Annotated in this window: 43 protein-coding genes (1 of these 43 running past the window's edge); 30 read left to right on the top strand and 13 right to left on the bottom strand. The window is 59.5% G+C overall.

The annotated features are described in order from the left end of the window. From recD to FBY02_RS23625, 4 genes are all read left to right on the top strand, one after another. Nucleotides 1-1357: the 3' portion of an exodeoxyribonuclease V subunit alpha gene (gene recD / locus FBY02_RS23640; protein WP_144930518.1), read on the top strand. It extends 734 nt beyond the left edge of the window; 1357 of the gene's 2091 nt are visible here — the last part of the coding sequence; the start codon falls outside the window, past its left edge; it ends in the stop codon at nt 1355-1357. 135 nt (nt 1358-1492) lie between these two features. Next, on the top strand, nt 1493-2068 hold the full coding sequence (locus FBY02_RS23635; RefSeq protein WP_144930517.1) for a YfiR family protein: 576 nt from the start codon (nt 1493-1495) through the stop codon (nt 2066-2068). Then, nucleotides 2065-3315 (top strand): diguanylate cyclase domain-containing protein, encoded by a 1251-nt coding sequence (locus tag FBY02_RS23630; protein WP_144930516.1) that lies wholly within the window; start codon nt 2065-2067, stop codon nt 3313-3315. The genes FBY02_RS23635 and FBY02_RS23630 overlap by 4 nt, the downstream gene beginning before the upstream one ends. 73 nt (nt 3316-3388) lie before the next feature. Then, nucleotides 3389-3841, top strand: a complete 453-nt coding sequence (locus FBY02_RS23625; protein ID WP_144930521.1) for an OmpA family protein — start codon at nt 3389-3391, stop codon at nt 3839-3841. Here the strand turns inward: FBY02_RS23625 and FBY02_RS23620 are convergent. After that, a complete protein-coding gene (locus FBY02_RS23620; protein ID WP_144930515.1) occupies nt 3838-4785 on the bottom strand; it encodes a LysR family transcriptional regulator in 948 nt (315 codons plus the stop codon). The genes FBY02_RS23625 and FBY02_RS23620 overlap by 4 nt on opposite strands. 139 nt (nt 4786-4924) lie before the next feature. On the opposite strand from FBY02_RS23620, the gene FBY02_RS23615 reads away from it, so the two are divergent. The 8 genes from FBY02_RS23615 to gntB all read left to right on the top strand — a co-directional run bounded on the left by FBY02_RS23615 (nt 4925) and on the right by gntB (nt 14310). Beyond that, complete coding sequence (locus FBY02_RS23615) at nt 4925-6451, top strand: CoA-acylating methylmalonate-semialdehyde dehydrogenase (protein ID WP_144930514.1); 1527 nt, start codon at nt 4925-4927, stop codon at nt 6449-6451. A 10-nt stretch (nt 6452-6461) separates the two neighbouring features. Beyond that, entirely contained in the window at nt 6462-7349 is an 888-nt protein-coding gene (gene mmsB, locus FBY02_RS23610) for a 3-hydroxyisobutyrate dehydrogenase (protein WP_144930513.1), read from the top strand. Between the two features lie 233 nt (nt 7350-7582). After that, complete coding sequence (locus FBY02_RS23605) at nt 7583-8545, top strand: proline dehydrogenase family protein (protein ID WP_144930512.1); 963 nt, start codon at nt 7583-7585, stop codon at nt 8543-8545. A gap of 12 nt (nt 8546-8557) precedes the next feature. Next, a complete protein-coding gene (locus tag FBY02_RS23600) occupies nt 8558-9619 on the top strand; it encodes a low specificity L-threonine aldolase (protein WP_144930511.1) in 1062 nt (353 codons plus the stop codon). Beyond that, complete coding sequence (locus FBY02_RS23595; protein WP_144930510.1) at nt 9616-10920, top strand: hypothetical protein; 1305 nt, start codon at nt 9616-9618, stop codon at nt 10918-10920. Before FBY02_RS23600 ends, FBY02_RS23595 begins: the two co-directional genes overlap by 4 nt. Next, on the top strand, nt 10917-12131 hold the full coding sequence (locus FBY02_RS23590) for an MFS transporter (RefSeq protein WP_144930509.1): 1215 nt from the start codon (nt 10917-10919) through the stop codon (nt 12129-12131). The genes FBY02_RS23595 and FBY02_RS23590 overlap by 4 nt, the downstream gene beginning before the upstream one ends. Beyond that, the gene (locus FBY02_RS23585) at nt 12128-13243 is read left to right on the top strand and encodes an aminotransferase class V-fold PLP-dependent enzyme (RefSeq protein WP_144930508.1); all 1116 of its coding nucleotides are present in this window, start codon (nt 12128-12130) and stop codon (nt 13241-13243) included. Before FBY02_RS23590 ends, FBY02_RS23585 begins: the two co-directional genes overlap by 4 nt. Nucleotides 13244-13371: 128 nt before the next feature. Next, nucleotides 13372-14310 carry a guanitoxin biosynthesis L-arginine gamma (S) hydroxylase gene (gene gntB / locus FBY02_RS23580; protein WP_256662552.1) on the top strand — a complete coding sequence of 313 codons (939 nt, stop codon included), beginning with the start codon at nt 13372-13374 and terminating at the stop codon, nt 14308-14310. A 74-nt stretch (nt 14311-14384) separates the two neighbouring features. On the opposite strand, the gene FBY02_RS23575 is transcribed toward gntB, so the two are convergent. After that, entirely contained in the window at nt 14385-14729 is a 345-nt protein-coding gene (locus FBY02_RS23575) for a cupin domain-containing protein (protein ID WP_047698397.1), read from the bottom strand. A 101-nt stretch (nt 14730-14830) separates the two neighbouring features. Further along, the gene (locus tag FBY02_RS23570; protein WP_144930506.1) at nt 14831-15715 is read right to left on the bottom strand and encodes a LysR family transcriptional regulator; all 885 of its coding nucleotides are present in this window, start codon (nt 15713-15715) and stop codon (nt 14831-14833) included. Between the two features lie 236 nt (nt 15716-15951). Here FBY02_RS23570 and FBY02_RS23565 point away from each other — a divergent pair, with 236 nt between their 5' ends. Next, complete coding sequence (locus FBY02_RS23565) at nt 15952-16716, top strand: sulfite exporter TauE/SafE family protein (protein ID WP_144930505.1); 765 nt, start codon at nt 15952-15954, stop codon at nt 16714-16716. Here FBY02_RS23565 and FBY02_RS23560 read toward each other — a convergent pair. Then, complete coding sequence (locus FBY02_RS23560; protein ID WP_144930504.1) at nt 16706-17017, bottom strand: putative quinol monooxygenase; 312 nt, start codon at nt 17015-17017, stop codon at nt 16706-16708. The genes FBY02_RS23565 and FBY02_RS23560 overlap by 11 nt on opposite strands. Before the next feature lie 199 nt (nt 17018-17216). On the opposite strand from FBY02_RS23560, the gene FBY02_RS23555 reads away from it, so the two are divergent. The 3 genes from FBY02_RS23555 to FBY02_RS23545 all read left to right on the top strand — a co-directional run bounded on the left by FBY02_RS23555 (nt 17217) and on the right by FBY02_RS23545 (nt 19898). Continuing rightward, a complete protein-coding gene (locus tag FBY02_RS23555; protein ID WP_144930503.1) occupies nt 17217-17807 on the top strand; it encodes an NAD(P)H-dependent oxidoreductase in 591 nt (196 codons plus the stop codon). Nucleotides 17808-17990: 183 nt separating this feature from the next. Next, a complete protein-coding gene (locus FBY02_RS23550) occupies nt 17991-18908 on the top strand; it encodes a LysR family transcriptional regulator (protein ID WP_144930502.1) in 918 nt (305 codons plus the stop codon). Between the two features lie 96 nt (nt 18909-19004). Continuing rightward, entirely contained in the window at nt 19005-19898 is an 894-nt protein-coding gene (locus FBY02_RS23545) for an NAD-dependent epimerase/dehydratase family protein (protein ID WP_144930501.1), read from the top strand. Between the two features lie 181 nt (nt 19899-20079). On the opposite strand, the gene FBY02_RS23540 is transcribed toward FBY02_RS23545, so the two are convergent. Continuing rightward, nucleotides 20080-21525: a SulP family inorganic anion transporter gene (locus FBY02_RS23540; protein WP_144930500.1), complete on the bottom strand. Its 1446-nt coding sequence runs from the start codon at nt 21523-21525 to the stop codon at nt 20080-20082. A gap of 271 nt (nt 21526-21796) precedes the next feature. Between FBY02_RS23540 and FBY02_RS23535 the strand changes: the two genes are divergently transcribed. From FBY02_RS23535 to FBY02_RS23525, 3 genes are read left to right on the top strand one after another with little or no spacing between them, the layout of a single operon-like run. Then, nucleotides 21797-23146, top strand: coding sequence for a gluconate:H+ symporter (locus FBY02_RS23535; protein WP_144930499.1), 1350 nt, complete (start codon nt 21797-21799; stop codon nt 23144-23146). 27 nt (nt 23147-23173) lie between these two features. Beyond that, nucleotides 23174-24034, top strand: coding sequence for a MurR/RpiR family transcriptional regulator (locus FBY02_RS23530; RefSeq protein WP_144930498.1), 861 nt, complete (start codon nt 23174-23176; stop codon nt 24032-24034). Nucleotide 24035: 1 nt separating this feature from the next. Beyond that, complete coding sequence (locus FBY02_RS23525; protein WP_144930497.1) at nt 24036-25484, top strand: amidohydrolase family protein; 1449 nt, start codon at nt 24036-24038, stop codon at nt 25482-25484. Between the two features lie 104 nt (nt 25485-25588). Here the strand turns inward: FBY02_RS23525 and FBY02_RS23520 are convergent, their stop codons facing one another. The 5 genes from FBY02_RS23520 to FBY02_RS23500 all read right to left on the bottom strand — a co-directional run bounded on the left by FBY02_RS23520 (nt 25589) and on the right by FBY02_RS23500 (nt 42239). Beyond that, entirely contained in the window at nt 25589-28411 is a 2823-nt protein-coding gene (locus FBY02_RS23520; RefSeq protein ID WP_144930496.1) for an RHS repeat domain-containing protein, read from the bottom strand. Further along, the gene (locus FBY02_RS23515) at nt 28408-32892 is read right to left on the bottom strand and encodes a SpvB/TcaC N-terminal domain-containing protein (RefSeq protein WP_144930495.1); all 4485 of its coding nucleotides are present in this window, start codon (nt 32890-32892) and stop codon (nt 28408-28410) included. Before FBY02_RS23515 ends, FBY02_RS23520 begins: the two co-directional genes overlap by 4 nt. Then, entirely contained in the window at nt 32889-37442 is a 4554-nt protein-coding gene (locus tag FBY02_RS23510; protein WP_144930494.1) for a neuraminidase-like domain-containing protein, read from the bottom strand. Before FBY02_RS23510 ends, FBY02_RS23515 begins: the two co-directional genes overlap by 4 nt. A 32-nt stretch (nt 37443-37474) precedes the next feature. Further along, nucleotides 37475-40015 (bottom strand): Tc toxin subunit A, encoded by a 2541-nt coding sequence (locus tag FBY02_RS23505; RefSeq protein ID WP_144930493.1) that lies wholly within the window; start codon nt 40013-40015, stop codon nt 37475-37477. A gap of 304 nt (nt 40016-40319) precedes the next feature. Beyond that, nucleotides 40320-42239, bottom strand: a complete 1920-nt coding sequence (locus FBY02_RS23500; protein WP_144930492.1) for a methyl-accepting chemotaxis protein — start codon at nt 42237-42239, stop codon at nt 40320-40322. Between the two features lie 264 nt (nt 42240-42503). Between FBY02_RS23500 and FBY02_RS23495 the strand changes: the two genes are divergently transcribed. Next, nucleotides 42504-43175 (top strand): histidine phosphatase family protein, encoded by a 672-nt coding sequence (locus FBY02_RS23495; RefSeq protein WP_144930491.1) that lies wholly within the window; start codon nt 42504-42506, stop codon nt 43173-43175. 24 nt (nt 43176-43199) lie between these two features. Beyond that, nucleotides 43200-44048, top strand: a complete 849-nt coding sequence (locus tag FBY02_RS23490) for a phosphatase PAP2 family protein (RefSeq protein ID WP_144930490.1) — start codon at nt 43200-43202, stop codon at nt 44046-44048. Nucleotides 44049-44082: 34 nt separating this feature from the next. On the opposite strand, the gene FBY02_RS23485 is transcribed toward FBY02_RS23490, so the two are convergent. Further along, nucleotides 44083-44571 carry an RNA 2'-phosphotransferase gene (locus FBY02_RS23485; protein WP_256662551.1) on the bottom strand — a complete coding sequence of 163 codons (489 nt, stop codon included), beginning with the start codon at nt 44569-44571 and terminating at the stop codon, nt 44083-44085. 31 nt (nt 44572-44602) lie between these two features. Between FBY02_RS23485 and FBY02_RS23480 the strand changes: the two genes are divergently transcribed. The 3 genes from FBY02_RS23480 to FBY02_RS23470 all read left to right on the top strand — a co-directional run bounded on the left by FBY02_RS23480 (nt 44603) and on the right by FBY02_RS23470 (nt 47995). Continuing rightward, nucleotides 44603-46084: a leucine-rich repeat domain-containing protein gene (locus FBY02_RS23480; RefSeq protein WP_144930488.1), complete on the top strand. Its 1482-nt coding sequence runs from the start codon at nt 44603-44605 to the stop codon at nt 46082-46084. A 117-nt stretch (nt 46085-46201) separates the two neighbouring features. After that, a complete protein-coding gene (locus tag FBY02_RS23475) occupies nt 46202-47035 on the top strand; it encodes an oxidoreductase (RefSeq protein ID WP_144930487.1) in 834 nt (277 codons plus the stop codon). A 21-nt stretch (nt 47036-47056) separates the two neighbouring features. Next, on the top strand, nt 47057-47995 hold the full coding sequence (locus FBY02_RS23470; RefSeq protein ID WP_144930486.1) for an AraC family transcriptional regulator: 939 nt from the start codon (nt 47057-47059) through the stop codon (nt 47993-47995). Here the strand turns inward: FBY02_RS23470 and FBY02_RS23465 are convergent. Further along, nucleotides 47992-48882 (bottom strand): EamA family transporter, encoded by an 891-nt coding sequence (locus FBY02_RS23465; protein ID WP_144930485.1) that lies wholly within the window; start codon nt 48880-48882, stop codon nt 47992-47994. The genes FBY02_RS23470 and FBY02_RS23465 overlap by 4 nt on opposite strands. A gap of 31 nt (nt 48883-48913) precedes the next feature. Continuing rightward, nucleotides 48914-50137 carry an MFS transporter gene (locus FBY02_RS23460; RefSeq protein ID WP_144930484.1) on the bottom strand — a complete coding sequence of 408 codons (1224 nt, stop codon included), beginning with the start codon at nt 50135-50137 and terminating at the stop codon, nt 48914-48916. A 155-nt stretch (nt 50138-50292) separates the two neighbouring features. Between FBY02_RS23460 and FBY02_RS23455 the strand changes: the two genes are divergently transcribed. The 6 genes from FBY02_RS23455 (at nt 50293) to mobI (ending at nt 57354) form a co-directional block, all read left to right on the top strand. Then, a complete protein-coding gene (locus FBY02_RS23455; protein WP_144930483.1) occupies nt 50293-50748 on the top strand; it encodes a helix-turn-helix domain-containing protein in 456 nt (151 codons plus the stop codon). Between the two features lie 1395 nt (nt 50749-52143). Continuing rightward, nucleotides 52144-53157 (top strand): nucleotidyltransferase, encoded by a 1014-nt coding sequence (locus FBY02_RS23445; RefSeq protein WP_144930482.1) that lies wholly within the window; start codon nt 52144-52146, stop codon nt 53155-53157. Further along, nucleotides 53154-54887, top strand: a complete 1734-nt coding sequence (locus FBY02_RS23440; RefSeq protein WP_144930481.1) for a ThiF family adenylyltransferase — start codon at nt 53154-53156, stop codon at nt 54885-54887. The genes FBY02_RS23445 and FBY02_RS23440 overlap by 4 nt, the downstream gene beginning before the upstream one ends. Then, on the top strand, nt 54884-55390 hold the full coding sequence (locus FBY02_RS23435) for a Mov34/MPN/PAD-1 family protein (protein ID WP_144930480.1): 507 nt from the start codon (nt 54884-54886) through the stop codon (nt 55388-55390). The genes FBY02_RS23440 and FBY02_RS23435 overlap by 4 nt, the downstream gene beginning before the upstream one ends. Beyond that, a complete protein-coding gene (locus tag FBY02_RS23430; protein ID WP_144930479.1) occupies nt 55359-56540 on the top strand; it encodes an SAVED domain-containing protein in 1182 nt (393 codons plus the stop codon). The genes FBY02_RS23435 and FBY02_RS23430 overlap by 32 nt, the downstream gene beginning before the upstream one ends. 352 nt (nt 56541-56892) lie before the next feature. Further along, nucleotides 56893-57354, top strand: coding sequence for a conjugative transfer protein MobI(A/C) (gene mobI / locus FBY02_RS23425; protein ID WP_144930478.1), 462 nt, complete (start codon nt 56893-56895; stop codon nt 57352-57354). Nucleotides 57355-57671 lie beyond the last annotated feature (317 nt).

The raw sequence follows: 57671 nt of genomic DNA, 5'->3' as shown, positions 1-57671 counted from the left end.
CGGAAAGCCGCTGCGGATCCGCCTGGCAGCGCCGACCGGCAAGGCGGCGGCGCGGCTGACCGAGTCCATCAGCCAGCAGGTCCGGACCCTGGATGTCCCCGATGCCGTGCGCGAACGGATTCCTTGCGACGTGACTACTGTCCATCGGTTGCTGGGCAGCCGGCCGGGGACCCGACATTTTCGGCACCATGGGGGGAATCGGTTACCACTGGACGTACTGGTGATCGACGAGGCATCCATGATCGACCTGGAAATGATGGCCAATCTACTGGATGCGCTGCCGCCTCATGCACGGTTGGTGCTGCTCGGGGATAAGGATCAGTTGGCCTCGGTGGAAGCCGGTGCGGTCCTGGCGGATTTGTGTCGGGATGCCGAGGAGGGCTGGTACAACGCCCGAACCCGCGCCTGGCTTGAGTCGGTCAGTGGCGAAGACCTGTCAGCCGCTGATTTGCAGCAAGACATCGATGGCTCCCATCCATTGGCACAGCAAGTGGTCATGCTCCGGCACTCCCGTCGCTTTGGCGAGGGCAGTGGTATTGGCCAACTGGCTCGATGGGTCAACCAACAGCAGCCCGAAAAGGCGCGCCAGTTGCTGGTGGGCAAGCGCCATGCCGACCTGTTTTCCCTGGCATTGAAGGGCGAGCATGATGGGGCGCTGGAGCGCTTGCTGCTTGAAGGCCAGGCAGAAGGCCCCCAGGGCTATCGGCATTACCTGAGCCTGCTGCGACAACGACGGCCGGCGGCGTCCCGTCCATTGGAGGATGCCTGCTGGGTCGATTGGGCCCGGGACGTCCTCTCTGCGTTCGATGCTTTCCAATTGCTCTGTGCTGTGCGTAAAGGCCCCTGGGGCGTCGAAGGGTTGAACCAGAGAGTGACCGCGGCGCTGCTCAAGGCCCGTCTTATCGACAGCGACCACCAGTGGTATGAAGGCCGTCCGGTCTTGATGACCCGCAACGACTATGGTCTGGGTTTGATGAACGGCGATATCGGGATTGCCCTCAAATTGCCCGAGCGCGATGGGTCGGATGTGGGCAGGCAGGTCCTGCGGGTGGCCTTCCCTCGCAACGACGGACAGGGCGGTGTGCGCTTCGTCCTGCCCAGCCGCTTGAATGATGTGGAAACCGTGTATGCCATGACCGTGCATAAATCCCAGGGCTCGGAGTTCACTCATACGGCGCTGATTCTCCCGGATGCGCTGAACCCCGTATTGACCAAGGAGCTGGTGTACACAGCCATTACCCGGGCCAAGCAGTGGTTCAGCCTGATCGAGCCACGACCGGGAATATTCGAGGAAGCGGTTCGGCGCAAGGTCAAGCGCCTGAGCGGGTTGATGCTGGATCTGGAGCTGCGCAGCTGAGTGCACAGAGGTTCATGGCAAGGGATTTTAATGACGTCGTTTTTCTGTCGGAAACCACCGTAAGACGTTGTCTCGCTGGCTTTTTGGCACTGTGCTATCGTTCCGACGTTTATTGGATCGATCAAGAGAGTTTCCATGGGTGGAGCTGTTCAGCAAGCACTGCGCGCCAAGGACTGGAGGCGTTATCTGCTTGCCGGTTTTTTGTGTTTGCTGTCGCCTGTCCTGGTGGCTGAAAACCAGGAGTCCATAAGTCACGCGCAGATGCGGGCCGAGGCGGTGACCCAAGTCGTATTGGGCATTCTCAGCTACGCCCGTTGGCCCATAGAGCCTACCGAGCTGCAGCTTTGCATTGTCGGTCCGACCCAATACACCGACGATCTGGTCAAAGGCACTACCCAAGCCACTGGCCGAACAGTGAATGTGCGACGTTTGCTGGCGGATTACCCTGGCATCGCCGATGAATGCAACGCGGTCTATGTCGGCAGATTGACTGCCGATGAGCACACCCAACTGTTTGCCTCCTTGATCGGCAAACCGGTATTGAGCATCAGCGAAGGCGGTGACCAGTGCACCGTGGGCAGCCTGTTCTGTCTGCGGGTGGGCGATGAACAGGTGGCGTTCGAGGTCAACCTCGATTCGGTCGCGCGCAGTGGCGTACGCATCCACCCGAGTGTCCTGCAGCTTTCACGTCGCAGGTCGGCAGCGCCATGAGCCTGCCAGCCTCGCGTGTCCGTCCCACCCTGGGCTCGGTCATCGGCCGCGGCCATCTGATCGTTGCGCTGGTGGCAGTGACCATGGCGAGTGTCTCCCTGACTTTGTTGGGAGTGCTTGCATTACGGGTTTATGCCGATCACAACCTGCACTTGATCGCACGGTCGATCAACTACACGGTGGAGGCGGCCGTGGTATTCGATGACTCGGTGGCTGCCACCGAGGCGCTGGCATTGATTGCCACCACCGAAGAGGTCGCCGACGCCCGCGTATTCAATGAGCATGGCCGCCTGCTGGCGCATTGGCAGCGACCGGAAACCGGTCTGTTGTCGGAACTGGAGATGCATATCGCCAAGGCCTTCCTGGAAAAACCCATCAGCGTGCCGATCCTTCATCAAGGGCAAGCCGTTGGCAGTGTCCATCTTGCGGGGCATGGTGGCAGTCTGTTGCGCTTTTTGCTCAGCGGCCTGGCGGGAATCATCGTGTGCACGGCGGTGAGCGCCTGGGTGGCGCTTTATCTGGCCAGGCGCCAGTTGCAGGCGATCACCGGTCCCTTGCGCAGTCTGGCGGACGTGGCCCACGCGGCACGCAGCGAGCGCGCCCTGGACCGACGGGTACCGCCGGCTGCCATCGCCGAACTGGATAACCTCGGCAACGACTTCAACGCGCTGCTCGCCGAACTCGAATCCTGGCAGACCCATCTGCAGAGCGAGAACGAAACCCTGGCCCACCAAGCCAGCCACGACAGCCTGACCGGGCTGCCGAACCGGGCGTTTTTCGAGGGGCGGCTGATTCGTGCCTTGCGCAACGCCAGCAAGCTCGACGAGCAAGTGGCGGTGTTGTACCTGGACAGTGATCGGTTCAAGGGCATCAATGACAATTTCGGCCACGCTGCCGGCGATGCCGTACTGACAGCGGTGGCGACCCGGGTCCGTGCCCAGCTTCGTGAGGATGACCTGGTGGCGCGCCTTGGGGGGGACGAGTTCGCGGTGCTGCTTGCGCCGTTGCACAAGATCGAGGACGCCGAACGGATCGCTGAGAAAATCATCGCCAGTATGGAAATACCGATTCAATTGCCCGGTAATGCTTCGGTGCTGACGTCGCTCAGTGTCGGCATTGCGGTCTATCCCGATCATGGCGCCACTCCGGGCGCTTTGCTGCATGCCGCCGACGCAGCGATGTACCAGGCCAAGCGCCTTGCCCGAGGCGGCCAACATTCGACGGGGACGGAGCACCCCGTTGCTTAACTTCAACACCAGGAGCTGACGCGTGCGTTCATACCCTCAATCTGTCCCGCAACTATTCATTTCATTTCTGTTCATGGCCGTCCTGGCTCTGAGCGGTTGCCAGACGGCCCCGCCAAAAGGCCTGACGCCTGCGCAGATTGCCGTGCTCAAGGAGCAAGGATTCAAACTGACCGACGAGGGGTGGGCGTTCGGCCTGTCGGGCAAGGTGCTGTTTGGCAGCGACGTGGAAAGCCTGAATGAAGCCAGCACCGAGATCGTCGAGCGAATCGGCAAGGCGCTGCTGGGCGCCGGAATCGAACGGGTGCGTGTCGATGGTCATACCGACGCATCGGGTTCCCAGGCCTATAACGATCAACTGTCGATACGTCGGGCCAGTAGCGTGAGCAAGGTGCTGATTGGCGTTGGCATGCGCGAAGAAAACGTCCAATCCCGCGGCCTGGGCAGCAGCAAACCGGTCGCCTCCAACGACACGGTCGAAGGCCGGACGGAGAACCGTCGCGTGGCCATCGTGGTCATTGCCGACTAATCGGCAAACACCATTTCCCGGGTCGCGCCCATCAGCAGGGCCCGATTCTGTTCAGTCACCTCCCGGATGTAATCCCACAACAACGTAATCCGCTTGAGCTTGCGCAGGTCCTCGCGGCAGTACATCCAGAACTGCCGGGTGATGGTGATGTCCTCCGGCAGGACTGGCAGCAACCGTGGATCCTGGGCGGCGAGGAAGCACGGCAGAATCGCCAGGGAGCGCCCTTGCTGCGCCGCCACGAACTGCGCGATCACGCTGGTGCTGCGCAGATGGGCGTTGGCGTCGGGCAGCACGTTTGCCAGGTAGAGCAGCTCCGAACTGAAGGCCAGGTCATCCACATAGCTGATGAACGAATGCTTGCTCAGATCCGACGGACGCTGGATGGGCGGGTGGTTGTCCAGATAGGGCTGGGTGGCGTAGAGCTGCAGCCGGTAGTCACAGAGTTTGCAACATACGTAAGGACCATGTTCGGGGCGCTCCAGGGCGATGACAATGTCGGCCTCGCGCTTGGAGAGGCTGATGAAGTGCGGCAGCGGCAGGATGTCCACCGAAATGGCTGGGTAGGCGTCGACGAAGTGGCTCAATTGCGGCGTGATGAAGTAGCTGCCGAAGCCTTCCGTGCAGCCCATGCGCACATGGCCGGACAGCGCGACGCCCGATCCGGACACCTGTTCGCAGGCCATGTGCAGGGTACTTTCGATCGATTCGGCGTAGCTCAGCAGGCGCTGGCCTTCGGCGGTCAGGACGAAGCCGTTGGTCCGGGATTTCTCGAACAGCAACGTACCCAACGAGGCTTCCAGCGAGCCGATGCGGCGCGACACCGTGGTGTAGTCGACGCCGAGGCGCTTGGCCGCGGTGCTGGCCTTGCGGGTGCGGGCCACTTCCAGGAAAAACTTGAGGTCGTCCCAGTTCAGCGAACCGAGGGAGGTGATGTTTTTTTGCATGATGGACCGGTTTTTATGTGCGTTCTTATTAGAAGTTTGCACATCTATACTCCAAAAATCGTCTCATCACCAAGGGTGTCTTTGCGCCTTGGTTTCTGCTGAATCAACGCTCTCTATAAGAACAATCCCGGAGGCCAGCATGAACGTTTCCCTTACGCCCAGTGACACCACCCTGCAGACCGTCAAGCTGTTGATCGACGGCCAGTGGGTTGAATCCCGTTCCAGCGAATGGCAAGACATCGTCAACCCGGCCACCCAGCAAGTGCTGGCGAAGGTCCCGTTTGCCACCGCCTCGGAAGTCGATGCCGCCATTGCAGCTGCCCAACGTGCCTTCCAGACCTGGAAGCTGACGCCGATCGGCGCGCGGATGCGCATCATGCTCAAGCTCCAGGCGCTGATCCGCGAACATTCCAAACGCATTGCCGCTGTGCTCAGCGCCGAGCAGGGCAAGACCCTCGCAGACGCCGAAGGTGATATTTTCCGTGGCCTGGAAGTGGTCGAGCACGCCTGCTCCATCGGCACCCTGCAGATGGGCGAGTTTGCCGAGAACGTCGCCGGTGGCGTTGACACCTACACGCTGCGCCAGCCGATCGGTGTCTGTGCGGGTATCACCCCGTTCAACTTCCCGGCGATGATTCCGTTGTGGATGTTCCCCATGGCCATCGCTTGCGGCAACACCTTTGTCCTCAAACCGTCGGAACAGGATCCGCTGTCGACCATGTTGCTGGTCGAGCTGGCCGTGGAAGCCGGTGTGCCGGCGGGCGTGCTCAACGTGGTGCATGGTGGCAAGGACGTGGTGGATGCCCTTTGCACTCATAAAGACATCAAGGCGGTGTCGTTTGTCGGCTCGACGGCGGTCGGCACCCATGTGTATGACCTGGCGGGGCGTCATGGCAAGCGCGTGCAGTCGATGATGGGCGCCAAGAACCACGCGGTGGTGCTGCCGGATGCCAACCGCGAACAAACCCTCAACGCCCTGGTGGGGGCCGGCTTCGGCGCGGCGGGCCAGCGTTGCATGGCGACTTCCGTGGTGGTGATGGTGGGCGCGGCCAGGCAATGGCTGCCGGAACTGAAAGCGTTGGCGCAGAAGCTCAAGGTCAACGCCGGAAGCGAGCCGGGCACCGACATCGGCCCGGTCATCTCCAAGCGGGCCAAGGCACGGATCCTCGAATTGATCGAGAGCGGCGTGCAGCAAGGGGCGAAGCTGGAGCTCGATGGCCGGGGCGTCAGCGTGCCGGGCTTCGAAGAGGGTAACTTCGTCGGGCCGACGCTGTTTTCCGGCGTGACCAACAAGATGCGTATCTACACCGAAGAGATTTTCGGCCCGGTGCTGGTGGTGCTGGAAGTCGACACCCTCGACGAGGCGATTGCCCTGGTCAACGCCAACCCGTTCGGCAATGGCACCGGCCTGTTCACCCAGAGCGGTGCGGCGGCGCGCAAGTTCCAGAGTGAAATCGACGTCGGCCAGGTAGGGATCAACATCCCGATTCCGGTGCCGGTGCCGTTCTTCAGCTTCACCGGCTCCCGCGGTTCGAAGCTCGGTGACCTTGGCCCGTACGGCAAACAGGTGGTGCAGTTCTACACTCAGACCAAGACCGTTACCGCACGCTGGTTCGATGATGACAGCGTCAATGACGGTGTGAACACCACCATCAATCTGCGCTAAGGAGTCGGACATGAACATCGCATTCATCGGCCTGGGCAACATGGGCGCGCCCATGGCGCGCAACCTGCTCAAGGCCGGCCATTCGCTGAACCTGTTCGACCTGAACCAGACCGTGCTGGCTGAACTCGCGGCGTTGGGCGGCACGGTCAGCGCCTCGCCCCGCGATGCAGCCCAAGGGGCGGAACTAGTGATCACCATGCTGCCGGCCGCCGCCCATGTGCGCAGCGTCTGGCTGGGTGAGGGTGGCGTGCTGGCCGGCATCGCCGCCGGCACGCCAGCGGTCGATTGCAGCACCATCGACCCACAGACCGCCCGCGACATTGCGGCCGCTGCCGCCAAACAAGGCGTGGCGATGGCCGATGCGCCGGTTTCGGGCGGCACCGGCGGCGCGGCGGCCGGCACGTTGACCTTCATGGTCGGCGCCACCGCCGAGTTGTTCGCCAGCTTGCAGCCGGTGTTGGCGCAGATGGGCCGTAACATCGTCCATTGCGGCGAGGTCGGCACCGGCCAGATCGCCAAGATTTGTAACAACCTGCTACTTGGGATTTCGATGGTGGGCGTCAGCGAGGCCATGGCCCTGGGCGACGCCCTGGGGATCGACACCCAGGTTCTGGCCGGCATCATCAACAGTTCCACGGGGCGTTGCTGGAGTTCGGATACCTACAATCCATGGCCGGGCGTGATCGAAACGGCCCCCGCCTCCCGTGGCTACACCGGTGGCTTTGGTGCTGACCTGATGCTCAAGGACCTGGGCCTGGCCACCGAAGCCGCGAGGCAGGTTCATCAGCCGGTGATGCTGGGCGCAGTGGCGCAGCAGTTGTATCAGGCGATGAGCCAGAGGGGCGAGGGCGGCAAGGATTTTTCGGCTATCGTTAACAGCTATCGCAAGCCTCAATAAGCGCGTGAGGCGGTGCACCGTGGCGAGGATGAGTAACCCTCGCCACGAGTTGCTTATTGAAACTGTAATAAACCCTGTTTAGTGTAGGCCCCCTGCTTATTCCTGTATTTTATATCCATGAAACTCCAGTGAATTAACTCGGGTTTATTGTGTTTATGGAGTGTTGACAGAAATAAATCATTGCACAATACTCGGCGCTCAGGACGAGCGATACATATCAAGGAGCGATACCCATGCCTTCGCAGGAAACATGCGTACTTACCTCTGCCGGCCTTAAAAAGTTGGCGTTGAATCAAGAGTGTCGAGACGCTTTCAATAAAGACTCACTGTTCTTCAGGTTATTCGAGCGCGCCGCTCAGCGTTATATAGTCTCGTCGAATCTGGAAGGCCTGCCTGCCAAGCTGCAACTGCTCTACGACAAGGGTTATCAGCTCGGTGTCGAATATGTCGGCGAAGAAAACCATGACCCGCGCGTCGTACAGTCTTTTGTCGATGAATACCTGGCATCCATCCAGACTTTCGCTAAAGCCAAATTAACTCCCCAGTTAGGTTTCGATTTAAGTGCGGTAGGGATGCTGATATCTCCGGAAACTGCATATCGTAATGCCACCACCCTTTTGTCCGCTGCGGCGAAACATAATATTCCCGTGATGATCAGTATGGAGCACTCTTCGGCGGTCGATAAGATCCTGGAAGTGTATTCCAAGTTGGCGCCCGATCACTCCAATGTCGGTCTCACTGTGCAGGCACACTTGCATAGAACGGTGAATGATCTACCCGCCATCATTGGTTATGGCCGTAAGATCAGGCTGGTCAAGGGCGTTTATAACGAGGCGCCCGAAGTCGCTCTTCCCCGGGGCGCTGAACTTGATGGGCGCTATTTGACACTGCTGGCCGACATCCTCGACGCCGGGATTCCGGTCAGTTGCGCAACGCAAGATCCGAACCTGATCAAGCAGCTCTTCGAACAGGGTTTCCATTCCCGCATCGAGGAGCTGGAAATGCTCCACGGCGTGCAACCCGAGGCGTTGCGCAAAGCCAAGGATGCCGGGCTGGCCTGTCGTATCGCGGCGGTCTATGGCGATAGCTGGTACCTGCATTTCCTGCATCGGTTGGCGGAGTCGCCTGTCAATGTCCTCGAGGCCCTGGCCGACTTCTACGACCCTTCTCGCATTGTCTTTGGCGCAGGTTATTAAGGGAGCACTTTCATGTTTATCGATCTCAGAAGCGATACGGTAACCAAGCCAACGGAAGGCATGCGCAAGGCGATCTATCAGGCTGAAGTGGGGGACGACTGTTTCGGTGAAGATCCGACGGTGCGTGCACTGGAAGAGTACTGCGCCCAATACTTCCAGAAGGAAGCGGCGCTGTTCACCTCAGGCGGCACGTTGAGCAACCAGTTGGCTATCAAGGCCATGACGAACCCGGGTGACGAGATATTCCTGGACGCCTCCTACCACATCAACTTCTATGAGTCCGCCTCGACTTCGGCATTTTCCGGGGTCAACTTTTCGCTTTCAACCCACGACAGCGGGTTGTTCACGGTCAGTGACCTGGAAAAACTCCACGCCTCCAAATGCCGCTGGAGCCAGAACTACGCCCTGCCACGGGTGGTGGTGATCGAAAACACGCTTGGCTGCAAGGGCGGCGCGATCTTTCCTCTGCAGCAGATGAACGATGTCTTTACCTATGCCCAGGATATCGGCGCCTATCGTTACCTTGATGGCGCACGCATCCTTCATGCGTCCATTGCTTCCGGCATTGATGTGACCTCGTATACCGACAATGCCGATCTGTTGTCCATGTGCCTGTCCAAGGGGTTGGGCGCGCCAATCGGCTCGATCATGGTGGGTTCCCAGGAGCTGATACAGCGTGCCAGGAAATACCGTAAATGGTTCGGAGGCGACTTGCATCAGGCCGGCATGATGGCGGCTGCCGGGCTTTATGCGATGCACAATCATGTCGAACGCCTGGCCGAAGATCATGAGCACGCGGCGCTGCTGCATCAATTGCTCAACGACATCGACGAAGCGCCCGCTCGCTATAAGGGCACCAACATGGTGACGCTGGATATTGCCTCGCTGGAGATCACCCCGATGCAGTTCGCAGGCTACCTGCGCAAGCAAGGCGTAGGCGGGCTGCCTTATAACGCCCGGGAAATGCGATTCATGCCGCATATCAACATTACCCGCGACGATATCCACAAAGCCGCCGGTATCATCAAGGACGCCGTCCGTGCGCTCAGTCAGGCTGGGGAGACGATCAAGTGAACTACAAGAAAAATGTGGTCCTGATCGTCGATGCCTATTCGATCGGCAGCCTGATCGCGCCCGCTTTCATCTCCCGTGGATTTGACTGCGTGCATCTGCGTTCGACCGCCAACGTCAACGAGTTCTACAAGCCCTGGTTTCGCCCCGCCGATTTTATCGAAGACATTCTCTACAGCTCGGATGCCGAATTACGCCAGGCCTTGGCCGGCTATTCGGTCCAGTTCGTGCTGGCCGGTTGCGAGTTCGGTGTGGAGCTGGCCGCTCACCTGGCCGAATTGTTTGATGTAACGCGACGCAATGATCCGCGTCATGCCATTCGCTGGCGCGACAAGTTTGAAATGCATGAGGCGCTGCAGCAGGCTGGTGTACGGTCGATCAGGCATTTCAAGTCGGCGTCATTGACGGCCATCCAGGAGTGGGTCAAAGAACACAGGATCCTGCCCGTGGTGTTGAAGCCGATCAAAAGCGCCGGCTCCGATAATATCCATATCTGCACCTGTGAGGGCGAGGTCGAGCGGGCATTCGAGGCGATCAAGTCGAGCCGTAATCTTTTTCTCGAAAGCAACGAAGAAGTCCTGGTTCAGCAGTACCTGGATAACTCGGATTTCAAGTCGGAGCTGTCGGCGAGCAAATCCAGTGATGTAGATATCGAATACTGCGTCAACACCGTGAGTGTCGACGGCCAGCACTATGTCAGCGAAATCATCCGCGTCTATCGCACGCGGATTGGCGATTCGCCAGTGCACGACTACAACCAGTTGATGTGTCCGGTGGACAATGCCGATGTCTACGCACGCCTGTCGCGTTACATTTTTTCCGTGCTCGACGCGCTCGGTATCCGCCAAGGGGTCGGTCACAGCGAACTGATGATTGTCGACGATGAGCCCGTACTGCTTGAAACTGCGGCACGTATGCCGGGCGGTATCGATCTGTCGGCTTATACCCGCGCCCTGGGGCATAACCAGTTGAGTCTGTGGATCGACTCGCTGGTCAACCCCCAGGCCTTTCTCGACTACCGTCAGCGGCCGAGAACCCGGCTCTACTTCCATTCGAGCTGCGTGTTTCTGATCGCTCGGCAGGCCGGTCAGATCCAGAGGGCGCCTGAGCTGGCGCGGTGGAAGGCGATCCCCGGGGTGCACAGCATCAAGATCCAGGATGAGGGCATGCTCAAGGAAACCATATCCCTGGAAAACTGCCCGGGCCACGTTTTCATCCTCGGTGAGGATCGTGCGGCCATCCAGAAAAGCATCGAGTTGCTGCGTGAGGATGAGCCCGATGTCTACAGGGCCATGCTGGCATGAACGACATTTCGGGAGAGTTGGTGGTGCAGGACGGGGCCAGGGTTTATACGAGGCCTGTGATTCTGCTGCTGTCAGCGACGTTTATCCTGACCGTTGCCCGGGCGCTGGCGTTGCCTTATCTGGTGGTCTATTGCTCCCAGGTATTTGGCCTGGGCGTGACGGACATCGGTCTGGTGGTAGGCGGTGCATTGATCGTCAGTTCATTGCTGGGGGTCTATGGCGGTTTCCTGGTGGACAGGTTTTCCAACTATCGCATCCTGCTCGGTGCGGCCACCTTGTTTGCCCTGGCATTTGCCGCGGCCTACCAGGTTGCCAGCCTGGTGCCGTTCATCATCGCCATCGTGATGGTGAACCTCTCTTATTCCGTGATCGATATCGCCGTGAAGTCCGGCATCGGTTTCCTGGTGATTGCCGATAAACGGGGAAGCGTATTTTCCATGAAATACACCCTGACCAATGTCGGTTACGCCATCGGTCCGTTTCTGGGCGTGTTGTTCGCCAAGTTCAGCCCTGGTCTGCCCTTTGCGGTTTCGGCAATGATTGGCGTGGGGTTCGTGGGGCTGTACAGCGTGTTGGGCGAACGCCTTCCCCAGGGAGCTGGCGCGGAGCGTCCGAACAATGACTTCGCTCGTGTTCTGGTTCATCTGGGGCGTGATTACCGGCTGGTCTGCTTTACGATCGGCGGCATTCTCAGTGCGATCGTATTCGGACAGTTCACCGCCTATCTCTCGCAGTATCTGATCGTGACCAGCGACCCGGAAAACACCTACCGGATCATCAACTACCTGGTCACCACCAACGCCTGCGTGGTGATCGGCCTGCAATACCTGGTCGGCTCCAGGATCCATCAGAACAATCTGTTGCGTATGTTGCTGCTGGGCATGTTGTTCTTCATCACCGGGCTCCTGGGTTTCGCTTATGCCCACGGCTGGATGGTCTGGGTGGTGGCCATGATCATTTTCACCGTGGGGGAAATCATCATTATCCCGGCGGAATATCTGTTCATTGACTACATCGCGCCGGAAGACATGCGGGGCGTGTACTACGGCGCGCAGAACCTGTCCAACCTGGGGGCGGCGCTGGGGCCCGTACTGTGTGGGGCGGTGTTGTCGTTGTATGCGCCCCAGACCATGTTCTACGTCCTGTCGCTGTGTGTGGTCGCGGCCAGCTTGTTCTACTTCCTGGGCTCCAGGCGCGGGGGGCATTCATGATTCATTTCAACACGGCCGGTTCGGGACTCATGTCCCGAGAGACGCTGGACCGGATGCAGCGTTACTTGCAGGAAGAGTTCGAGCTGGGCGCCTATGAAACCGAGCTGAATCATTCTCCGGTACTGGACGTCGAGGTCTATGAAAACATCGCCCGATTGCTCGGCGCCGAGGCGCGCAACATCGCGTTGTTCGATGGGGCGACAAAGGCCTGGGTAACCGCGTTGGAGTCGCTGACCTGGACCGAGGGCGCGCGGGTTCTGGTCACGCCTTACGAATATGCGGGCAACCTGATTGCATTGTCCACGTTGCAACGCCTGCACGGGGTGGTGGTCGAGGTGATGCCGTTGTTGGCCGATGGCAACCTGGACCTGCAATGGTTGGCCCGGAACATGAGCGCCGAGGTCAAGCTCGTCTCGCTCGTCCATGTGCCTTCCTGCTGCGGCATCGTCAATGACATCGTCGCGGTGGGTAACATTCTGCGCGATTACCCAGGCCTGTATTTTGTCGACGCCTGTCAGTCGGCGGGCATGCTTGCACTGGATGTGCGGGCCATTGGCTGCGACGTATTGACGGCGGCCGGCAGGAAGTTTCTCTGTGGGCCTAGAGGTACGGGATTCGCCTATCTTTCCGAGCGTTTCATGGCCTGCGCGCAACCGCGTTTCACCGATCTGGGCCGGGCCGGTGTCGATCTATCCGGGGTGGTCCATCGGCGTCTCGACGATGCCCGTGGTTTTGAGTTTGCCGAACGCAACAACGCGGCAGTGGTGGGCTTGAACCGGGCGATCAAGGAACGCTTGTCGAGTGCCTACGGCGAAGAGTCCGAGCTCTACCGAACTCTTTTCCAGCGTCTGGCCCGCATGCCCGACGTCCACTTGATTGCGCCGGGTACGCATCATCAAGGCATCATCGCTTTTACTCATGCTCGCTGTGCGGCGACGGAAGTCGTCGGCTACCTGCGCGCCCGAGGAGTCAACTGTTGGCCGGGGTATGCCTCCCATACCCCGTACTTCATGTTGAAGCAGGGGCATGAGCGCTTCGTGCGAATCTCCATCAATGCCCGGAACACTGTTCGCGAGGCGGATGAATTCATCTCTTTGCTGGAGCAGATATAACCCGGCGCAGGGCACGAAACTTCAAGGCAGAAACCGTGGGCGTCTGTAGTAATCACGTTGGATCTAGAAAGGGAATTCTGATGAACGATATGACTAGGTTTAATCCTTCAGCTGAACTAAGGCAGCGCTTGCGTCCCCTGTACCACAAGGATAACTGGCATTGGCTGGTTGCCCTTGGCGCGGATTTGATGGTCATTGCCTCGGCCATCTACCTGAGCCATCGCTATAACTTTCTGTATCCGCTGGCGCTACTGTTCATTGGCTCTCGACAGCGCGCCCTCGCATCGCTTTTGCACGAAGCGGCGCACATGACCCTGGCCCGGAGCAAAATGTTCAACAAGTGGGTCGGCGAGTATTTACTGGCTTATCCGATCTTCCAGAATTACGAAGCGTACCGTCGCTCCCATGTACAGATGCATCACCACCATCTGGGCGATCAGAACAAGGATCCCGATCATCGCTTCTACATCGAGTCCGGCCTGTATGAAGCCCAGGATCGCCTGGACTTCCTGTCCCGGCATCTGTTCAGGAGCGTGACGCTGGTCAACACCTACAAGTATTTCCTCTACCTGGTGAAGAATCGTGCCGGTGACATCCTTGCCAACCCGCTACAGGGCGTGAAGCTTCTGGCGGTGCATGGGCTCATCCTGTTGCTGTTGAGCTACTTCGTCGGTCCATGGGGCTATGTCCTGTTCTGGCTGATTCCGTACTTCACGGCCTTCCAGGTGATCGGCTGGTTCTCCGAGATTTCCGAGCACTTCGGCATGTTCGGTGTGTACAAGGAGGAGGTGAAGCTGACGCGCAATCGCTTCCCGACCTTGCCCGAAAGATTGTTCATCGGCATGCATGGCGATAACTATCATCTAACGCATCACTTGTTTGCCGGTGTTCCGTTCTGGAACCTGAAGCAGGCACACCGGATCCTGATGGACGATGAGAGCTACGCCGCCGCGAACCGCGGCTGTGGAGGGATTTTCACGGCGAGGGGAGAGGCCCGGTCCAGCATCCATCAGATACTGGAGGCGTACCGAAGCGGCAAGATCAGCGCCATAAACGTTACGGTGTAGCGACAGGTTGTGGCCCTGCGCTGTGTTCGCATCGGGCGAGCACAGCGCATCGGCCGCAGGCGTATCGAACCGCGTCAGGCAAAGACGAAGTATTTGCGCACGGTTTCAACCACTTCCCAGGTGCCTTTCATTCCAGGCTCGATGACAAAGATGTCACCGGCCCGCAGATGGATGGGTTCCATGCCTTCCGGGGTGATGATGCAGTAGCCTTCCTGGAAGTGGCAGTATTCCCACTTCACGTATTCCACGTACCATTTGCCCGGCGTGCAGATCCAGGTGCCCATGATCTTGTTGCCATCTTCGCTGGTGTAGGCGTTGAGGTTGACGGTGTGCGGGTCGCCTTCGAGCTTCTCCCATTTGCAGGCATCGAGTACGGGCAGCGGATGGGTATCGCGCAGGACGGTGATAGGTGCGGTCATGTGGACTCCGGGCATTTGGACGTAAGCTGAAGAGGCACCCTATAGGCGTCTGCGTTCCTTCAGTTGTCTGTGCTCGACATCGAGCTACCCAGAAACGCAAATCAACGCTCGGACAGATGCATGGCCAGGGCCCTGGCGTAGACGGGTAACGTCTCGAAATTGCGCGCCGCCAGCAGCAGGGCCCGTTGTGCCCAGGTTTCGTGCAGCGGCATGCACCGATACGATGGCTCGGCAGGGCGACGTTCGATGGCGGCCCGTGGGACGATGGCGATACCTGCGCCATGGGCCACCATGCGAATCACTCCGTCGAAACCGTCGGCACGAATGCGGATCCGCATGCGCAGCCCGGTGTGCAGGGCCTGCTCTTCGAGGTACACCGCCAAGGCGTTGGCGGCGTTCAGGCCGACATAATCATGGCTGAGGGTCTCGCTGAAACTCACCACGCGACCGTCGGCCAACGGGTGTTCGGACGGTAGGATCAATACCAACGGATCGTTTCGAAAGCGCCGGGTCTGCAGGTCATCGGTGTCGACTGCGTCGGATACGACACCCAGGTCTGCCGCACCTTGGCGCAAGGCATGGGTGATGCGCGAGCTGGGCAGTTCCTGCAGGTCGATGTCGAGATTGGGGTGCTCCTTGAGAAACGTGGCCAGCAACTCGGGCAGGTATTCGCTCACGGCGCTGGTGTTGCACAGCAGCCGTACCCGGCCTCTGACACCCTTGGCGTACTCGGCCAGATCCTGTTGCAAGTGCTCCGCATGTTGCAGCAACACCCGGGCATGTTGCGCCAGGGCCTTGCCGGCCGGCGTGGGCGTTACGCCACGGCGGCCGCGTTCGAGCAGTTCGGTCCCCAGGGACGCTTCCATGGCTCGGACCCGCGCACTCGCCGCTGCCAGGGACAGATGGCTGCGGGCTGCACCGGCGGTGATGCTGCCGGTGTCGAGGATGTTCAGGTAGAGGCGCAGGTCGGTGAGGTCGAAGTGCATGGTATGGGGCCTGTGCCGGGTTCTGTAGTGGCTGATGAATTGCTTTCGCGAGCAGGCTCGCTCACACAGGGTTTCGGGTGTACACAGATCTTGTGTTTCACACCGTTCATTGTGGGAGCGAGCCTGCTCGGGATGGCGTCAGTAGCCCCCACAAAGTCTAAGCCTCTTGTTGAGCAAGAGGCAGCCTCAGTATATGGCAGATTTCAAAACAACCCGCCTGGGCCCAGGATAGGGCCATGAACACATTCATCACTTTCTATCAGAACCTGGGCCCAATGCTATCCCTACTGGTCATCGCCACTTTCCTGCTGGCCGGCACGATCAAGGGGGTGATCGGCCTCGGCCTGCCGACCATTTCCATGGGGTTGCTCGGCCTGGCTATGGCTCCGGTGCAGGCTGCCGCATTGCTCATCATTCCAGCCACTTTGACCAACCTCTGGCAACTGGCCTTCGGCGGTCACTTGCTCACCTTGATCCGGCGCTTGTGGCCGCTGCTGCTGGCGATTTTCTTCGGTACCGGCCTTGGCACCCTGTGGATCGGCATGGCCGGCGGGGCGTGGGTGGTGCGGGCCTTGGGCGGCGCACTATTGGTGTATGCCCTGAGCGGGCTGGCGCTGCCGACGCTGCGGGTCGATGGTCGCGCTGAGTCGTGGCTCGCCCCGCTCTGCGGCCTGCTGACCGGTGTCATTACGTCTGCCACGGGGGTGTTTGTCATTCCGGCGGTGCCTTATCTGCAAGCGTTGGGCTTGAGCAAGGACCAGTTGGTGCAGGCTTTGGGTCTGTCCTTCACGGTCTCGACGTTGGCCCTGGCGGCCGGCCTGTTGTGGCGCGGCGCCTTGGGCGGAGGGGAACTGGGCGCGTCGCTGCTGGCCCTGGTACCGGCACTATTGGGGATGTGGCTGGGACAGTGGTTGCGCCAACGGATCAGCGCCGGGCTGTTTCGGCGGGTGTTCTTCATTGGCCTTGGCGGGCTCGGCGCTCACTTGCTGATCAGTGGCTAGACGGCGCACTCAGCATTTCGACGCGGCGGATCTCGAAGTCGCGCTCCAGGTAGTCCATGCGTTGTTCGAAGAATTGCTTCATGTGTGGAAGATTCGAATGCTCGTCCAGATGGGCCTTGGATTGCCAGATTTCATAGAAGATAAACAGCGTCGGGTCCTGCTGGTCCCGCAGCATGTGATATTCGATGCAGCCCGGTTCGGCGCGACTCGGCTCGACGTAGGCACGAAACAGTGTTTCGAAGGCTTCGGCTTTTTCCGGGCGGGTCTTGGCGTGGAGGATGAAACCGTGCAGTTCGCTCATCGCGAGTCTCCTGAAATGACAGTGGATGAATTCTAAGGCAACAATTAGCCGTTGATTCGTGCGTGCAGGTCAAATCAGTTTTGCCGCTGCAGCGCTTACTCCGCGCGAAGCTCGTCGCTAGTCTGCCCCCCATCATTTCAACCTTTCCATTCGGCGGCCCCTTCGACGGTGCTCGCCGTGGAACCCGATGAGGCTCCCCATGAAAAAAGTCCTGCTGCTCAACGGTGGTAAACAGTTCGCTCATTCCGACGGCCGCTATAACGCGATCCTTCACGACACGGCCCTCAGCGTGCTGGACCGTGGTGGCCTGGACGTGAAAAGCACGTTCATTGACGGTGGCTACGACATCAAGGAAGAGGTCGCCAGGTTTCTCTGGGCCGATGTCGTCATCTATCAGATGCCGGGCTGGTGGATGGGCGCGCCGTGGACCGTGAAAAAGTATATCGACGAAGTGTTCACCGAAGGACATGGCAGTCTCTACGCCAGCGACGGCCGTACCCGCTCCGATGCCTCGCAGAAGTACGGCAGCGGTGGCCTGGTCCAGGGCAAGCAATACATGTTGTCGCTGACCTGGAACGCCCCGCAACAGGCCTTCGACGATCCGTCCGACTTCTTTGAAGGCAAGGGCGTGGACGCGGTGTACTTCCCGTTCCACAAGGCCAACCAGTTCCTCGGCATGACCGCCTTGCCGACCTTCCTGTGCGTGGACGTGATGAAACGTCCGAACGTCGAAGCCGATGTGGCGCGGTATGAACAGCATTTGATCGAGGTGTTCGGCCTGGAGGCATGATATTTCAGCGCACATGCGGCTACTATTTTGTGGCGAGGGGATTAATCCCCGCTCGCCTGCGAAGCAGGCACCGAAGTTGATAACGCGGCCATCCAGGCACATCGCGTGTTGACTCAAGGTCCGCTTCGCGGCCCAGCGGGGATAAATCCCCTAGCCACAAGAGAACAATCGACAGGAACATTTGTGAAAGCCAGATCCGACGAGTTGCAGATCTTCGTCTGCGTGATCGAATGCGGGTCGATCTCCGCCGCCGCCGAGCAGGTCGGGCAGACGCCCTCGGCGGTCAGCCGCACGTTGTCCCGGCTGGAAGCCAAGCTCGACACCACGCTGATCAACCGCACCACCCGGCGCATGGATTTGACCGAGGAGGGCCGGTATTTCTTCGAACAGGCCAAAGGTATTCTCGACCAACTGGAGGCGTTGGAGGAGCGCTTGTCCTCTCGTCAGCAAAAGCCTTCGGGGCGGTTGCGGATCAACGCTGCGTCACCGTTCATGCTGCATGCCATCGTGCCGCACATCGACGAGTTCCGCAGGCTCTACCCGGACATCCAACTCGAACTCAACAGTAACGACCTGATCATTGATCTGCTGGAGCAGAGCACGGACATCGCCATCCGCATCGGCGCGCTCACCGATTCGACCCTACATGCCCGTCCCCTGGGTTGCAGTCCGTTGCACATCTTGGCCAGCCCCGCTTATCTGGAACGATATGGTACGCCTTCCACCGTCGCTGAACTGACGGAGCATGCATTGCTGGGGTTTGCCCAGAATGATGGCCTCAACCAATGGCCCTTGCGCCATCTTCACGGCGACCGCTGGCCCATCCAGGCGGCCATCAGCGCATCCAGTGGCGAAACGGTGCGCCACCTGGCGCTGCAAGGGCAGGGGATCGCCTGCCTGTCGGACTTCATGACCCGCGACGACATCCGTGCCGGTCGATTGAAAGTGCTGCTGGCCGAGGCGAACAGCGGATACCGCCAGCCGATCAACGCGGTCTACTACCGCAACTCTCAACTGGCGTTGCGCATCCAGTGCTTTCTGGACTTCATCCAGGACAAGCTCGCCGAATACGCCTCGCGGGATTTGCAGACTGATTCGTGACTTCAAGGCAAGAGTGATTTGGGCAATATGGACTGTTTCGCCAAGGATCGGTCCTCGATACTCGTTCCATCACTGATTCTGCCAAGGAGTTTTTCCATGAACGTATTCGTCACCGGCGCTGCCGGTTTCATCGGCGGTTCCATCGCCACCGGGCTGATTCGGGCCGGGCACCAAGTCAATGGCCTGGTGCGCAACGCCGAGCAAGCGAGCGAACTGGCCGCCCTGGGTATCAATCCGGTGATCGGCACCCTGGAGGACAGCGCGCTGCTGACCGCACAGGCCCGCGCCGCCGATGCGGTGATCAATGCCGCCAGCAGCGATCATCGTGGCGCGGTCGAAGCGCTGCTCGAGGGCCTCAGGGGCTCGAACAAGGTCCTGCTGCATACCAGCGGTTCGAGCATTGTCGGCGATGCTTCGGGTGGTCTTGCCAGTGCTGACATCTACCAGGAGAACAACTTGCCGGAGCCTACCGTCGACAAGGCTGCCCGCGTCGCGATCGATAACCTCGTCCTTGCTGCGGCAAAGGATGGCGTGAACTCGGCGGTGATCTGCAACACCTTGATCTATGGCCACAGCCTGGGTGTCAAACGCGACAGCGTGCAACTGCCGCGTCTGCTCAAGCAGGCGCGTAAAAGCGGGGTGGTGCGGCATGTCGGGCCGGGGCGCAATATCTGGTCCAACGTGCACATCGAGGATGTAGTGGAGTTGTACCTGCTCGCCCTGACCCGCAACCGGCCGGGTACGTTCTACTTCGTCGAAAGCGGCGAGGCCTCGTTCCTCGACATGACCACCGCCATGGCCCGGGCATTGGACCTTGGCGAACCGCAGGACTGGCCGCTGGCCGATGCCGAGGCCGAGTGGGGTTATGAAATGGCCAACTACGGCCTGGGCTCCAACAGCCGTGTGCGAGGCAGACATGCCCGCGAACTGCTGGGCTGGGCACCGAAGCGGACGTCGGTGGTGGAGTGGATTCTCAACGAGATGGTGTAAGACGTAGCACTTCGCCCTGTGGGAGCGGGCTTGCCCGCGAAGGCGCCGGGCCAGTCAATCTTGAGTCGGCTGATAGACCGCTTTCGCGAGCAAGCCCGCTCCCACAGTTATTCAGCAGCGACCGTAATATCCCGGCTCAACACAATCCCCCTGTGGGAGCGAGCCTGCTCCCACAGTTGCATCAGTCGTGATGCACGCCGGCGCGCTTGAGCATCTGCTTGCAGCGCTCCGAGAGGTGGAACACCCGCAGATGCTTGCCGGCCTTGCTGTAGCGCTCACGCAAGGTCTTCAACGCGGCGATGGCCGAGTAGTCGACGAAGCGCAGGTGACGGCAATCCAAGGTGACCTGGGTCGGATCATTCGCCGGGTCGAACTGGTTGAGAAACGGCGTGGTCGAGGCGAAGAACAGCGTGCCATGCAGGCGATAGAGTTTGCTGCCATCGGCCTCCAGATGGGTGTCGGCGTAGAGCTCCCGGGCCTGTTGCCAGGCGAAGTTGAGTGCCGCGACGATGATGCCGCACAGCACCGCTACGGCCAGGTCGGTGAACACGGTGATGACGGTCACGGCGATGATGACCAGCACGTCATTCGCCGGTACTTTGTTGATCACCCGCAGCGAGGCCCAGGCGAAGGTCTGCTGCGACACCACGAACATCACGCCCACCAGCGCAGCGAGCGGGATGCGCTCGATCAGTGGCGACAGGAACAAGACGAACAGCAACACCATCACCCCGGCCACCGCACCGGACAGGCGGCCGCGACCGCCAGAGCTGAGGTTGATCACCGTCTGACCGATCATCGCGCAACCACCCATACCGCCGAACAGGCCGGAGGCGATATTGGCCGCGCCGAGCGCCACGCACTCGCGGTCCGGGTAACCGCGGCTTTCGGTGATTTCATCGGTCAGATTCAGGGTCAGCAGGGTTTCCAGCAACCCGACCATCGCCATGATCACCGCATAGGGCAGCACGATCTGCAGGGTTTCCAGGTCCCAGGGAATGGCCGGCCAGGCAAAGTCGGGTAAACCACCGGCAATGTGCGCCATGTCGCCCAGCGTGCGGGTCGGCAGGCCGAGCAGGTAGACCCCCAGGCCGACGCCGAGAATCGCCACCAGAGCCGGTGGCACGCTACGAGTCAGGCGTGGCAGCAGGTAGACAATGGCCATGGTCAGCGCCACCAGGCCCGCCATCCAGTACAACGGTGCGCCACTGAGCCAGGCTTCACCGTTCTTGAAATGCTCCAGTTGGGCCAGCGCAATGACAATCGCCAGGCCGTTGACGAAGCCGAGCATCACCGGGTGCGGCACCATGCGTACCAGCTTGCCCAGCCGCAACAGCCCGAAAGCCACCATGATCAGCCCACCCAGCAGCACCGTGGCCAGCAGGTACTGTACGCCGTGCTGCACCACCAACGCGACGATCACCACCGCCATCGACCCCGCCGCGCCCGATACCATGCCAGGCCGGCCGCCGAACAGTGCGGTCAGGGTGCAGATGATGAAAGCGCCATACAGCCCCATCAGTGGGTTGAGGTGGGCTACCAGAGCGAAGGCGATGCATTCTGGGAGTAAGGCAAAAGATGTGGTGAGGCCGGCGAGGACGTCGGCGCGAAGGCGTGCTGGTTTCATGGTTTACCTGAATGGGCGCCGGTTGAGTGTCGGCTGCCGGAGTGGCGCAAAAGCAGGTGCGGATGGTACGGAAATTCCCCTGTGGGAGCGAGCCTGGTGTCAGGAGACGAAAATTCGGTGGCGGATTTTCATCAGCGCTATGTCGCGATGTCCGTCAGCGACATTTCTTGCCTGTGTACGAAAATTACTTTCAGCGTGTTTGTAGATTCATCGTGGAAATGATTTATGAGTTTCACAACTCATAGACGTGACCCTGTTCAAGGAGTACCGCATGGCACCTGCTTTCGGTTATTGGCTGTTGGTCTACGCGGCCATCGCCATCATTGCGCTGATCGTCCTGATCGCCCGCTACCGGCTCAATCCGTTCATCGTGATCACCTTGGTCTCCATCGGTCTCGCGCTGTTGGCAGGGATGCCACCGTCGGGGGGGGTGGGGGCGTATGAGGCCGGTGTGGGCAAGACCCTGGGGCACATTGCGCTGGTGGTGGCCCTGGGTACGATGCTCGGCAAGATGATGGCCGAGTCCGGCGGTGCGGAGCGGATGGCGCAGACCCTGATCGAGCGCTTCGGCGAGCGAAACGCACACTGGGCGATGGTGTGCATCGCCTTCCTGGTCGGCCTGCCGTTGTTCTTCGAAGTCGGCTTTGTGCTGCTGGTGCCCATCGCGTTTAACATCGCCCGGCGCGTGGGCGTGTCGATCCTGATGGTGGGGCTGCCGATGGTCGCCGGGCTCTCCGTGGTCCATGCCCTGGTGCCGCCGCATCCGGCGGCGATGCTGGCGGTACAGGCGTTCCAGGCCTCGGTGGGGCAGACCTTGCTGTACGCGATCCTGATTGGCATCCCCACCGCCATCATCGCGGGCCCGTTGTATGCAAAATTCATCGTCCCGCGCATCCAGCTACCGGCAGAGAATCCGTTGGAGCGACAGTTTCTGGACCGCGAACCCCGTGCCAGGCTGCCAGGTTTCGGCATCACCCTGGGGACCATCCTGCTGCCGGTGATCCTGATGCTGATCGGTGGCTGGGCCAACCTGATCTCTACGCCGGGCAGCGGTTTCAACCAGTTCCTGCTATTCATCGGCAACTCGGTGATTGCGTTGTTGCTGGCCACCGTCCTCAGCTTCTGGACCCTCGGCCTGGCCCAGGGCTTCAACCGTGAGTCGATCCTCAAGTTCACCAACGAATGCCTGGCACCCACTGCCAGCATTACTTTGCTGGTGGGGGCCGGGGGTGGTTTGAACCGGATCCTGGTGGACGCCGGGGTCACGCAACAGATCGTCGGGCTGGCCCAGGAATTCCAACTGTCGCCCCTGGTCATGGGCTGGCTGTTCGCTGCGTTGATGCGTGTCGCCACCGGCTCGGCCACGGTGGCGATGACGACCGCCTCGGGCATTGTCGCGCCCGTGGCGATCGGCCTGGGCTATCCACATCCCGAGTTGCTGGTGCTGGCAACCGGGGCAGGGTCGGTTATCTTTTCTCACGTCAACGACGGCGGTTTCTGGCTGATCAAGGAATATTTCAACATGACCGTTGCTCAAACCTTCAAGACCTGGACCGTGCTGGAAACGCTGATCTCTCTGGTCGCCTTCGGTCTGACCCTTGGGCTCGCACGTTTGCTCTGAGCGCAACGCAATCACACAGGAGCCGTCATGGATATCCTTTACCAGATCCGCGCTCGTCAGGATTCCTTCAGCGCCGGCGAAGGAAGAATCGCCAGGCTGATGCTCGACGACGTGGGATTTGCCGCCTCCGCCAGCCTGGACGACCTGGCCCGGCGTGCGGACGTCAGCAGCGCTACGCTGTCGCGTTTCGCCCGTACCGTCGGTTGTCGCGACTTGCGGGATCTGCGCCTGCAACTGGCCCGGGCCAGCGGTGTCGGCAGCCGTTTCCTCGACCCCGCAGGCGCGCCCGAGCAATCGGCGTTTTATGGGCAGATTGTTGGCGATATCGAGTCCACCTTGCGTCAGCATCTGTCGGCATTCGAAGAGATACGGTTCGCCGATGCCGTGCGGACACTCGGCAAGGCGCGGATGATTCATGCCTTCGGGCTTGGTGGCTGGTCGGCGTTGTGCAGTGAAGAATTGCAGGTGCGGCTGGTACGTTTCGGCTATCCGATTGCCGTGTGCCGCGACCCGGTGATGATGCGCATCACCGCCACCTCGTTGAGCGAGGCGAATGTGGTCATCGCTTGCTCGCTCACCGGCATCACCCCGGAACTGCTCGGTGCCGTTGAACTGGCGCGAAGCTACGGCGCGGCGATCCTGGCCATCACCCGGGCCGACTCCCCGCTGGCCCGGCTGGCCGACGTCGTGCTGCCCCTGCAAGGCGCCGAGACCTCGTTCATCTATAAGCCCACGGCGGCGCGCTACGGCATGCTGCTGGCTATCGATGTGCTTGCCACTGAGCTTGCGTTGGCCAACCCTGAAAACAATCAAGAGCGCCTGCGGCGGGTCAAGCTCGCCCTGGACGACTACCGCGGCGGCGATGATGACCTGCCGCTGGGAGACTGACATGCTGTACGACACCGTTATCCGTAATGCGCTGGTCATCGATGGTCGCGACGCGCCCGGCTACACCGCCGATGTGGCGATTCGTGCCGGGCGCATCGAGCGCATCGGCGACCTGGGCGCAGCCCGGGCGATTGCCAATGTCGACGCCACTGGCCGTGTGCTGGCGCCGGGATTCATCGACGTGCACACCCACGACGACACCATGGTCATCCGCCAACCACAGATGCTGCCCAAGCTCAGCCAGGGTGTCACCACGGTGATTGTCGGCAACTGCGGCATCAGTGCTTCACCGGTGTGCCTGCGGGGCGATCCGCCGGACCCGATGAACCTGCTCGGCACCGCCCAGGCGTTCGTTTACCCGCGCTTCAGCGATTATCGTGACGCAGTGGAAGCGGCGGCTCCGGCAGTCAACGTCGCCGCGCTGGTGGGCCACACGGCATTGCGCAGTAACCACATGGACGATTTGTTGCGCACGGCCAGTGTGGGAGAAATCGCCGCCATGCGTCAGCAACTGCGCGAAAGCCTGGAGGACGGTGCATTGGGTTTGTCCACCGGCCTGGCCTACGCCAACGCGTTTTCAGCGTCTACCGATGAAGTCATGCAACTGACCGAAGAGTTGAATGCCTATGGCGCGGTCTATGCCACTCACCTGCGCAGCGAATTCGAGCCGGTGCTCGAGGCCATGGACGAGGCCTTCCAGATCGGCCGCCATGCACGGAGCCCGGTGATTATTTCCCACCTCAAATGTGCCGGTGTCGGCAATTGGGGGCGTAGTCCGCAGGTGCTCGCAGCCCTGGAAAAAGCCGCCGGAGACCATCTAGTCGGCTGTGATTGCTACCCCTACGCGGCAAGCTCGTCGACGCTGGATCTCAAACAAGTGACCGATGCCCATCCCATCACCATCACGTGGTCGACGCCTCATCCAGCGATGGGTGGTCGTGATCTTATCGACATTGCCAGCGAATGGGGTGTGCCCTTGCTGGAGGCGGCGCGACACTTGCAGCCGGCGGGCGCGGTGTACTACGGCATGGACGAAGCCGATGTCAGACGAATCCTCGCGCATCCGCTGTCGATGATCGGTTCCGACGGTTTGCCCGAAGACCCGTTTCCCCATCCACGCTTGTGGGGCGCTTTCCCACGGGTGCTGGGACATTTCAGTCGTGACGTCGGGCTTTTTCCCCTACACACCGCCGTGCACAAGATGACCGGTCTGTCCGCATCACGCTTCGGTCTGAAGGCGCGCGGTGAAATACGTGAAGGGCATTGGGCGGACCTGGTGTTGTTCAATCCGCAAACTATTCGCGATGTTGCAGACTTCATAGAACCGCAACGGGCTGCCGAAGGTATTGATGGGGTGTGGGTCAACGGTGTCCTGAGCTACGGTGACGGCCAGGGCAATGGATGCAGGGAAGGGCGGTTCCTGGCGCGGGGAAGTCACGCGGGTTTATGACTCAGGTGTGGCGCATCGAAACCGAGTCCGGACTTTGAGTTTCCCGGCATTGAAGTGATCAATCCGTGGGCGGACTGATCACTTCGGCCGGTCCAGCGGTCGAGTTATGGCGAAAGTCGGCCCAACGATTTGTTGTGTTCGTTGAGCCGGAACAGTAACTCCCTCCCGTGCTGTATCGTCGCTCGGGTGGCGTGTATCTGCCGTTGTATTTCCCCGCGACTTAATGTGCGAGCCCCTGCCGTTCCCGTGCTGTTGGTCATCCAGTCGAGGGATTGATTGAGCGATCCCCTGACCCCCTTGGCATAGAATTCCTCTACCCCAAGCGTATCGAACGCGGCGTCGATGGCGGTGGAGTCGTGTTGCAGGTGATCGTCGAGTTCAAGCAGTGCAGCGTCCAGGCGCCTGATTTTTTGCGACGGTATTCCGTTGGACGCTTTTGTGGCCTGGGTAGACGCTTCGAAGTTGGGGATCCATGCGCCTGGAATCCTGAGCACCTTGGTCAGGATGAAGCTGGTCACCATCAGTGCTATTTTTTTTTGCCCGGTGGGGTGGCGTGGGTTCAGGTCTTTTATCGCTTTTTCAGATTTCGTTTTCACGTCATAGAAGGCGGTCCGGCCTTCATGTTCGATTTCGTCGGGATCCAACCGGCTGGTTTGTGGATAGATCGAAACAGGCAGATGCCGTGTCGCTTCCAGCTTGTTGGCGATAGCATCAGTCGTTATGGACGTGCCGCTCATGGCCGCCCATGAGGCAACCAGCCCGGCGGGCGCCGCTACCATGCCAGCTCCCAACGACACCAGGTTTTTTGACGCGTTGTAGGCGTAGGCCTGGAAGAGTCGTTTGGTGATGTCTTTTGTGCTGAAGCTGTTATAGATCTGGTAGTTCAATACGCCTACCCGGTTGTTCACGGTGGACAGTATGTTCGGATAAGCCGCTATCTCTTGCTGGATGGCGGCTTCCTCTTTGTTGCGGCCGGATCGATCGACATAGCGCAGTGGGTTGTTGCCCACCATGCAGTACAGGTTCAATCCATCGACCGTCCCCGCCGGATCCGGGTTGATCCAGCGTTGCAGCCACGGTGCGTAGTACCGCTGGCCGTAGTAATACAGGCCACTGGCGTCGCGCTCCTTGCCGGAATACCGAACGGTCCGGTAGTCGGCTTCCACTTCCGAGCGGGATGCCACCCAGGCGGTGCCTCCATAGGGCAAGTAGCTTTCCTGACTGATCAGGTCGCTCTGGTCGTCGAGCTCCAGTGAGCTGGACCCCAAGTGATCCTCAAGGCTGTAGCGCATCTGGTTGGCGGCGATAGCGGCCGGTCGGCCTTGGGTCCAATGCAGATAGCGTACGCTGCACCGACCGGCTTGCAAGGTCACCACTTCCAGGCGTTCGTTGTGCCGCGTGTGGATTTCCAGTCCAGGCAGATAACGGACTTCCCGGGTGTGCATGATCGCCGGTGCATGGGTCGTGTGGACCTTGCGCACACGCTGGCCGCCGCTGTCGTAGCAATAGCGTTCAATGTCATTGGCGGCGTTGTCACGCTGGACCAATACCACGCTCTGGAGTTGATTGCGGGTGTTCCATGTCAGCACCTGGCCGGGGGCCAGCGCCTGTTGGTTGCCACTGACATCGAAATTCACCACCGTGTCGGATGCTGACTGCCCTTTGTTCCAAGACTGGAGACGGTTGCTCTGTGCGGCGATGTTCAATGTCCGGGTGTAGTTATTGCCCTCGCGAACATGCCGCAGTTCGGTCAGGTTGCCGCCGGCATCGTACGCGTAGTGCTCGGTATAGTTGAACAACTGTCCGTCATCGGCGGCAGGCATGCCGAGAGTGGGTGGGCTGGCCAGGCCCGCCGCTTCGCGCCCCGTCGCACGGGTCAGCTGGTAAAGGCTATCGTAGGTGAATGTACTGGTGGCGGTAACCCGCTGGTTATTACCAAACCGCACCGGTTGGGCCCTGTCTTCAACCTGCGTCACATTACCCACGGGATCGTAGATGTAATGCAGATCCTGCAGGCTTCTGCCAGGCGCCGATGTGCTGAGTGAGGCCAGGCGACCGCTGGCGGGATCGAACACGGCGCGAGTGACGATGCCGTTGCCGGCCGTTTGGGATTCGACCTGACCAAACGCGTTATAGGCAAGATGCTTGAGGACGGTTTTCTCAGTAGTGTCGTCTTTTATCTTCAGGCTCACCGACTTGAGCTGGCCTGCCACATCGAACGAATACAGCTGCTGGTGCTGCGCGGCATCGGACAACTGGATGATTCTTGCGAGCGCGTCATAGCGCCAGTTCGTCATATAGCTGCCGCCCTTTTCGAGCAAGCGATCGCGGTCTTTCTGGTCTTCTGGCCAGTCGGGTTGTCCGGCCTTGGCCAGCAAGTGCCGTGTCTGGCTGAGTGGCTTGGCGCAGAGCGAGTGGTCATGGGTCAGCAGGGAGCCGGCGCTGTCATCGTGACGGATCAGCACGCCACACAGGTTGTGCCGCGCAGACTCGGGCGAACTGTCGCCATATTGCAGGCATTCGACCCGGCGCGGTTCCTCTCCCTCTGCTTGCTCATGGATTTCGGTCATGCGCAGTTGGGTGTCGTAGGTGGTCTGTCGCCGCGTTCCCCGTTGATCCCAGCTGTGCAGTATCTGTCCGGCATCGCCTGGCAGGTTCAGACGCCACCCGGCATCGACGCTGTCCACCCACAACGTCTTGCCGGACAGGCTGTAGACAATCTGCAAGTTGACCGCCGATGCGCTGGTAGCCAGCCGGGGATCGCGTCGGGCAACCAGTCGTCCGGCCGTGTCGTGCTCTTGAAGGGTGATGCGTGCCTGGGATTGTTCCTGCGCGTTGTGTCGGTAGTAAGCGACCTGTCGCACAGGCAGGCCGCGGCTATCGTAGGCGTTGATCGTGGGTGTTTTGTGATGGAGGCGCGCGTTCATGCTACACCTCCGGTAGAAGGGGGTTGGTCTGACATGACCTCTTGCAGCGTGTCGTTCTCATCCTCGTCCACGGTGTACCAAGGATGACGGGTGTGCCGTCGCATGTAGGAAATGCCGTTTTGCTTGGCCAGACGTGTGTGTGTGGGGCGTCCCAGTGAATCGTAGAATTGCTGATCGCAATGGGCGAACGGGCGTAAGGCCGCATCGTTGATGTAGCGATGCTGATCGGCAAAGTAGGGCCGGTAGATGCGAACCACCAATCCCTTGCCGTTGTATTCCACCCGTTCGCTGACACGCCAGCGTTCGTTGACGATCTGCTCCCCGGGTTTGCCATCCGTCAGCGTCAGGTCGCCCTTGGCGTCGACGAGGTAGGCCAGGCCCGACTCGACCCGTTGCTTGCTTTGCAGCGATCGACCGAAGCCGTCGAAGCAGGTGATGGCGATGTGGATTTGCTGCTGACTGTCATCGGGGTAGCGGTCAGCGAGCAGTGTGGCGATGTGCACGGGTTCACGTGTGCAAGCCTCGACCTCCTGCTTGAGCTTCAGGTCATCGGCAGAGTACGTTTCAAGGTTTGACAGTCGTGCGCGGGCCGAGGCGCGGATGTGTCCGGTGGGCAGCAGGTCGCCCTTGATCACGCCACGCGCCAGCCATGGGGTGTCGGTCAATGCCGTTTGCGATACGCAGCCCATCCAACCGAAGGGGGCGTAGTAAATGGCCGTGGCGGCGCCTTGCAGAGCATCCTTGCCTTGCCTGATGGCCTCTGTCGGGCTGTGAATCAGCGGCTGTTGGAACTGCCCGATGGGTTTGAAACCCACAGGATTATTGTTCTCAGCGCCATAAAAAGTGCTCGCCAATAGTTGACCGAAAGCGTTGACCAAGCCTTCCTGGACGTTGCCGTTGGGGTCGGTGATGCGCTTGGGCTGGAGTGAGCGGTAATCGTAGCTTGCCTCGATGGCGCAGCCATCAGGCATTTGGAAGCGGGAGATAAAACAATGGGTGTGGTCGTAGCTGATCTTTATCGCGCCGTGGCTTTCGCACGGCTGCAGGGTCTGTATGGCGTAGAAACCTTCCCGTTGGGCATAGGTCGCGAAGCCGCTTTTGACTGACCAGAGTCTCCTGGGGCGGGCGCTCAGGGGGAGAAAGTCGGCCATTCGATGATAGTGGCTTCGTTCGAACATTCTTCCCTTGGGGCGACTTTCCTGCGGCAACACCTGGAAAGCTTTAAGCGCTGTTTCGTCCAGCTCGGCGGTCTCCCGATGGTCGGCCAGGGCCAGGAAACCTGCGACGCCGTCCGGCAGGAGTGTGGCGCTCGAGGCGTGCCTGTAGCGCTGCACCGACAGGCTGGTCAATACGCTGTCGGTGGCCCAGGCCGTCTTTTTCACCTTTTCCGAAAGCGCTTCGAATGTCAGGTCTTGCGGCGTCAGTCCCTCGGCCTTGGGGGCCTTGGGTCGTTGCAACGCGTTTGTGCGCTGGCGATAAGGCACGCCCAGCCGCCATGCCTGAGGCGCAGGCAAGTGGATGAATTCGGCACGGGTTTCGTTCAGGTAGTAGAACTGTTGGGCCGGGTCATGAGCATCGCGCCACCATTGCTGTTGATCGGGGTCGCTGAAGGGCGGAGTATCGTCGGCGGTTTTTCGCCGGGCGTAATGGATATCCACGCTGTGGGTCAGCGCACCGTATGGATCGTGTTGCAGGTTCAGGGTGTGTCGGCATTGCGGGTCCTGGGTAGCGCCTTCGTACGTATAAGTGATGGTCTCCAGCAGCAGCGGCAACATCCGGGCGTAGCCGCGATCGCCAACGGGAGCTTGCAGCAAACGAACCCCATGACGGTTCTCCTGGGCCGAATACAACGTTCTGGCCTTCAGTTTTTCGTCGAGGCCGAATATTTCGCTTCGCAACAGACGACCACTCAAGGCGCGGGCCATTTCACGTTCGATGGCCGCGTCTGGCGAGGCCACGATCAGGTCGCTCTGCGACTCGGGTTGGTATTGGCAAAGCAATGCCTTGCCCAGGGGAACGGCTTTTTTGTCGGCACGGCTGTAGCCGAAACGTGACGGGTTGACCTTGCGCCCGGTGTGAAACCAGGTCCTCTTCAAGCATGAAGCAATGGAGCTGTCGGCTTCGGGATCGTCGGGATTGGTTTCACGGTCGGTTTGCAGCACCAGGCCGAAGCCCCGGAACTCCCGTTCCTGGCCATCGTAATAGCCCTGGCGATAGGCGAACGCCTGAGTCAGTCGATTGCCGGTAATCTCATCCAGCTGGGTCTGGCGCGAGACCAGGTGCAGGGCCAATGGCAGACGACAGGTGACGGGGTGGCCGGCCTGGATTCGCTCCGCTTTTTCATCCAGCCATTCCTGCGCCGAGCTGCGATAGTCGATGCTGTCGGCAGCCCCCATGTTGTTATTGGTGCCCGTGAGTAAGTACGGTTTCGCCCGGACGAAATCGCAGCGCCAATGGCGGGGAGTCATGTGTGGCACGCTCAGGATCAGGCTGGAACAGCCGAGCCCTTGCAAGTCGCTGATGCTGACCTGACATGAATCGTCGTAGCGCACTCCCGCAGGCCAGGGCAGAGCTAGCGGCGCGTCGAAGCCCTTGGCGCAACGGTTCATGAAGATCAGCGCCTGGTCTGCTTGCAGATAGATCAGGTCGACGGCGCCGGAGCCATCCAGGTCCGCCAGGCGGATCCGCGCTGCGTCGAAGGACTCGTAGGCCAGGCCGGGAAACGCCAGCGCGATGCCTGTGCCGAAGCGTCCACGGCCCAGATTTGGCCAGCATTTCACTTCGTCATGACGTATGCGTACCAGATGCTGCTGGCCGCTGCCGAGGACATCGCTGAAGGCCACCAACTCACCGGGAGAAGTGCCGAGTACCGGGAGGGGATCCTCATCCGGCTTGCGGGGGATTTCTTGGGCTGTGGCAAAACCCTGCTGCCGGCGGTTGGCATACAGGCGCACGCTGCGCGGCCCGATCAATGCCAGATCACTGAGCCCTTCGCCCATCAGGTCGGCAAGCTGCCCTTGAGGGGTGAAGAACTCTCCTGGGAACGCGTTGAAGGTGGCGAAATCCGACCAGTTTCGCTCAGCTTCGAGGGAAAAGAATCCGCTCAGCCCCGGCTGGGCAATGACCCAGTCCAGGCGACCGTCACCGGTGAGGTCGCTCAATGACTGGCGCATGGGCTTTGCGGCGTCGGCAAAGGGTAACCGAGGCAGCATGCGCCATTGGTCATAAGCCACTTCATCGCTGTTGGCTTTGGCCCGTATGGGTTCACGGTAATGCCAGCCTGAGTCACTTCGATAAAGTACGCCCGGCAGGCCTTCACCGTACAAATCCACCAGTTGATAGCCGTGGCCGTCGAGCCCCGGCAGGTTCTCGAAGCGTTGCCAGGAGAGGGTGTCGGGTTGCAGTTCGAACTCGCTGTAGCCGAACTCGACGGGCGGGCGGCTATCGACAGTTGGCGAGGTGCCAAACCCTTGGTCATGGGCTGCACTCAGCAGCTGATAGCCCAGGGATGCCTGACGATATTCCAATAGCAAGCGCCGCACGAGTACGGGCTCATCGCCCAGTGCCTCGGCAAAGCGATGAAACATCAGGACTTGGCGACACAGGCGTTCGGTGCGCAATTCAAAGCCGTAGGCGTAGCTGGAGAAAGCGTCGCTGCGGGCTTGCCATTGCCGGCCTTCATACCGTGGTTTCTCTGTGTAGGCCGTGGTGCGTTCGCCATAGTCGAACAGCAGTTCAAAGTGCCATCGCACCGGTTCAAGCCGTTCGGTGTTCCAGGAATAAAGGTGTTCATCGGCTTCGAAATTGCCGTAGCTCACCTGGCTCAGATAGCGTTGAGCCGTCGCGTCAGACTTGTATCGGTAAAGGATATGTTCGCCGCGAGGGTTGAGGCTTTCCTCCAGCAACCACTCCCCGACACGGCTTGTATCCTGGGGATCGGCCCGACGCGAGGCGGGATGTTTTCCGAACAGGTGCAGGCAGCCATCGGCACCGTGCACCAGCCAGAAGCCTGGCCGGTCGCTATGCGACGACCAGTGCTCGATGCGATCAAAATTGCTCTCGATTCTGGGAAAGTAGCGTGTAACGCTATAGGTCGTGCCCAGCGCCAGATCGTTGTAACGATCGATGCGAGCTGAGGCGATAGCGCCTTGCACGTCCCGCTCAGGCAACCATGTCACCCCACCGGGGCCGAAGATTTCATCGTCCTCGGTATAGGCGGGCACGCCCGCGCTGGTGCGGCGCGTCACGCTGGGCAGCGACAATCTCCAGCCTATGCCGAACGCGCCGTTGCCGGCCGAGCTGGCATAGCTCAGGGATAATGGTGGGGCGAAACCGCGCCCCGGCGATATGGGCAACGCGATCTCGTAGTTTGCCGTACCGTGGGCACCGACGGCGCTCCATCCTTTGCCAATGCTTTGAATGGCCCCGCCGCCTTTGGGCAGGGACGGCGCAGTGACCGGCAATGAAAGCTGTTCATTCATTGCGAACCTCCGCCAACCCGGGCCGTGTAGTTCACATGCACGATGATGTCGGTCAATGATTCAAGCAGCTCTTTTTGCCCTTCAGGGTTGGGGAAGGTCAGCTGCCATTTGGAGATTGCGCCGGTGTATTCGAAAGGCAGGTAGCGCTCATCATTGAAGTTCAAGGTGAACAAACCGTTGTCGTCGACACCCGTTGAAAGAGCAATCTGTTGGTTGGCGCGCCGGCTCTCCATGCTTTTCCCCTTGTCACCGGGAGACATGAACACCTTGCTGGCGGTCTGGGTCAGCGTGGCCCGGATGTCCTCATAAGGCCCTACCACGGCTGGCAGCGAGACACTGATGGTTTTGATCCGCCGCAGATAATGTTGCTGGTCTTTGTAGTCGTTTTCGAACAGTTCGTGGGTCAGCTCGAACTGGTAACTTCCATTCTTCAGATCGGCCTTGATCTCAGGCCATTGCTTGTTAATGGAGCCGGCTGTGGTTTTGTCCTTGAGTAGGCGTAGCGAGACCGTCTTGCGGATTTCCAGCTCGCGCTCGTGACGGCGCAGGTATTCGTCCTGCATCTTCAACAGGCTCAATTTCAATTGCTCGCCAGCGCCCAGACCGCGGTACGTTGCATTCCAGCCGCCGGGTTGAACGAAGCGCGTGTTGAAGTCGGCAGTTTCATATTGCCAACTGGCTTCGGCGGCCAGGCACAGGCCCAGCGTCGCGTCGTAGGCCTGGCGATACAGCGCGGCAAACTGGCTGTTCAGCCATTGGTAGAGTTGTGTTTTGCTGAAGCGCTTGCTGAGGAATTCGTAGTTGGCCCTGGCCTGGCTCAGGGTGGATTCGGCCAGGCGCAGCTGCAGGCGGGTGGCGGTTTCCTGCTCGGCGAACTGAGCCAGTTGGGCGTCGATCTGCGCCAGTTCCAGTTGTGACTGCTCAAATGCCTGGTACCACTCATCCCAGCGTCGGTTGAACGATGCCAGGCGGTCGTACTGGTCTGCTGCCGTGCGACTGATGACGGCCGCGCTATGGGCTCCTGCGGAAGCCGCCAGCATCGGCCCCTCCCAACGACTGCCACCGTTGGCCAGGCCAAAGATGCTTGGCGCCACCATCGCTCCTCCCGCCGCGATTTGGTAGGACAGTGCAACGAGCTCTGCGGTGCCGGTGCTCAGGTAGAGATCACCGGCATTTTTCTCGGGGTCACTCAGGTTGTCCTCCAGCAGCTTTTTGTAATGGCTGACCCGGCCCTCGATGATCGCTTTGCCGGCCAGCAGTGCCTGGCGGCCCTGACGGTCAGTGTTCATGGCCTGGCGCTGCAGGTCGACACAGATTTTCGCCAGATCCCAGGCTTGCTGTTGCTGTAGCTCCTGCAACTGCGCCTGTTCCTTGCGCTCGGTCAGTGATAGCAGCAAGGCGCCGAATTGGCTGAGGCTTTCCACCGCGCCCTGGGCCTGGCTGTACAGGGTCGTGAAGCGGTAATGAGGCATTTGCACGATCGGTAAGTCAGGTGTCGCTTTGTCGGTGATGTTCAGGGCACTGGCGCCAGGCAGGGCGCGCGGGTCCAAGGGGGAGGCGAAGGCCGGCAGATGCAAGGGCTTGCCGGCAATGTCGAGGTTATGGCGCAGGTTGTACAGGCGGCTTTCGGCTGTGTCCCAGCAACTGAGCAGTTGCGGATTGAACGGCAAATGCAGGTACGGGCTATCGATGGCCGGCAAGGACGAGCGCGAACTGTCTTTGCGTAGGGGCATCTGGTGACGCGTCAAGCGGGTCACTGATTGCTCGAAGGTGCGCAGCTCGGCACTGGGTGTTTCGCTGAGCGTTTGCAGGCTGACGGGCGTCCACCGGGCGACTGGTCGTACGACCGGGCGTGGGCCCAGCAGGTCCAGCACCCGCACGTACCATAGCTTGGCCTCGCTGAGGCTGTCAGGTGTCAGTTGGCGATACGCGGCATCGCCTCGGTTGATCAGGGTCTCGATGTACAGAAAGTACAGCGCCTTGCAAAAGTGCACGGGGTGGCTGAGGGCAATCTGGTGCGGATCGTGGGGCGCATGATTGGCATATGCAGGCGTGCTGCTATCGAGCAAAGGCACGCTCCTCCAACGTTCATCGCCCCTGCGACTCGGATCGAAAACATAGCGCAGCCAGTGTTCCGCTTCCTCGTATCGATGTTCGGTATTCAATCGATGAGCCACCAGCCATGGCACGTAGAGGAACAACTCGGTGAAGTAACGGCCATAAGGGCCATGGAAATCCATCTGCTGAGTCAAATCACCGGGCACGGCGGGTTCCGGCAGATGTTGTGTGGTCCAGTCAAACAGTTCATCCAGGCTGTTTTCGGTACGTCGGATCAGTTCGGCGGCGAACACGGTGTTCAACCGGATCGGCTGGCGCAGTTGGCTTTTGCCGTCACTGTGTTTGATGGCAGAGTTGGCAAAGTCGATGTACTGGATGGTGCCCAGGTCGGGTGTCACCGCTGAGGTAATGCAGGGAGACTGGCGGAATGTAGGAGCCAGGGTCAGTCTGGTCGCTTTAAGAGCGAAAGCAATGGTTTTGTCCGGTTCGACGGGATGAGCCAGCGCAACCCCATAGAATAAGGTGTCGCCCTCTTCGCCAAGATCTTCGATGCGCAATGGGTACTCATAGACCGCTGGTAGTTGTTTTACCAAAGGGGATGCCGCCACTGGTCTCAAGTCTTCGTAGGTCAGCGAATCAAAATTCAGTGCCTTGGGTTGGCGGAAAACAACATACTTTCTGTATGCCGCTTCTTCTGTGTAAGTGAACTCACTCCAGAACGTAAAATCTTGCTCTGAAGTCTTAAGCAGTAATCTTTCTCCTCTGGAAGCATCAGTAGATTGTTGGTCTTTTTTTGCGATCAAATACCTTGCCGCTTCTACCGAAATGAACTTTCCGCTAAGACTGTTGTGCTGAGAAAGCATGAAGCCAGGCGAGCTTGCATCGTCTCTGATCACGTCGCTCATGTGGTTGATCGATAGTCGATACTCACTATCAGCGACATCGCTTACGTAGAATTCAGTCAGATACGAATGATCGCCGAGTCTTATATAAGCGGTGGACGGCAGGTTCTCGTCAGGATGCGCCAGATTGAGTTGGAGATGATCGGAAAAGGAAAAGCTGATGCTGCCAGGCGTGTGAGGGAAATTTGCATTCTGGACGCCGAGCGTCAGTCGATACATGGAGTCCACAGGCTTGAACAGAGCTCCATTCAGGTGCTTGTCGAAATTCGATAGGGTATTCACTATTTTTGCAGGCAGAGGCGTTGAAGAACTGGAGAGGTGCGAGAAGCGCAGTTTTGATTGAATTCGCTGGTCGTTGGTGTCGATCAATGAATAATCAGCTGAATTTTTCTCGTCGCGACGTGGGTTTTGTTCTTCGGCGTTTCCGATGCTGTCAGTTTCTTTAGCGAGATTTTTTCCAATGGAAATAGTTTTAATAAAACTGAAAGTACTGGTGACCGTGGATTTCGACTCGGTCTTGGGCTGGGAGGCGCATAAGGCAAGATAGAGTGAATTTCTCGGCCCTTTGCTGTGTTGTACCGCAACGGTGCCGAGCGACGCGTTGATCGCATCCGCGTTCTTGCTCCCAAGCGCCTGGTCCTCACAAAAACCTTGCAAGCCAACCTGTGGCGCGCTCCAACTGCCATCGTGCCTTTTGAAGCAATAGTTCAAACGCAATAGTGGATGGCTGGGGCCCGGTAGCGCTGCGCTGGTATTCGATGTGTTGCCGCTGACGGCCGATGGGTCCTGGTGTATGCATTCTGCCCATATAACAAACAGCCGATTATTGAACCAGACCGGTCGAATCGTCTGTTCAGCGGCACTGTCGGGAATGGGCACCTCGGCTTTTTCCCAATCCGACCACGCCTGCGGATCAGGCTGGTCCAGTTTCGGCGTGGTGGCGGACGGTCTCAAGGGCGGGCCGTCGAGTGGGCGTTGCGCCATGTTTAGCGAACGCCAGAAGTAGGTGTTCGCGGAGCGGGATTTGGCAATGAAATACCAGGTGCTATTGGCAAAGTCCTCGCCATCGATGTAGCCATTGAGAACGTTCAGGTTGGCGATTTCTTCGAAACGGGTCAGATAAGCCATCACCGCTGACTGAACCGCATCGGTTTGGATCTGGTTCTGGCTGAGGGCGCTTTCCAGTTGCCGGAAGTTATCGCTCTTGTCGGCCCTCAGCGTAGGGTCCAGATAAGTGGCAGGGAAATAGAGCAGCTTTTGATGGGCGGCCCAGCTGGGATACCGATGCATCTCGTTGCGCCAGGTTTGCAAGTACTCGGCGGGAATGTTCGCCAGGTCGTAACCGGGTTCCAGGTTCATCAGGATGCGGTTGATGTATTGCTGCAGGCTGGCGATTGCGCATGCCACGGGGGTAGTCGGCACATCCTGGCTGACCAGTACATCGAGCAGCCAGTATTCGTAGAGGTCCCGGGCGGTCTTGAGCGCCAGGTTTTTCGGCGCGGCCTGGTCGGGCACGACTTTGTTCAGATAGAGCGCCAGCAGTGCATCGCGCAGGCTTTCATCGAGCTGCTTTTGGATGGCAACGGTCATATTCAATCCTTGAATGTAGGTGGCTGCGCCGGTCAATGGCAGGCAGCGATCAATGCTTCACCGACTATTTTCCAGTCCGCCGCGGGGCTTTGGGTCTTCAGTGCAGTTGCCTTGAGCAGTAGGTCCGCCGACAGCCCCGTACTCACACAGCACGCCTGGCAGCGCATGACCCAGTCCACTGCTTCCATCGTCGTTGCGCGTTTTGGCGCAAGCAATGCCGTCAGGCTGCTGACCTCCTCGGGGCTCCAGTTCAGGAGGTTGGCGAGCAGGCGATTGGCTTCTTTTTCCAGGTGCGGTCCGTCCTGATTGGCAACCTGCAGGTAGTGCAGCAGGTTTTCTTCCGACTGTGCCTGGTGGCGGACGCAATGACTGAAGCGCTCAAGCAGATACAGTGTCTGGGGCTGCAAGCTTTTTGAGGTGTACGAGGCCAGCCATGCCGGGTTCTCCATCAGTGTCGCCAGGGTGCTGCTGCTCAGGTGCAGATGCCTGCAGGCCTCGGCAATGCGAAGCAATGTTGCCAGCAAAGGTGGCATGACCCCGGGGGATGCGTTGATGGCCGCGACGACTGCTGCTGCATCGCTACCGGCCATATGCAGGAGGAACGGGACGTATTCGGCAGCCAGGTCCATAAGGTCGTGGAGCAACGTTTCTACCAGACGCTGAGGGTCGTGGGAGAGGCTGGCGTCCGCTTGAAGTTTCGCCAACTGCTGTTCCAGATTTTCATTGAGCGGCAAGTCATTTGTCGTTTCATCGAACAGGCGACACCATTGCAGCACGTCCCGATCGTTTTGCCTGAGCCAGTCAACCGCCCAGTCCATTGCCATCAGCACGTCGAGAATGTCCGGTTGCGAAGCCCCTGAGGTGCTCAGTTTTCCGGTCACCAGCGCCTTGCAGAAATCGTCGCCGCCCAATAACCGCGCCAGCTCCGTGCATTCAAGGGGTGACAAACCCAGCATCCGGGCGATACGGGCCTGACGGTAGAGCGAAGAGGCAGTGGGTAAATTATGTTGCAACGCAGGCAGGTATTTCTCGGCCTGGTGTATTAGTAACAGCAGTGAATCCTGGGTAATCGGAAGTCCAAGGCCGGCACTCAGGTAACTGAGGGTTTGCTGATCCGTGGCGAGCAGCTGCTTCTTCGGGTTTTGCCACACAGGGTTTTCGAGCAGCCGGGTGCGATTGAACACCTGATCGAACAGCGGTACCCGGTTCCCGCAAGCGGCTATCGGCATGTCGTGGAGGAAAGAGGCAAATTCTTCAGGTGTGATGCCATGGCGTCGATTCAGATAACGGTAGATGCCAAGAGCGCGCATTGTTTTGGCGTTGAGCGTGTAGTTACCTTCTGACCGCAAGGCATTGACGATCAGCGTGTCCAGTTCGGCAAAGGGGATATCGGTCCAGCGATGCAGGCGGATCATTCGCTGCATACGGTCGAGGCGTCCAGGGGAGAGGTGGTCGAAACGGTCGAGGTGTTCAGGCTGGTCGAAAGAGCCGTTCTTGCTCAAGGCATGGTTCGTTTCGCGCATGTTGATGTAGCTGGCCCCATAATATTCTCGAGTGGGGGCCGGGCTATTGACGGAGCTTCGGGGGGCGTATTCGCCCGCCGCCAGTAATTGTTCAATCTGTTTGGACGTCAGCCCGGTGCGCTCCTTGAAAAAATCTATCTCAGCCAGACGCGTGATGTCTTGAGTGCCATAGCTTTTGTGTAATGCCTCAAGGCTGGAAGTTGAGGCGATCGGTGCGATCAGCAGCGTCTGTTGTTCCGGACTGAGCCCGGACAACAACCTTTGCGCCTCGAGACGCGACTGCGATACGCCTCCGTAAGTTGCCCCGTCTTGTGAGAATGGCAGCTTCAGGCTGATCCGGTAATTCAATTCGCCCAGCGCCGGTTTACCTGCGCCCAGCCCCAGCAGACATTGGTGGTGGTGCAGATCGTAGGGCAGTGAGAAGGGGTAATGCTCGCTGGCCAATGCCTGTTGCACGGTCCGGTTCCCCTTGGTTTTGGCCAAGTGCACTTCGATATTGCTTTGCAAGGTGGCATTGACGATTGCGAGCATCGGCTGCGTGGCGAAGGCACTCTGTTGATCGAGCATCAGCTTCTTGAGGTCCGGCCGTCGTTGCTCCAGGGTGATCCGCTCAGTGGGCGATGCCAGGCTTTCCAACTGCCCGGCAAACAGATACAGCGCCCGCAGGTACGCCACGGGGGAGTCGATTGCGGCGATATCGCCTTCGTTGCAGAACTGGTCCCATTTCTCTTCGAATAGCGCTTGATAGCCGATGCGCGCTGACGTTGAGTCCGGCTGCGAGCTGCGTCGGAGACGTTGCCTGGTATCGCTGGACGATATTTGATGTTCCTGATACAGACGGCTGATCTGCCCCGCATAGTTCCAAGCGTTGTCGTAAGCCTGCCCGGCATCCGCGTCGCAGTGCCTGGCCAGTTCAAGGGCGAACTGCGCCTTGTCCATGCGTGTGATATCGAATACCGAATTCAATCCCATGCGCTGCATGGCTGTTTTGAAATCGGCTTTTGGGGAGTCAACGAGCCGGTGCAACAAAGAGTCGTTGCTGTCATCCATGGGTCTATCTCCTGAGCGAGCGGAATGTCCTTATTCAGGACAAAACCGTACAGGAGCGCGCAGAGGAAGACGGTAGGACCGAGGCCGGGCAATGTGTACGAAAGGGCGATTCGAGGGCTGTGTGGATGTAACGCCTGTGGGCTCAGCCAGCCTTGAAGTGGCTGACCCACCGCCTTCGCGAGCAAGCCCGCTCCCACAAGGGATCTGAGGCGCATCGCAGAACCCTGTGGGAGGGAGCCCGCTCGCGATGACGGCGGCACCTGCGACATTGTTGTGGCAGGTCCACCGCGATCGCGGGCAATCGTCAGACGCGGAAGTGGCTGACCATCATCTGCAACTGATTGCCCAACCGCGCCAGTTCAACGCTGGAGGCGGCGGTTTCTTCGCTGGCGGCGGCGGTCTGTTCGGACACGTCGCGCACGTTGATGATGCTGCGGCTGATTTCCTCGGCCACGGCGCTTTGCTGTTCGGCTGCGGCGGCGATCTGCTGGTTCATCGATTGGATGTTCGACACCGTGCGGGTGATGTTCTCCAGTGATACCCCAGCCTTGCGGGTCAGGGCCACGCTGCTGTCGGTGAGGCTGCGGCTGTTGTTCATCACGGCCGCCACCTGCTGGGTGCCGTTCTGTAGGCCGGCCACCAGGCCTTCGATTTCCTCGGTGGATTTCTGTGTGCGTTGGGCCAGGCCACGGACTTCATCGGCGACGACCGCAAAACCGCGACCGGCTTCACCCGCGCGCGCCGCTTCGATCGCGGCGTTGAGGGCCAGCAGGTTGGTCTGTTCGGCCACGGCCTTGATCACGTCCATGACGCTGCCGATCTTGTCGCTTTCCTGTTGCAGCACGGTCATGGCGTCGGTGGAACGTACCACTTCGCTGGCGAGGCGTTCGATCTGGGCGATGGCTTCGTTGACCACCTGATCGCCGGCACGGGCTTCGCCGTCCGCTGCGGCCGCTGCATGGGAGGCTTCTTCGGCATTGCGGGCTACTTCCTGCACGGTGGCGGTCATTTCGTGCATGGCGGTCGCGACCTGATCGGTCTCGACTTTCTGGCTGTTGACCCCGGCGCTGGTCTGCTCGGTGACGGCGGACAGCTCTTCGGCGGCGCTGGCGATCTGGGTCACGCCATCACGGATGCCGCTGATAAGGTCGCGCAGGGTCACGCCCATGCGGGCAATGCCCTGCTGCAGCACACCCAGTTCATCGCGGCGGGTGACGATGACGTTGTGCGACAGGTCGCCGTTGGCAATGCGTTCGACCACGGTCAGGGTTTCGCTCAGCGGCCGGGTGATCTGTCGCGTGATGATCACGGCGGCAATGATGCCCACCAGCAGGGCGAGCAACGTACTGATCAATTGCAGCGTGCGGGCCTGGGCGCTTTCGGCGTCGCGGCGGTCCAGCTGGATCTGATACAGCTGTTCGCTCTGGTTGACGATGGTCGCGCCTTGCTCGGTCATTTCCTTGCGCGCCTGCACGGCGTCGGCAGTGGCCGACTTGAAGGCCTGCAAGGCACTGCGGTATTGGCTCAGGGCGTTTTCCAGCTGGCGCAGTTCATCTTGACGAGTGCTGGCGAAATGCAGGTTCAGCGGTTTGAGCGATGCGATGGCGGCGTCCAGTTGGGCGACGGCTTTCTGTTCCGTATCGGCATTGCTGTTGGCGGTATAGCTGCGGACTTCATAGCGGGCCAGCATGAACGCCTGTTTCGCCTGGGTGATCGCCTGGAACTGTGCGAAGCGCTCATCGCCCGGAGTCATCTGCGCCACATCGGCGCCAATCACCTCGATCAGTTTGTAAGCCGTTTCGGCGTTGGCACCCATGGCGTCGCGGGCCGTGTTGCCGGTGCGGTAGGCGCTGCGCATTTTGTTCAGGGACGTCTGGTAGGCGCCGATGGTCGCGCTCTGCGCCTTGAGCAGCTTGACGTTCTCCGGGCTCTTGAAGCTGCTCAGCAGCGCATTCTGTTGCGCCACGAAACCATCAAGGGTGGTCTGCACAGTCTGTGCGGCCGTCTCGTCGCCGTTGGTCAACATGTATTGCAAGCGAGTGACCCGAAGCTTGGTCAGCCCGGCGTTGAGCTGGGTGATGTCGCTCATCCAGTTGCTGCGGTCGATCAGCCCGCCCAGGCTGTTCCAACCGGTCACGGCCAGGATGCAGGTCAGGAGCAGCACCAGGCCGAAGCCCAGGCCCAGTTTTATGTTTACGCTAATGTTGCCAAACCAGCTATTCATCAAATTCCTCCAGGAACGTTGTACTGCTTGATCGTCGGTTGGCTGGAAGATTGTTGTTGTTAAGCCAGCAAAATAGGGAGCAGGCCTGTATCGGCCACCGGTTCGATATCTGAAAGTTTTTTTCCCCGGGATCCTGCACGTCAGCGAATCTTCAGGCGCGTGTACCAAGCTTTTTTTCACATCCATTTCACTGCCTGCCTACGCCGCCGTCTCTACTGTCACGCCATCGAATGACTGGGGTGGATGCCGTCGGGGCGGCTTGATGTGGAACTGAGACTGAGTTTTTTCGGCTTGACGCGTTCGATCGAGACAAGCCGGTTTGCCCGCTACCAAAACGCCGCAGTCATCCTGGCCTCGGCATTGCTCGTGATTCCGTTGACCCTCTGGTTGCTGAGCCCGGCGGCGGTGCCGGACCTGGCCCATGGCAACGTCGCCGGCGCCCGGACGTTGGCCGAAGGCTGGGCCAAGGGGGAAATGATCGTGTTGGTGCGCCATGTCGAGCGCTGCGATCACTCCAAGGCTGCGTGCCTGAACGATCCTGCCGGCATCACTGACCGGGCCCGTGCCGTCGCGGTAGGTCTTGGTGCCCGGTTCGAGCAACTGGGCCTGGATAACACCGACATCTACAACAGTCCGGCCACCCGCACGGCCCAGACGGCGGGGTACATGTTCAACAAGGTGAGCGCTGGCGACGATTGGTTGATCAACTGCCGGCGTGACCTGCTGCGCAACGCCCTGGCCCACAAGGTGGCCGGGCACAACCTGATCCTGGTGACCCATAGCGAATGCATGCAGGCATTGGAAACCTCGCTCAAGCGACCGACCTCGACGTTTGGCTATGGTGCGTCGCTGTTTGTTTCCACCGCCGAACCACAAGTGCCTCGGTTGCTCGGTTTTATCGAAGCGTCTGACTGGCGCTCGGTGACGTTTCAGTAACTTTTCCCACGACTAGGACAGCCCATGCTGACGTCTGCTCGCGCCCGTTTCTATGGGCTTAATCTCGGAATTCCGTTGCTCTGTGCCGCGGTGGTGTTCCTGTTGTTCGACATGACCCGCATCGACATCGCCATCAGTGATTTCTTCTACGACCCCGTACACCAAGTGTTCCCGTTGGAGCATGTGCACCTGTTCGAGAAAATCACCCACAAGTGGGCCAGGGTCATACCCAACTGGACCGGCGAGGCGGCCATCGTCGGTGCGCTGTTGTCGTTTTTCTGGCCGATATTCCGGCCGGAGAAGCGCCCTGGGCTGCTGCGTCTGTTGGACAAACTCAGGTTGAGTAAGCCGCTGCGTTTTGCCTACAAACACCGTCGTGATTTCCTCTATGTCGTCTTTGCTTTTTCCCTCAGTACCGGTGTCATTCATTACCTCAAGGGCCATACCAGCGTGTACTGCCCGGTGGAAACCACCCAGTACGCCGGCAAGATCGAACACAAGGAGTGGTACCAGAACTTCAACCTGCTGAAAGTCGCCGGGGAGGGGCGCTGCTGGCCCGGTGGACATGCCTCCGGAGGCTTTACCATGCTGGCGCTATACTTCGTCGCACGCCGCTATCGCTGGCGTCACTCGAAAGCGCTGATGTACGGGGCGCTGGCCTTAGGGTTTGTCTACGGCACAACGCGAGTCCTACAGGGATGGCACTACATGTCCCACACCTTTTGGGCGGGGATCTTCGTCTGGTTGAGTTGTTGGCTGATGGCATTGGCCTTTTATGGGCGAGCGGCCTTGGAGCAACCTGTATCGCCCAGGGTTTCATCGCAGGGCGCGCAACGCCTGCCTGAGCTGGGTGACGTACAGCCCTCCGCCTGAATCGAAGGCAAAAAAAAGCCCGCGGGAGAGCGGGCTAAACCTTAGTTTCTTGAATGAGCGAGGGGACTTTACCGAATAACAGCCGTGGGCAGGGTGAAGAAAAGTTTATGCGATCTCTCGCCAGGGCCTTCCTTGGTGCATGCCTGTCCGTTAACCAAACCCCATTTTCGGCCTGGAAGAACCTGAAACCCTGCTGGTGCATTCGAAGGGCGTCAACTTTCAGTACCACAGGCTTTCCATAACGCTGCCCAACGGTGATAGCCGTTTGCATGTCCTGCAACAGATGCACATGGTGACGGGGGCCTGGAGTCAGCCCTTTTTCCCTGATCGACTCCAGAAAGCGCGTGGCAGTGCCATGGTAAAGAAGCTCCGGTGGTTCTTTTTCTACATATTGAAGACTGACGGTACCGGTTGAGTGCCCCTGCACGGCGCGAATGCGCAGGCCATCGTCGGAGAAACTGAAGCGCTTTTTATCAAAAGTTTGGGGTTGGTCGATGATCAAATCCGTTTTTTGCGGCAGCATACGCAACCTGCTTACTTCGGACACATAGACCGTGCAGCCCCCCAGCCGCAGCACCCTGATCGCCCAACTCGCCACCGCACCCGATGACATTGCCGCGCGCGTCGCGCTTTATCGCGACCTGCTTGATACGGCGGAGGTTTCGCTGGAGGGTTTGCGTGTCGCCGCCGGCCTCTGCGATCCGGCCGCCATGGCCGTGATTGCCCAGTTGAACACCACACCCCATAGGAATCGCCCTGGCCACTTGTTGTCGCAGCTTCGCGGACTGCCGGTGGATCATGTGGAGCTGGACGATGCCGAGTCGCATTGGCTTGATGCATTGGCCGGGCTGCCGTTACGCACGCTGATACTCAACGGCCCGAGGTTCCGTTGCGGTCCGGATATATGGCGGCGTTTGCCGGGTGTTGCCCTGGAACATCTGGAGATCAGCAGCTTTTCCCGCGACGATGACGCGACCAGTCTGCCGTCACTCGAACGCCTGCACTGCCTCAAGTTGGACACCTATAGCGAAGATTTCGACGACAGTTTCCTCCGGCAACTGGGCAGCAGCAGGCTGCAAGAGTTGTCGTTGAACCGTTGCGATGACCTCACCGACGACGGCCTTCGGGCGCTGTCGCCGCTCAAGTTGCGCTCACTCACCTTGAAACGCGCCGGAGAGCTGACTTCAGCGGGAATGCGGCACTTGTGCACGCATCCACTCGAACAACTGACCATCAGCTCAAGCGGCGCCATCTTGCGGGATCCTTCCTGGCTTGCCGATATGACGGCCTTGCGCTCGCTGAGCCTCGATGACTGTTACGCCTCGGACAGCCTGCTTGACGCCATTCGCGAGCTGCCGATCGAACGGCTTTCGTTGCATTCCGCGTACCTCTGCGAGGACGACTTCGAGGGGCTCGAAGGCATGCCGATTGCCGATCTGGATCTCAAATGCTCACGCCAGGTGATCGAGCGCCTGGACGTGCTGCACGGGTTTCCGCTCAAGCACCTGGGGCTTTCTGACGTGCAAGGCATCGGCGCGCAAACGTTACGTGATCTGGAGGGGCTGGGCCTGGAATCGCTGGACCTGTCATTGAACGAGGTGAGCTGGAAGATGCTGAAACAACTGGCCGGCCTGCCGCTGAAGCGGCTGAATCTCAGTTTCTGCCAGGGCATGGATGGCAAGACATTGCGCAAACTGACCGAGCTGGGCCTGCCGTTGGAGCAACTTGAAATCAGTGGCCTGGACTTGCGTGATGCCGACCTGGCTTGCCTGCGTGACATGCCGTTGCGACGTCTCGGCTTATATGAAAGCCCCTGGCTGACCGACGCCGGCGTCGCTCATCTTGCGGGGCTGCCGTTGCGGGACCTGACCCTTGCGGCGGGGCCGGGGGAATCGCAGCTCACCTCAGCCATGGTGCCGGTGCTGGAGCGGTTACCGCTGGAGAGGTTGTTATTGAGTAATTGCTCGGGGATCAGCGCAGAGGGTTGGGATCGCTTGGCACGGTTGTCGGCCCACGTGAGCGGGCCTGGTATTTGATGCCCGCTCTTTAATCCGGGACTCGATAGAAATAGGCAAGGCTCTCAGGCAAACCGGCATAGGTGCCCCATTTCTCGATAGCTACCATAACCCCGTACCTATCGATTGGAGCTCGCCATGCACAGCAGTAAAACCCTATTCATCACCGGCGTGAGCAGTGGCTTCGGCAACGCTCTGGCCCGGGAGGCGCTTGCGGCGGGGCACCGTGTCATCGGAACCGTGCGCAATGAGGCGGCCTTGCAGGCCTTCGAAGCACTTTCAACTGAGCGCGCCCACGGCGCCATCCTGGACGTCACGGACTTCGATCGGGTCGACAGCGTTGTCGCGGCGACGGAGGCCGCTCATGGTCCGGTCGATGTGTTGGTCAACAATGCCGGCTACGGCCATGAAGGCATTCTCGAAGAGTCGCCGCTGGAGGAGATGCGGCGTCAGTTCGACGTCAATGTGTTCGGCGCAGTGGCGGTGATCAAGGCCTTCCTGCCTTACTTTCGCACGCGCCGCGCTGGTCACATTCTCAATATCACCTCCATGGGGGGCACCATCACGATGCCGGGAATCGCGTACTACTGCGGGAGCAAGTTCGCCCTCGAAGGCATCTCCGATACGCTGAGCCAGGAACTGCGGCCGTTTAACATCTTCGTCACAGCTGTCGCGCCCGGCTCGTTTCGAACGGATTGGGCGGGTCGTTCGATGCGCCGCACGGCGCGTAGCATTGCCGACTACGACGCCAGTTTCGATCCGGTACGTAGGGCACGCGAGGAGAAAAGCGGCAAGCAGCTCGGCGATCCGCGGAAGGCTGCGCAAGCGATGCTGCAAGTGATTGCCAGCCCGACGCCACCTGCGCACCTATTGTTGGGCAGCGATGCGCTGAGCCTGGTGCGGGCCAAGTTGAGCCATGCGGCCAACGTGATTGATCAATGGGAAGCGCTGACCCGTTCGACCGACGGTTGACCGGCAAGCGGGAGGATGTCGATGACTGAGGCCGACTCAAGCACTTCGCGGATGGTGCAATTGATGGAAAAACTGGCGCCGGTCGAGGGCTACAATCTCAGCGCGCTGGAGGACATCCGGTTCCTGCGCTCGAACCGCCCGCTGGCGCGTACGCCGGTGTTGTATGACCCCGGTATCGTGATCCTGTGCCAGGGGCGCAAGCGCGGTTATCTGGGCGATGACGTCTACGTCTACGACGCCCAGCATTACCTGGTGGTGTCGGTCCCCGTGCCGTTTACCATGGAAACCGACGCCAGCGATGCAGAGCCGATGTTGGCGGTCTACATGCGCCTCGACTTGCAACTGGCCAGCGAGTTGATGCTGCAGGTCGACGAAGCTCTCGGCCCAAGCGATGCCCCGCCCAAGGGCATGTACGCCTCGCCCATGGACGATCAGTTGTGCGCCTCGACACTACGTTTTCTTGAGGCCATGAGCCATCCGGGCGAAGCGCAGATACTCGGGCCATCGCTGATACGGGAGATCTACTACCGCATCCTGACCGGCGAGCAAGGTGGCTCGATGCGCGCCGCGTTGAGTCGCCAAGGACACTTCGGCCAGATCACCCGCGCGATCCGGAAAATCCACAGCTGCTACGCGGAACGTCTCAGCGTCGAGGCGCTTGCCCGGGAAGCCAACATGAGCGTGCCCACCTTTTACCTGCACTTTCGCAACGTGACGGACGCCTCACCCATGCAGTACTTGAAGTCAACGCGCCTGCATCAAGCGAGGCTGCTGATGCTGCGCAACGCAATGAGCGCTTCGACGGCGGCGTTCAATGTCGGCTATGAAAGTGCCTCGCAATTCAGTCGTGAATTCAAGCGCCTGTTCGGTCGGGCGCCCCAGGCTGAGATCGAATGGATGAAGGCGACTTATGCATTGCCGGCGGTGTCTGGGTCGTCGAGTTATGTTTCGTCGCATTAGCGTGGGGTCGGAACGGCAAACATGGCGTTGAAAATACGCTGCCCATAAAGACCCACGGCCAAGCCGAGCACGATCAGCACCACCGCCAGCACTTTGTTAAACGGCACACTTTCGTGGAAGACGAAGACCGAACCGAGCATCCCGAAAATCGGCACCAGCAACGACAACGGCGCCACCGTGGATACCGGGTAGGTCTTGAGCAACGAGTTCCAGATCCAATAGGCGAACAGGGTATTGGGGTAGACCTGGAACAGAATCGACAGCACGGCGGTCGTGTCTACCTGATGGATGAATGCGGTATAGCCGGCGCTGCCGTTGATTGCATAGTCGAGGGCGAACAACGGGATCGGCGCGAAGGCGCTGGACCAGACCAGGAAGCCGAAGACATCCCGAGTTCTGGCCTTCTTGTTGATGATGTTGGCGACGCTCCATGAGGCTGCGCCAGCCAGCACCAGAAGCACCCCCGACAGGCTGACCGATCCGTCGCTGATCATGATGATGCACGAGAGCCCGCCGAGGGCGATTAGCATGCCCAGCACCTGGAAACGGGTCAGCGCTTCCTTGAACACCCACCCGCCCAGCAGCAGGGTAAAGAACGCGCTGAATTGCAGGATCAGAGAAGCGATGCCCGCCGAGAGTCCGGCCTTGATGCCCAGGTTGACCACACCCCACAGACCGATGCCGAACACCAGTCCGTACCCGATGAGGTAACGCCAGGGCACATCGGGCTTGCGGATGAAGAAGATCGCCGGTAGCGCACAAAGACTGAAGCGGATGCCCGCCAGGATGAACGGATCCACAGTGGCCAACCCCAGTTTGATCACCGAGAAATTGATTCCCCAGATTGCCGTGATCAGTACAGCCAACGCTAAGTGCCATGGTTTCATTGATGGGTCGCCTTGATGAAAGTGAGCGGTGTCATGCTGACGTCAGCTGCAGATACAACCAATACAACAGGGCCACGCCGCTGATGGCCGCGCCCAACAGGCAAACGCTCACCCAACCGAAGTGCGCGTAAGTGTAAGTGGCAGCAATCGCGCCCAAACTGCTGCCGACTGAGTAGAAGCACATGTAGGCGCCCACCAAGCGGCTTTGCGCATCGGGCCGCGCCGCGAAGATCAGGCTCTGGTTGGTCACGTGAACGGTTTGCACGGCGAAGTCCAGCAGGACGACCCCGACCACCATGCCCAGCAACGAGCTTTCAACCAACGCGGTGGGCAACCAGGACAAGGTCAATATCCCTAGGGCAATGCCTGTGGTGCGATTGCCGAGCCCTTGGTCGGCCAATCGCCCGGCGCGTGCCGCGGCCAGGGCTCCCGCCACTCCGGCCAGACCGAACAGGCCGATCTGGGTATGTGAAAGCGACAGTGGCGGCGCGCTCAGCGGCAGCACCATGGCGGTCCACAGCACACTGAATGCAGCGAATATGAACAAGGCAAAGGTGCCTCTGACGCGCAGCGTCCGCTCTGTCAGATACAGTTCCAAAACCGAGCGCAGCAACTGCCAGTAGTTGCCCCTGGCCGGCGGTATTGTCGATGCCGGCATGCTTCGGTACAGCAGCCACGCCATACCCACCATCAAGACTGCCGAGCCGAAGTAGACACCCCGCCATCCGGCCTGGTCGGCGACTGCGCCAGAGACGAAACGGGCGAGGAGGATGCCCAGCACCACGCCACTGGTCACGGTGCCGATGGCCTCGCCGCGCTGCTCCGGGCTCGCCAGTGTGGCGGCGTAGGCGACCAACGCCTGCACCACGACGGCCATCAGGCCGACCAGCACCATCGCGCCGAGCAGCACACCCCAACTTTGCGCCAGCCCTACCGCGCATAACGCTACGGCCGACAGCAGCAGCTGCGTCAGAATGAGTCTCTTGCGATTCAGCAGATCGCCCAAGGGGACGATGAACAGCAGGCCCACCGCATAGCCCACCTGAGTCGCTGTGATGACCATACCGACAGTGCTGGGTTGAACCGACAGGCTGGTGGCCATCGACTCCAGCAGCGGCTGTGCGAAATAGACATTGGCCACAGCCATCGCGCAGGTGATAGCGAAGAGAAATGTCTGATGACGGCTGAGGGTGGCTGCACGTACCCGAGGGCGCTGTGCGCGGGCTCCTACTGTTCTTTCGGCTTCGACGTCCATGTTCCAAGGCCTCTCAGCTTAAACGTTTTCTTTAGGCTGGTTTCAAAACAAAACCGATTCGTTGTTTTCTAACAAACCAGGTTTTAATATGCAACCAGTTTTTCCGGCGCTAGAGCGTCCTCATCAACACGTTGTCCAGGAAGGTGGAAGAGATCATGGCCAGACAGGCACTGCTGGCGCAGAGCGAATGCCCCGTGGCGCGGACCCTTGAAGCTATCGGAGATCGTTGGGCACTGATGATCATCCGCGACGCTTTCGATGATGTTCGACGCTTCAGCGAATTCCAGAAACGCCTTGGCCTCGCCAAGAACATCCTGACGGTAAAACTCAAGATGCTGGTGGAGTTGGGCGTATTCGAAGTCCAACCCGCGTCCGACGGCAGTGCCTACAAGGAATACGTACTCACCGAAATGGGACGCTCCGTGTTTCCCATCGTGGTGAGCATGCGCCAGTGGGGAGAGCGCTTCCTCTTCAACAAGGGCGAGCGTTATTCGGTACTGCTGGATAACGACTTGTCGGAGCCAGTCGAGACCATCACGGTCCGTTCAAGGGCGGGCAGGGTATTGGCTGCGCAGGATTGTCATCGACGGGTTGTTGAGCGGGATGCCTGACTCGGGCGATTACGTTCGTTAGAGGGGGTAGCGAGAGCTGGTTTCTGCATGACAGAAGCATCGCCGGGGACCTGGATTCCTATGTTGCGAATCGAAGTGCGGAGCGCAGTAAAGTTTTGTGAGGGCCAAGTGGAGCGGGATGGTTTGCCTGGGGCTGGCTAGGTGCAATTGTCGGCGTAGCGTCAGGTGCAGGTTTAAGTGGGGCAGGGCGCTAGAAGGTGTTGGAAAGTAGCTGAGGCGCGGGTCTATGGGCGTGAAGCCTCAAGGACTATCTGCAATGTGGAGCAGCCAGAAACAGCGAAGCCCGCATTGGGCGGGCCTCTCTGGTGTGCCGGGGGAATTAAAAATTTATACATAAGATATTGTTTTAAAAGTATTTATTTAAAGGTTCATTATTAAGTGCCCCCATAAGTGCCCCCGTGCACGTATTTCCGATGAGCGGCTATTTAAGGAGTTGAACTGGCGTCCTGAATTTAGCGTTTTCGGCAAGTCGAAAGCCAGTCAACCACCGAGGGGAATGGTGTTGGTCGTGGGCAGGATGGTATCGGTTATCTGGTGATCTGGGCGCTGAGTAGCTGGCGGGTCATCCCGTTGGGTTTTTTACGCGGTAACGCACCATGGGCTCATTTGGGGTGATATGAGCTGAGGTGCGGTATGAGGCATTCGATGGTTACCTGTCACAACTGTGGCAAAGCTATGGTTCCGAGAACGACGTACAACCGTGGTTTCTGGGGCTATACGCCTTCGTCGAATCACTGTCCCTTTTGCCTTAGTGAGAACTGGCATGGTGGGAATCCAGGGTTAGCCGCTCGACTGTGCGCTTTGGTTGGCCTGGCTCTTGGTGTTCTGTCCTGCGTGCTGGTGGGAGCTATTCTGTTCAAGGTACAGTGGTGGATTGGTGTCGAAGGACAGTGGCCTCTATTGACGCTGGGCACATGTGCTGTCTCGGTTAGCGCGGGATACCATTTTTACAACTGGTTTGTAGATTGTTGATAACCGGTGATCATGCTGCGGAGGGCAGAAATCGGCCGATTGTGTTGAAAAAGTAGGCCATGGTTTCCACCGCAGAAAAGTTCGCGCTTGAGATTGAAATCTTTATTTTGATTAGAGGATTCCAGGCTCAGACTTCGCATAGCTGCGCGCAAAAAAGGAATTTCCAGCAGTCAGTATGTGGGCAGTCTGGAAGGATCGACTTTTTCAACACAATCGGCCAAGAGCCGCCTATTGGAACTGGCTGAAAACGGCCCTAAGCGGACATGGCCAGCGGCGCACCCGGATCCTGTAAGCAGACGCTCAAGCAGTAGCCCTTGAAATACTAGGATGAGCCTTTACATACAGGTAAACCGCAGAAGCCATTGTCCAAGCCAGCCACACACCATCGATTCAGGAGGGCGCATGCCGTCAGTGCAAAAACAGTTCGAAGATTTTCACAGCTCCATCTGTTTCGATGAGGATGACGAGAAGGCGACCCTCCGCGAGAAGCGCGATACCATCGTTACGGCACTGAGGGAGAAGCTCGGCGACGACGTGCCATCGTTCGTCAACTTCAATCAGGGCAGTTACTCCATGCACACCGGTGTAGTGCCGCTGGATGGCAACTTCGACATTGACGTCGGTCTCATCTTCGACTGCACAAAGGATGAATACCCCGACCCGGTGGCACTTAAGAAGAAGGTGCGCGATGCGGTGAATTCGAACTTTCGCACCGTGGTCATCCGTCGGCCGTGCGTGACCGTCAACTATTTGAGCGGTGGTGAGATTGCATACCACGTCGACTTGGCTGTCTACACCAACGGCGATGATGGCAAGCTCTACCTGGCCAAGGGCAAGGAGAGCTCGGCCGAGGAGCATCGCATTTGGGAGGTCTCCGCCCCGAAAGAGCTGACCAAACGAGTCTGCGGTGCTTTCGAGGACTCCGACAAGCTGGCCCAGTACCGCCGATGCATCCGCTACCTTAAACGTTGGCGGCAGGTTCAGTTCCAGGGCGCCGGCGCACCGCTGAGTATTGCCCTCACCGTGGCTGCACTTCACTGGTTCAAGCCAAACTTCGGCACGTCCGGCAAGCCGGTCGACTTGCTGGCGATGCTTGATTGGGTCAATACGATGCTGGGCCAATTCACCTACGAACTCAGTCAGGACGATGGCCTGCACCTACGTCTGAAGGTCGCCTTGCCGGTGGAGCCGTATTCCGACCTGATGGCAATGCGAACAGCCACGCAGATGAAGAACTTCAAGGAGAAGCTCGAGGCGCTGCGCGATGCCCTCCAGAAGGCCTATGACGAGGATCTGCCTGAAGACGCCTGCAAGCACTTGAAGAAGCAGTTCGGCGACGACTTCAAGGTGCCCGAGAAGTCCGAGACAGCCAGGGCGGTTTCTCCCGCCGTAATCAGCACCGGAAACTCTGCATGACGGAGTCCTCCATCGAGGCGCCCGCCCCCTCGAAGGTCGATGACGCGCTTGAGGCTGTCATAGCTGCTTGTGGCTTGCATGGCATCGTGGTTGTTCGCCTAGAAGACCCAGCACCGAATTGCCTGGGGGTTGAGCTCACAGGCGCAACGCGCACTTGGCCTGTATACGTCGATTGCGACGAGGAGCAGTTGCGCCTGCCAAAGGTTTGGACTCTGCCCCCGGAGGAGCCGCTCGCACATGTTAGCTACAACGGGGTAGTGTGCATTGACGACGGCCAAGGACTGTCGCTCGACCCTAGCCGTCACGCTGACATTGTGGCGCACACAGTCCTCAAAGCATTTTACCTGCTCGAAAACTCAGCAGCGGATGCCACCACTGGCTACGTGGAATTCTTCAACGAACTCGAGGGGTACTGGCTGCACCTGCCGGGCTCACTGCGCTCCCGCGTCTACTTCGAGGTCGACGGCACCTCGCGCATGGTCAAGGGGTTCGTGAATTCGAAAACTGGCAAACCGAAGTGGTACTTCGTGGAGCGCGACGCTGACTTGCCCTGGGAGGTGCATAGCAACAAGCTCGCGGGGCAGCGGGCCTTGTACGTTCACGTCGACTCGCTGGCATTGCCACCCGTGCGGCCGGATATGCTGACGGCATCGTTCATCGAGGATGTTCACCAGCGGCTGTCGCTTGACCAACTGAAGTTATGGGGCGAGTTGTTCGGTCCGTCTAAGAACGGACCCAAACAGCTGGCCCTACTGGTGTCGGTGCCTCGACAAGCCGGCGGCCGCTCGTTGGTCGGTATTGCCTTCTGTGCTCATCGCGGGATCGTTGACGAGAAGGCACCGGTCACACCGCTGACCATGCGCCGCCATACTCCCAGCTATATGCGCGAGCGAGGAGGTGCGTCTCTGGAACTGCTCGGGAAGCACGTGGTCGTGCTGGGAGCTGGTGCCATCGGCTGTGTCGTAGTGGATACCCTGGCGGCGGCGGGAGTGGGCAAGATCACGGTTGTAGACCACGATGAATATTCGGAGGACAACGTCTTTCGGCACCTTCTGCAGCCCCTGTACATCGATATTGGCAAGCCGGCTGGCCTACAGCTGGCGCTGGAGCGACGTTACCCAGGCCTAAACATCACTCCGGTCTGCACTACTGCCCAAACCTGGTTCAGAACTGCTGATATCAGCAAATATGACGGCATTGTTCTCGCGTTCGGTGTGCCGTCAATTGAGCGATCATTTTCGCGGGTTCTCAAGGACAAGCGTTTTGACCTGCCTATCGTCTTTACCTGGCTAGAGGCCTTGGACTTGGGCGGGCACTCGGTGCTGATGTGGACTAAAGGTGAAGGCTGCCTAGACTGTGCCTATCGTGACGATGAGGGGCTGCCATCCCTGGCGTCGCGCACGTCCTTTTTGGAACCAAATCAGCCCGTCACACGCAATCTCACGGGCTGTGCCGGGGCTTTCGTTCCGTTCGGCCCCATCCAGGCCAGGCGCACGGGATTGCTGGCAACTGAGCACCTCCTTTCGGCGATGACTGCGGTGGCCGCTGGCAATCGAGGCCGAGATCCTTCCTATCGGTTCTGGGTAGGAGAGGGCCGGGTAGCTGCCCAGCATGGACTACGCACGACGCCTTGGTTTCAGGCCGCGCGCACAACGCTCCCTGAAGATGCGACGCGGCAGGTGTTCGGTCGCGCGTGCCGCCACTGCCGTGCGCCAGTAGATTCGACATGAGGCTGGTTTACCGTGTCACGCCGACCCAGCGGCTCATAATCGTTGAACACGCTTTGCGGCAGATGCAAGCATTCGCACAGCAACGCTGGTGGCACTGCGAGGCCGGAGGAATCCTACTAGGTCGCCACTTACTGGACTCACTCGACGTGGTCGTCGACGAGGTGTCCACTCCCCAGAGCAGCGACCGCCGCAGCAGGTTCAGTTTCTTTCGGTCGTCCACACACGAGTACATCGCCCGCCAGCGTTGGCTAGAGCAAGGGCACACATCGGCCTACCTCGGACTGTGGCACACGCACCCTGAACTCGACCCAACGCCCAGCAGTATTGACCGACTAGACTGGGAACAGGCTGTGTCCGGAGACACGTTTGAAGGCGATCGCCTGTTTTTCCCCATCATCGGCACACGTAGCATCCGCATTTGGACACTGAGCCGCCGAGGCACGTTTAGAGAGTTGAAGCTGGAGAAGAAGATTGGCAACGAAGAAAGCAATGGTACCGGCTGACGCGACGGTAAAAACGTCTGCTCAGACGAAAGAAACTCGAACCCAGGACCGCGCTCGCATTCCCGTCGATGTGCGGCGCGACCTTTGGGTGGCGGCTGCCGGTCGCTGTGAATTCCGCGGCTGCTGCAAGCCGGTGGGGCGCGACTTCTTGACCAAGGAAAGGGCCTTCACGGGCGAGCACGCGCACATCATAGCGGACAGTCCTGGAGGCGCGCGGGGTGTGAAGGGCGAGTCGGAGCGCTTAGCCAAGGACGTTAACAACCTGATGCTGGCTTGCTATGACTGCCACGCTCGTATCGACCGGCATGGAAGGAAGAACAAGTTCACCACGCCGCAGCTACAAGCCATGAAGCGCGAGCATGAGGCTCGTATCCAGCGCATCTATTCCGCTACGGGCGTTGTGGAGAGTTTGCCGTTGCTGATGACGTTCCCCATTGGACCGCACGTAACCAACATCGACGTGGAGCAGATTCACTTCGCGATGCTGGAGAACAGCGACTATAAGTTGTTCCCTCAGGGCAGCCACATCCATATCAATCGTAGCGACTTCGACTTCCAGGACAACGACCCGGACTTCTGGCCTCGTGCGGAGAAGGCGCTGACCGATCACTACGACCGACGTATCCAGCCCGCGCTCGTCGACCGTAACGGTGACGCGCACTTAACCATTGCCGGATTTGCGCCGATACCGATGCTGATGAAGCTCGGAGCGCTGATTGGCGACAAGACCCGTGCGAACGTCCTGGACCTGCCCAACGACGGCTGGCTATGGGACAAGCGCGAGACGTGCCCTGAGCCCAGCTACATCTACGACGTGCCAAAAGTGCTGCCGCGCGAGGTGTCGGTGGTCGTCAGCATTTCGGGTAAGGTCGCATTTCCAGTCGGCCATGAGGTCGTTGAGTTCCGCGCTGAATTGCCGAACCGCGGCATTATCCGCAAGGAAACACACCTACTGAGCTTCCGCCGTGAATTCGATGGCTTCCTTCAGCGACTGACAGGAGCGGGTGCTCGGGTGGTGCATCTATATCCCGCGACACCGTTATCGGCAAGCATCGAGATTGGTCGCATGTTGCTACCTAAGACGTTTGAGGAAATTTATGTGTGGGAATGGCAGGCGCCCGAATGGAAGCGAGCATTGAAGTTAAAGTAGGTAAACCCGTGAGACGACGGCTTAACGGGGAAGTTGCCGGGCAGCTGCTTCTGGCCGGTTGCAGCCGAGCAGGGATACACGCCCACTGGCTATCATCTGCTTCAATGTGCTGATCCTGTTCTGCTCAGAATCAAGGCTGCCGTCGTCATCTATTGTGCATCCTTTGCACGTCATGTTTTCCTGCGTCTTACATGTCGTCATCTGTTGGCTATCTGATTCGAGCCAGGGTAACAACGTGAGCCAATCCACCCACTTTCGGTAGATTTCCGACGGTAGAACGGTCTGAAATCGAATCCCGGGGGCTCAGCGATCGGTCACCATTTTGGCTCTTACAGCGAAGAGAGCCTTGGCCATGAGTAAAGATGCACAGACGATAGTCACCCTGCTGGATCAGCAGTACGAGCAGTTGCTTGTGGTCGCGAGATGCCTGGCCGCAAGATATATGGATGCGTCCATGAAGATATACAAAAAGACCGGAGTTAAATCTGTCGTGGCTGCCGTTTCAATCAAGCAAACGAGCCCGAATGCGTACTCGATCTACTGGTGCAAACTGGTGCCACTGCAAGGGCAAAAAAACAAGTTCGCGCCCCTGACTATTCCCAAAGGCAACGGAAAGCACAAATACCCGGCTTCCTCGTTTGAGTTTGTTAAGTCCCCTTACCGTCTCCTCGTTTTGCAGGTAGAGGAGCGTCTGGCAGAGATTCGCAGCATTGCCAGTGAGAATCGTCAGATGCGTCGGACGTTGGTCGCCTATGAGAAAAAGCTGTCTAGATATCAAGCGCTCGATCATGGCGATCTCTGCTCGGAGGAGTAGGGGCTGAGTGCACTATAAGCAGTGCCGAACGGATCTGAACCGATTTCAAGACCCGAAAGCCCCGTGCAGCTTGGTCTGAGGGGGCTTTCTCGTATAAGCAGTGAACTCCGGCGAGACATGCTGCTGCGCTTAGTCAGGGAAGGCTACGAGTGCGGGCTATAAGCAGTGTAGTGGGCTAAATCTACTCGTTGTCTGTCGGCGCTGATTGAAAACTGACCCACCGGGGATGCGGACAAAAACTTGGACTGGTTATGCCGCGAAGCCCAGGCTCTCACGATACTCAACGGGACTGAGAGCGCCGAGGGAAATCTTTATAC

Source organism: Pseudomonas sp. SJZ078, assembly GCF_007828255.1.
Lineage (GTDB): Bacteria > Pseudomonadota > Gammaproteobacteria > Pseudomonadales > Pseudomonadaceae > Aquipseudomonas.
The sequence above is the reverse complement of the archived record's forward strand: the minus strand, read 5'-3'. Positions and strand labels throughout refer to the sequence as shown.

Excerpts from the sequence above, each read along its gene's own strand:
- FBY02_RS23590 (WP_144930509.1), top strand. The coding sequence starts at position 10,917 with ATGAACGACATTTCGGGAGAGTTGGTGGTGCAGGACGGGGCCAGGGTT.
- FBY02_RS23505 (WP_144930493.1), bottom strand. The coding sequence starts at position 40,015 with ATGGATGACAGCAACGACTCTTTGTTGCACCGGCTCGTTGACTCCCCA.
- FBY02_RS23465 (WP_144930485.1), bottom strand. The coding sequence starts at position 48,882 with ATGAAACCATGGCACTTAGCGTTGGCTGTACTGATCACGGCAATCTGG.
- FBY02_RS23560 (WP_144930504.1), bottom strand. The coding sequence starts at position 17,017 with ATGAGCGAACTGCACGGTTTCATCCTCCACGCCAAGACCCGCCCGGAA.
- FBY02_RS23515 (WP_144930495.1), bottom strand. The coding sequence starts at position 32,892 with ATGAATGAACAGCTTTCATTGCCGGTCACTGCGCCGTCCCTGCCCAAA.
- FBY02_RS23570 (WP_144930506.1), bottom strand. The coding sequence starts at position 15,715 with ATGCACTTCGACCTCACCGACCTGCGCCTCTACCTGAACATCCTCGAC.
- FBY02_RS23620 (WP_144930515.1), bottom strand. The coding sequence starts at position 4,785 with ATGCAAAAAAACATCACCTCCCTCGGTTCGCTGAACTGGGACGACCTC.
- FBY02_RS23440 (WP_144930481.1), top strand. The coding sequence starts at position 53,154 with ATGACGGAGTCCTCCATCGAGGCGCCCGCCCCCTCGAAGGTCGATGAC.
- FBY02_RS23445 (WP_144930482.1), top strand. The coding sequence starts at position 52,144 with ATGCCGTCAGTGCAAAAACAGTTCGAAGATTTTCACAGCTCCATCTGT.
- FBY02_RS23600 (WP_144930511.1), top strand. The coding sequence starts at position 8,558 with ATGTTTATCGATCTCAGAAGCGATACGGTAACCAAGCCAACGGAAGGC.
- FBY02_RS23460 (WP_144930484.1), bottom strand. The coding sequence starts at position 50,137 with ATGGACGTCGAAGCCGAAAGAACAGTAGGAGCCCGCGCACAGCGCCCT.
- FBY02_RS23455 (WP_144930483.1), top strand. The coding sequence starts at position 50,293 with ATGGCCAGACAGGCACTGCTGGCGCAGAGCGAATGCCCCGTGGCGCGG.
- FBY02_RS23470 (WP_144930486.1), top strand. The coding sequence starts at position 47,057 with ATGACTGAGGCCGACTCAAGCACTTCGCGGATGGTGCAATTGATGGAA.
- FBY02_RS23525 (WP_144930497.1), top strand. The coding sequence starts at position 24,036 with ATGCTGTACGACACCGTTATCCGTAATGCGCTGGTCATCGATGGTCGC.
- FBY02_RS23485 (WP_256662551.1), bottom strand. The coding sequence starts at position 44,571 with ATGCTGCCGCAAAAAACGGATTTGATCATCGACCAACCCCAAACTTTT.
- FBY02_RS23435 (WP_144930480.1), top strand. The coding sequence starts at position 54,884 with ATGAGGCTGGTTTACCGTGTCACGCCGACCCAGCGGCTCATAATCGTT.
- FBY02_RS23475 (WP_144930487.1), top strand. The coding sequence starts at position 46,202 with ATGCACAGCAGTAAAACCCTATTCATCACCGGCGTGAGCAGTGGCTTC.
- mmsB (WP_144930513.1), top strand. The coding sequence starts at position 6,462 with ATGAACATCGCATTCATCGGCCTGGGCAACATGGGCGCGCCCATGGCG.
- FBY02_RS23635 (WP_144930517.1), top strand. The coding sequence starts at position 1,493 with ATGGGTGGAGCTGTTCAGCAAGCACTGCGCGCCAAGGACTGGAGGCGT.
- FBY02_RS23520 (WP_144930496.1), bottom strand. The coding sequence starts at position 28,411 with ATGAACGCGCGCCTCCATCACAAAACACCCACGATCAACGCCTACGAT.
- FBY02_RS23625 (WP_144930521.1), top strand. The coding sequence starts at position 3,389 with ATGGCCGTCCTGGCTCTGAGCGGTTGCCAGACGGCCCCGCCAAAAGGC.
- FBY02_RS23605 (WP_144930512.1), top strand. The coding sequence starts at position 7,583 with ATGCCTTCGCAGGAAACATGCGTACTTACCTCTGCCGGCCTTAAAAAG.
- FBY02_RS23490 (WP_144930490.1), top strand. The coding sequence starts at position 43,200 with ATGCTGACGTCTGCTCGCGCCCGTTTCTATGGGCTTAATCTCGGAATT.
- FBY02_RS23535 (WP_144930499.1), top strand. The coding sequence starts at position 21,797 with ATGGCACCTGCTTTCGGTTATTGGCTGTTGGTCTACGCGGCCATCGCC.
- FBY02_RS23555 (WP_144930503.1), top strand. The coding sequence starts at position 17,217 with ATGAAAAAAGTCCTGCTGCTCAACGGTGGTAAACAGTTCGCTCATTCC.
- FBY02_RS23545 (WP_144930501.1), top strand. The coding sequence starts at position 19,005 with ATGAACGTATTCGTCACCGGCGCTGCCGGTTTCATCGGCGGTTCCATC.
- FBY02_RS23585 (WP_144930508.1), top strand. The coding sequence starts at position 12,128 with ATGATTCATTTCAACACGGCCGGTTCGGGACTCATGTCCCGAGAGACG.
- FBY02_RS23615 (WP_144930514.1), top strand. The coding sequence starts at position 4,925 with ATGAACGTTTCCCTTACGCCCAGTGACACCACCCTGCAGACCGTCAAG.
- FBY02_RS23530 (WP_144930498.1), top strand. The coding sequence starts at position 23,174 with ATGGATATCCTTTACCAGATCCGCGCTCGTCAGGATTCCTTCAGCGCC.
- mobI (WP_144930478.1), top strand. The coding sequence starts at position 56,893 with ATGAGTAAAGATGCACAGACGATAGTCACCCTGCTGGATCAGCAGTAC.
- FBY02_RS23540 (WP_144930500.1), bottom strand. The coding sequence starts at position 21,525 with ATGAAACCAGCACGCCTTCGCGCCGACGTCCTCGCCGGCCTCACCACA.
- FBY02_RS23630 (WP_144930516.1), top strand. The coding sequence starts at position 2,065 with ATGAGCCTGCCAGCCTCGCGTGTCCGTCCCACCCTGGGCTCGGTCATC.
- FBY02_RS23565 (WP_144930505.1), top strand. The coding sequence starts at position 15,952 with ATGAACACATTCATCACTTTCTATCAGAACCTGGGCCCAATGCTATCC.
- FBY02_RS23510 (WP_144930494.1), bottom strand. The coding sequence starts at position 37,442 with ATGACCGTTGCCATCCAAAAGCAGCTCGATGAAAGCCTGCGCGATGCA.
- FBY02_RS23500 (WP_144930492.1), bottom strand. The coding sequence starts at position 42,239 with ATGAATAGCTGGTTTGGCAACATTAGCGTAAACATAAAACTGGGCCTG.
- FBY02_RS23575 (WP_047698397.1), bottom strand. The coding sequence starts at position 14,729 with ATGACCGCACCTATCACCGTCCTGCGCGATACCCATCCGCTGCCCGTA.